51 protein-coding genes and 10 tRNA genes (2 of these 61 cut by a window edge) are annotated in these 57,671 nt (G+C 45.5%); 54 read left to right on the top strand and 7 right to left on the bottom strand.

All coding sequences use genetic code 11. The annotated features are described in order from the left end of the window. Positions 1-219, top strand: the 3' portion of a protein-coding gene (locus tag OC193_RS26030) for a protein YgfX (protein WP_307862880.1). It extends 201 nt beyond the left edge of the window; only the last 219 of its 420 coding nucleotides appear in the window; its start codon lies beyond the left edge, outside the window; the stop codon is at positions 217-219. A 118-nt stretch (positions 220-337) separates the two neighbouring features. On the opposite strand, the gene nadB is transcribed toward OC193_RS26030, so the two are convergent. Next, positions 338-1,954, bottom strand: coding sequence for an L-aspartate oxidase (nadB, locus tag OC193_RS13290; protein ID WP_019826282.1), 1,617 nt, complete (start codon positions 1,952-1,954; stop codon positions 338-340). 389 nt (positions 1,955-2,343) lie between these two features. Here nadB and rpoE point away from each other — a divergent pair, with 389 nt between their 5' ends. The 11 genes from rpoE (at position 2,344) to acpS (ending at position 11,763) form a co-directional block, all read left to right on the top strand. Next, positions 2,344-2,922 carry an RNA polymerase sigma factor RpoE gene (gene rpoE / locus OC193_RS13285; RefSeq protein ID WP_008223963.1) on the top strand — a complete coding sequence of 193 codons (579 nt, stop codon included), beginning with the start codon at positions 2,344-2,346 and terminating at the stop codon, positions 2,920-2,922. A gap of 26 nt (positions 2,923-2,948) precedes the next feature. After that, a complete protein-coding gene (locus tag OC193_RS13280) occupies positions 2,949-3,572 on the top strand; it encodes an RseA family anti-sigma factor (RefSeq protein WP_048659401.1) in 624 nt (207 codons plus the stop codon). Beyond that, complete coding sequence (gene rseB / locus OC193_RS13275) at positions 3,569-4,531, top strand: sigma-E factor regulatory protein RseB (RefSeq protein WP_048659400.1); 963 nt, start codon at positions 3,569-3,571, stop codon at positions 4,529-4,531. Before OC193_RS13280 ends, rseB begins: the two co-directional genes overlap by 4 nt. Further along, positions 4,528-4,998: a SoxR reducing system RseC family protein gene (locus OC193_RS13270; protein ID WP_048605807.1), complete on the top strand. Its 471-nt coding sequence runs from the start codon at positions 4,528-4,530 to the stop codon at positions 4,996-4,998. The genes rseB and OC193_RS13270 overlap by 4 nt, the downstream gene beginning before the upstream one ends. A 137-nt stretch (positions 4,999-5,135) precedes the next feature. Further along, positions 5,136-6,929 (top strand): translation elongation factor 4, encoded by a 1,794-nt coding sequence (lepA, locus tag OC193_RS13265; protein ID WP_048615653.1) that lies wholly within the window; start codon positions 5,136-5,138, stop codon positions 6,927-6,929. A 245-nt stretch (positions 6,930-7,174) separates the two neighbouring features. After that, entirely contained in the window at positions 7,175-8,071 is an 897-nt protein-coding gene (gene lepB, locus OC193_RS13260; RefSeq protein WP_048659399.1) for a signal peptidase I, read from the top strand. A gap of 26 nt (positions 8,072-8,097) precedes the next feature. After that, positions 8,098-8,775: a ribonuclease III gene (rnc, locus tag OC193_RS13255; protein ID WP_017059043.1), complete on the top strand. Its 678-nt coding sequence runs from the start codon at positions 8,098-8,100 to the stop codon at positions 8,773-8,775. Further along, positions 8,768-9,739, top strand: a complete 972-nt coding sequence (gene era, locus OC193_RS13250) for a GTPase Era (protein ID WP_017059042.1) — start codon at positions 8,768-8,770, stop codon at positions 9,737-9,739. Before rnc ends, era begins: the two co-directional genes overlap by 8 nt. A gap of 102 nt (positions 9,740-9,841) precedes the next feature. Then, entirely contained in the window at positions 9,842-10,570 is a 729-nt protein-coding gene (gene recO, locus OC193_RS13245; RefSeq protein WP_048659398.1) for a DNA repair protein RecO, read from the top strand. After that, positions 10,567-11,304 (top strand): pyridoxine 5'-phosphate synthase, encoded by a 738-nt coding sequence (gene pdxJ / locus OC193_RS13240; protein ID WP_048664490.1) that lies wholly within the window; start codon positions 10,567-10,569, stop codon positions 11,302-11,304. The genes recO and pdxJ overlap by 4 nt, the downstream gene beginning before the upstream one ends. 78 nt (positions 11,305-11,382) lie before the next feature. Beyond that, positions 11,383-11,763, top strand: coding sequence for a holo-ACP synthase (gene acpS, locus OC193_RS13235; protein ID WP_017059039.1), 381 nt, complete (start codon positions 11,383-11,385; stop codon positions 11,761-11,763). A gap of 105 nt (positions 11,764-11,868) precedes the next feature. On the opposite strand, the gene barA is transcribed toward acpS, so the two are convergent. Continuing rightward, positions 11,869-14,682, bottom strand: a complete 2,814-nt coding sequence (barA, locus tag OC193_RS13230) for a two-component sensor histidine kinase BarA (RefSeq protein ID WP_048664491.1) — start codon at positions 14,680-14,682, stop codon at positions 11,869-11,871. Between the two features lie 165 nt (positions 14,683-14,847). Here barA and rlmD point away from each other — a divergent pair, with 165 nt between their 5' ends. The 13 genes from rlmD to rpoS all read left to right on the top strand — a co-directional run bounded on the left by rlmD (position 14,848) and on the right by rpoS (position 29,126). Further along, positions 14,848-16,167 (top strand): 23S rRNA (uracil(1939)-C(5))-methyltransferase RlmD, encoded by a 1,320-nt coding sequence (gene rlmD / locus OC193_RS13225; RefSeq protein ID WP_048664492.1) that lies wholly within the window; start codon positions 14,848-14,850, stop codon positions 16,165-16,167. A gap of 135 nt (positions 16,168-16,302) precedes the next feature. Further along, positions 16,303-18,525 (top strand): GTP diphosphokinase, encoded by a 2,223-nt coding sequence (gene relA / locus OC193_RS13220; RefSeq protein WP_048664493.1) that lies wholly within the window; start codon positions 16,303-16,305, stop codon positions 18,523-18,525. Positions 18,526-18,736: 211 nt separating this feature from the next. Next, positions 18,737-19,534: a nucleoside triphosphate pyrophosphohydrolase gene (gene mazG / locus OC193_RS13215; protein WP_048664494.1), complete on the top strand. Its 798-nt coding sequence runs from the start codon at positions 18,737-18,739 to the stop codon at positions 19,532-19,534. Positions 19,535-19,684: 150 nt separating this feature from the next. Further along, a complete protein-coding gene (locus OC193_RS13210) occupies positions 19,685-21,325 on the top strand; it encodes a CTP synthase (RefSeq protein ID WP_017629586.1) in 1,641 nt (546 codons plus the stop codon). An 81-nt stretch (positions 21,326-21,406) separates the two neighbouring features. Then, complete coding sequence (eno, locus tag OC193_RS13205) at positions 21,407-22,705, top strand: phosphopyruvate hydratase (protein WP_017059033.1); 1,299 nt, start codon at positions 21,407-21,409, stop codon at positions 22,703-22,705. 410 nt (positions 22,706-23,115) lie between these two features. After that, on the top strand, positions 23,116-23,397 hold the full coding sequence (gene ftsB, locus OC193_RS13200; protein WP_010435786.1) for a cell division protein FtsB: 282 nt from the start codon (positions 23,116-23,118) through the stop codon (positions 23,395-23,397). Continuing rightward, a complete protein-coding gene (ispD, locus tag OC193_RS13195; protein ID WP_048664495.1) occupies positions 23,397-24,098 on the top strand; it encodes a 2-C-methyl-D-erythritol 4-phosphate cytidylyltransferase in 702 nt (233 codons plus the stop codon). Before ftsB ends, ispD begins: the two co-directional genes overlap by 1 nt. 2 nt (positions 24,099-24,100) lie before the next feature. Then, the gene (gene ispF / locus OC193_RS13190; protein ID WP_004739053.1) at positions 24,101-24,580 is read left to right on the top strand and encodes a 2-C-methyl-D-erythritol 2,4-cyclodiphosphate synthase; all 480 of its coding nucleotides are present in this window, start codon (positions 24,101-24,103) and stop codon (positions 24,578-24,580) included. A gap of 22 nt (positions 24,581-24,602) precedes the next feature. Then, positions 24,603-25,649: a tRNA pseudouridine(13) synthase TruD gene (truD, locus tag OC193_RS13185; protein WP_048659390.1), complete on the top strand. Its 1,047-nt coding sequence runs from the start codon at positions 24,603-24,605 to the stop codon at positions 25,647-25,649. 77 nt (positions 25,650-25,726) lie between these two features. After that, positions 25,727-26,470 (top strand): 5'/3'-nucleotidase SurE, encoded by a 744-nt coding sequence (gene surE / locus OC193_RS13180; RefSeq protein WP_048659389.1) that lies wholly within the window; start codon positions 25,727-25,729, stop codon positions 26,468-26,470. Continuing rightward, the gene (locus OC193_RS13175) at positions 26,471-27,097 is read left to right on the top strand and encodes a protein-L-isoaspartate(D-aspartate) O-methyltransferase (RefSeq protein WP_019826319.1); all 627 of its coding nucleotides are present in this window, start codon (positions 26,471-26,473) and stop codon (positions 27,095-27,097) included. Between the two features lie 35 nt (positions 27,098-27,132). Next, positions 27,133-28,047, top strand: a complete 915-nt coding sequence (gene nlpD / locus OC193_RS13170) for a murein hydrolase activator NlpD (RefSeq protein WP_048664496.1) — start codon at positions 27,133-27,135, stop codon at positions 28,045-28,047. 98 nt (positions 28,048-28,145) lie between these two features. Continuing rightward, a complete protein-coding gene (rpoS, locus tag OC193_RS13165; protein WP_017059027.1) occupies positions 28,146-29,126 on the top strand; it encodes an RNA polymerase sigma factor RpoS in 981 nt (326 codons plus the stop codon). A 133-nt stretch (positions 29,127-29,259) separates the two neighbouring features. Here rpoS and mutS read toward each other — a convergent pair whose 3' ends face one another. Beyond that, positions 29,260-31,821 carry a DNA mismatch repair protein MutS gene (mutS, locus tag OC193_RS13160; protein ID WP_048664497.1) on the bottom strand — a complete coding sequence of 854 codons (2,562 nt, stop codon included), beginning with the start codon at positions 31,819-31,821 and terminating at the stop codon, positions 29,260-29,262. Positions 31,822-31,945: 124 nt separating this feature from the next. Between mutS and pncC the strand changes: the two genes are divergently transcribed. The 24 genes from pncC (at position 31,946) to luxS (ending at position 50,999) form a co-directional block, all read left to right on the top strand. Continuing rightward, positions 31,946-32,440 carry a nicotinamide-nucleotide amidase gene (gene pncC, locus OC193_RS13155; protein WP_048659431.1) on the top strand — a complete coding sequence of 165 codons (495 nt, stop codon included), beginning with the start codon at positions 31,946-31,948 and terminating at the stop codon, positions 32,438-32,440. Positions 32,441-32,579: 139 nt separating this feature from the next. Next, complete coding sequence (gene recA, locus OC193_RS13150) at positions 32,580-33,620, top strand: recombinase RecA (protein WP_017056586.1); 1,041 nt, start codon at positions 32,580-32,582, stop codon at positions 33,618-33,620. Between the two features lie 331 nt (positions 33,621-33,951). Beyond that, entirely contained in the window at positions 33,952-36,534 is a 2,583-nt protein-coding gene (gene alaS / locus OC193_RS13145) for an alanine--tRNA ligase (protein ID WP_048664498.1), read from the top strand. Between the two features lie 220 nt (positions 36,535-36,754). Continuing rightward, positions 36,755-37,936, top strand: coding sequence for an aspartate kinase (locus OC193_RS13140; protein ID WP_080967413.1), 1,182 nt, complete (start codon positions 36,755-36,757; stop codon positions 37,934-37,936). 92 nt (positions 37,937-38,028) lie between these two features. Next, entirely contained in the window at positions 38,029-38,226 is a 198-nt protein-coding gene (csrA, locus tag OC193_RS13135; RefSeq protein WP_004415691.1) for a carbon storage regulator CsrA, read from the top strand. Between the two features lie 474 nt (positions 38,227-38,700). Next, positions 38,701-38,793 (top strand) — tRNA-Ser (locus OC193_RS13130). 43 nt (positions 38,794-38,836) lie between these two features. Then, positions 38,837-38,913: transfer RNA gene (locus OC193_RS13125), tRNA-Arg, on the top strand. Between the two features lie 44 nt (positions 38,914-38,957). Then, positions 38,958-39,050, top strand: a tRNA-Ser gene (locus OC193_RS13120). Positions 39,051-39,139: 89 nt separating this feature from the next. Next, a tRNA-Arg gene (locus tag OC193_RS13115) sits at positions 39,140-39,216 on the top strand. Between the two features lie 67 nt (positions 39,217-39,283). Next, a tRNA-Arg gene (locus tag OC193_RS13110) sits at positions 39,284-39,360 on the top strand. A 79-nt stretch (positions 39,361-39,439) separates the two neighbouring features. Next, a tRNA-Arg gene (locus OC193_RS13105) sits at positions 39,440-39,516 on the top strand. A gap of 57 nt (positions 39,517-39,573) precedes the next feature. Continuing rightward, positions 39,574-39,650, top strand: a tRNA-Arg gene (locus tag OC193_RS13100). Positions 39,651-39,708: 58 nt separating this feature from the next. Then, a tRNA-Arg gene (locus OC193_RS13095) sits at positions 39,709-39,785 on the top strand. A 57-nt stretch (positions 39,786-39,842) separates the two neighbouring features. After that, positions 39,843-39,919 (top strand) — tRNA-Arg (locus tag OC193_RS13090). Positions 39,920-40,000: 81 nt separating this feature from the next. Next, positions 40,001-40,077, top strand: a tRNA-Arg gene (locus OC193_RS13085). Between the two features lie 374 nt (positions 40,078-40,451). Continuing rightward, complete coding sequence (locus OC193_RS13080) at positions 40,452-40,709, top strand: oxaloacetate decarboxylase subunit gamma (RefSeq protein WP_004741884.1); 258 nt, start codon at positions 40,452-40,454, stop codon at positions 40,707-40,709. A gap of 31 nt (positions 40,710-40,740) precedes the next feature. After that, the gene (gene oadA / locus OC193_RS13075) at positions 40,741-42,525 is read left to right on the top strand and encodes a sodium-extruding oxaloacetate decarboxylase subunit alpha (protein WP_048664499.1); all 1,785 of its coding nucleotides are present in this window, start codon (positions 40,741-40,743) and stop codon (positions 42,523-42,525) included. 9 nt (positions 42,526-42,534) lie between these two features. Beyond that, on the top strand, positions 42,535-43,665 hold the full coding sequence (locus tag OC193_RS13070) for a sodium ion-translocating decarboxylase subunit beta (protein WP_019825842.1): 1,131 nt from the start codon (positions 42,535-42,537) through the stop codon (positions 43,663-43,665). A 172-nt stretch (positions 43,666-43,837) separates the two neighbouring features. Then, positions 43,838-44,791, top strand: coding sequence for an NADP-dependent oxidoreductase (locus OC193_RS13065; RefSeq protein WP_048664500.1), 954 nt, complete (start codon positions 43,838-43,840; stop codon positions 44,789-44,791). Positions 44,792-44,797: 6 nt separating this feature from the next. Further along, a complete protein-coding gene (locus tag OC193_RS13060; protein ID WP_048659376.1) occupies positions 44,798-45,259 on the top strand; it encodes a YqaA family protein in 462 nt (153 codons plus the stop codon). A gap of 9 nt (positions 45,260-45,268) precedes the next feature. Next, on the top strand, positions 45,269-48,127 hold the full coding sequence (locus OC193_RS13055; RefSeq protein WP_048664501.1) for a M16 family metallopeptidase: 2,859 nt from the start codon (positions 45,269-45,271) through the stop codon (positions 48,125-48,127). Between the two features lie 99 nt (positions 48,128-48,226). Next, on the top strand, positions 48,227-49,795 hold the full coding sequence (gshA, locus tag OC193_RS13050) for a glutamate--cysteine ligase (protein ID WP_048664502.1): 1,569 nt from the start codon (positions 48,227-48,229) through the stop codon (positions 49,793-49,795). Between the two features lie 10 nt (positions 49,796-49,805). Beyond that, positions 49,806-50,456 (top strand): transglycosylase SLT domain-containing protein, encoded by a 651-nt coding sequence (locus OC193_RS13045; RefSeq protein WP_017629422.1) that lies wholly within the window; start codon positions 49,806-49,808, stop codon positions 50,454-50,456. A gap of 24 nt (positions 50,457-50,480) precedes the next feature. After that, complete coding sequence (gene luxS, locus OC193_RS13040; RefSeq protein WP_019825850.1) at positions 50,481-50,999, top strand: S-ribosylhomocysteine lyase; 519 nt, start codon at positions 50,481-50,483, stop codon at positions 50,997-50,999. Between the two features lie 94 nt (positions 51,000-51,093). Here luxS and OC193_RS13035 read toward each other — a convergent pair whose 3' ends face one another. Both OC193_RS13035 and OC193_RS13030 read right to left on the bottom strand, forming a co-directional pair. Continuing rightward, the gene (locus OC193_RS13035; RefSeq protein ID WP_048666338.1) at positions 51,094-52,365 is read right to left on the bottom strand and encodes an HlyC/CorC family transporter; all 1,272 of its coding nucleotides are present in this window, start codon (positions 52,363-52,365) and stop codon (positions 51,094-51,096) included. A 127-nt stretch (positions 52,366-52,492) separates the two neighbouring features. Next, the gene (locus OC193_RS13030) at positions 52,493-53,287 is read right to left on the bottom strand and encodes a cytochrome C assembly family protein (protein WP_019825854.1); all 795 of its coding nucleotides are present in this window, start codon (positions 53,285-53,287) and stop codon (positions 52,493-52,495) included. Between the two features lie 200 nt (positions 53,288-53,487). Between OC193_RS13030 and ffh the strand changes: the two genes are divergently transcribed. From ffh to rplS, 5 genes are all read left to right on the top strand, one after another. Next, positions 53,488-54,882, top strand: coding sequence for a signal recognition particle protein (gene ffh / locus OC193_RS13025; RefSeq protein WP_010435884.1), 1,395 nt, complete (start codon positions 53,488-53,490; stop codon positions 54,880-54,882). A 212-nt stretch (positions 54,883-55,094) separates the two neighbouring features. After that, on the top strand, positions 55,095-55,343 hold the full coding sequence (rpsP, locus tag OC193_RS13020) for a 30S ribosomal protein S16 (RefSeq protein ID WP_004410028.1): 249 nt from the start codon (positions 55,095-55,097) through the stop codon (positions 55,341-55,343). Between the two features lie 24 nt (positions 55,344-55,367). Then, positions 55,368-55,922, top strand: a complete 555-nt coding sequence (gene rimM / locus OC193_RS13015; protein WP_048615624.1) for a ribosome maturation factor RimM — start codon at positions 55,368-55,370, stop codon at positions 55,920-55,922. A gap of 26 nt (positions 55,923-55,948) precedes the next feature. Then, complete coding sequence (gene trmD, locus OC193_RS13010; RefSeq protein WP_019826347.1) at positions 55,949-56,689, top strand: tRNA (guanosine(37)-N1)-methyltransferase TrmD; 741 nt, start codon at positions 55,949-55,951, stop codon at positions 56,687-56,689. A 59-nt stretch (positions 56,690-56,748) separates the two neighbouring features. Further along, complete coding sequence (gene rplS / locus OC193_RS13005; RefSeq protein ID WP_004735514.1) at positions 56,749-57,102, top strand: 50S ribosomal protein L19; 354 nt, start codon at positions 56,749-56,751, stop codon at positions 57,100-57,102. Positions 57,103-57,356: 254 nt separating this feature from the next. On the opposite strand, the gene yacG is transcribed toward rplS, so the two are convergent. Together yacG and zapD are read right to left on the bottom strand one after the other, a co-directional pair. Next, positions 57,357-57,554 carry a DNA gyrase inhibitor YacG gene (yacG, locus tag OC193_RS13000; protein WP_008222354.1) on the bottom strand — a complete coding sequence of 66 codons (198 nt, stop codon included), beginning with the start codon at positions 57,552-57,554 and terminating at the stop codon, positions 57,357-57,359. An 81-nt stretch (positions 57,555-57,635) separates the two neighbouring features. After that, positions 57,636-57,671: the end of a cell division protein ZapD gene (gene zapD, locus OC193_RS12995; RefSeq protein WP_017063237.1), read on the bottom strand. The gene runs 705 nt beyond the window's last position; the window shows 36 of its 741 coding nt (coding positions 706-741); its start codon lies off the right edge, out of view; its stop codon occupies positions 57,636-57,638.

The raw sequence follows: 57,671 nt of genomic DNA, 5'->3' as shown, positions 1-57,671 counted from the left end.
CTGATTTTGAATAGTGCTCATGGTCGTTTTGATTATAAAGAAGATGGTGAGATCCGATTGAATGACCGACGTTATATTCTAAAGTCCGTGGATAAGATCTGGGCGCAGTTCTTTGTTAAATTGCAGTTTGAGTGTGGGTACTCGGTATTGCTTTGGCGCGACAGCTGTTGCGAGAATGAATATCGTCACTTTCTGGCGAACTTACAACGAGCGTGCTAGGTCAGCCAAAGTATTAGATAAAAGAAAGCATTAGACAAAAGAAAAGGGAGCACTCGGCTCCCTTTCGTTTAATCACTTTTCGCTGACGACTAATTAGCTAAGCACGCTTAACCCATAATTATGATTGGCGCTTTTCTGGCGTCAGAATCGTTGGGCCGCTGTCTTCTGCAAGTTCTGGATAGTCCAACGTGTAGTGCAGGCCGCGGCTCTCTTTACGTTGCATTGCACAGCGAACCATTAGCTCAGCCACTTGTAGCAAGTTACGCAGTTCTAATAGGTTATTCGAAACCTTGAAGTAGCTGTAGTACTCATGAGTCTCTTGCTGCAACATCTGAATACGGCGCAGTGCACGTTCAAGGCGCTTATCCGTTCGAACAATGCCCATGTAATCCCACATGAATAGACGTAGCTCGTGCCAGTTGTGCTGAATGATAACTTCTTCATCACTGTTGGTTACTTGGCTTTCATCCCATGCAGGCAGTTCAGCACACAATTGAGATTGGTCGATGTTCTCAACGATATCTTTTGCTGCTGCCCATGCGTAAACCACACACTCAAGCAGTGAGTTAGAAGCCATACGGTTTGCACCGTGTAAGCCGGTATAGCTCACTTCGCCAATCGCATACAAGTTAGTCAGGTCGGTTTGACCTTGCTTATTAACCATTACACCACCACAAGTGTAGTGAGCAGCTGGTACGATAGGGATTGGCTCTTTGGTCATATCGATGCCCAAGTCCATCAAGCGAGTATGGATCATTGGGAAGTGCGTTGTGATGAATTCTTCAGGCTTGTGGCTGATATCAACATACATGCAGTCGGCACCCAAGCGCTTCATTTCGAAGTCAATTGCCCGAGCAACCACATCACGTGGAGCCAGCTCACCGCGCTCATCGAAGTCCTTCATAAAACGAGAACCATCTGGGCGGCGCAAGTAAGCACCTTCACCACGCAGTGCTTCCGTCAGTAGGAAGTTACGCGCTTCTGGGTGGAATAAACAAGTTGGGTGGAACTGATTGAACTCAAGATTTGCCACACGACAACCTGCACGCCAAGCGATAGCAATACCATCACCTGAGGAGACATCTGGGTTAGAGGTGTATTGGTAAACCTTTGAAGCGCCGCCTGTTGCTAATACAACAAATTTAGCGCGCACGGTTTCAACGTGTTCTTGGTTACGGTTCCAAATGTAGGCACCGATCACCTTGTCTTTTGAACCACCAATCTTATCTTCAGTGATCAAATCCAGCGCATTGTGGCGCTCGAAGATCTCGATATTTGGGTGGTTGTTGACGTTATCTTGTAGTGAGGTTTGCATCGCCATGCCCGTTGCATCGGCTGCGTGCAGAATTCTGCGGTGACTGTGGCCACCTTCACGAGTGAGGTGATATTTTGGTTGGCCTTCTGTGCTGTTTTCATCTTTATCAAATGGAACACCACCATCAATCAGCCATTGCACACACTCTTTCGCATTTTCAGCAATGAATTGAACTGTATCTTCTTCGCATAACCCAGCCCCAGCAATTTGAGTATCCTCTACATGAGACTCAATACTGTCCGACTCATCGAACACCGCGGCGATACCACCTTGTGCGTAATACGTCGATCCTTCGCTGCGTGGTCCTTTGCTTAATACAATTACTTTTGCATGTTCTGCTACGCGTAAGGCTAATGACAAGCCTGCCGCACCACTTCCTACCACTAATACATCACACTGATGTTCACGGTTTGCGTTCATAAAACTTATTAAATCCCGGGCTATAGTCGAGTTGTCCACTCTCAATTGACTTTGTCTTGTTTTAGGAGTTTGGGTAAGACTGTTATAATCTCTCCAGAGTCATCCTTAAACGCTATGCAAAATCAATATATAGACAGCTATCTAGAAATATTTAATTGCTCAATACCATTGCTTTTGCTCAAGTTTCCCCAAATTGATAGGGATAGCTATTTTTATTACATCACATTGTGAAACAATAATGGCAAATAATTTTAAGAAAGTTGGAACTTTCGGTATTTGGCTTAGTCACAATAGTGCTCTTGTAGACGGTGGTGTCAATACTACATTTCGCATAATTAGTACCCATATCTGCGAAGGTAAGGGTTATAACAATAGGAGTACCCGCTCGAATGAACGAGCAGCTAACCGATCAAGTGTTGATTGAGCGAGTTCAGAGTGGAGATAAGCAGGCATTTAACTTACTAGTGGTTAAGTATCAAAACAAAGTTTGTAATCTTATCTCTCGATACGTGAATAATTCCGGTGATGTACCTGATGTAGCACAAGAAGCTTTTATTAAAGCTTACCGCGCGATACCTAACTTTCGTGGCGAGAGTGCCTTCTATACATGGTTGTACCGAATTGCCGTGAACACCGCTAAAAATCATATCGTTGCCCAAAGCCGTAGGCCGCCAGCAACCGATGTAGATGCAGAAGATGCAGAATATTACGAAACAGGCAGCGCGTTAAAAGAAATATCGAACCCTGAGAACTTAACGCTGTCAAAAGAATTGAAACAAGTCGTTTTTGGAGCGATTGAAGCGTTACCAGAAGACTTAAAAACTGCAATGACGTTGCGTGAGCTCGAAGGTTTGAGCTACGAAGAGATTGCAGAAGTAATGGATTGCCCTGTAGGAACCGTACGTTCGCGTATTTTCCGAGCTCGTGAAGCAGTGGAAAAGAAAATCAAACCTCTTTTGCAACGCTAGAACTTGTAATAATTATGGTGAAAATAATGGCTGATAAAGAAAAGCTTTCGGCACTCATGGATGGTGAAACGATCGATAAAGCTCTCATTGTAGATCTTGAATCTGATCAAGAAAGCATGGATACCTGGCAGAGTTACCATTTAATTGGTGATGTTATGCGTGGGGATGCGCCAGAAACTCAAGATTGGAACATTGCTAACAATGTGGCAGCAGCGCTTGAAGCTGAGCCTGCACATAGTGCAATGCCGAACCTGCACCAAGTGAATGTTGAACCTACTGTTGCTCCAATTGAAGAGCAGCCTAAACCTCAGCAAGCGAAGCGTCAGCTTCCGGCTTGGTTACAACAGTTTGGACAAGTTGCCGTAGCAGCGTGTGTTTCATTGGCGGTTGTATTAGGTGTTCAACAATATGGTGGCAGCGACCCTGCAGCTCCAGAGCAGTTGCCTGTACTCCAGACGATTCCATTTGCGGGTTCTGCGGAACCAGTAAGTTTAACGCGTGACTCTGTTGAGAAGCCGGCATCGGAAGCTAACTTGCAAGAGCAGCGTAAACGCGTTCATGCAATGCTAGAAGATTATGAGCTTCAGCTAAGACTAAACAGTGATGCATCGCCAATGCAAGATGCACATCTAGAATCGGACATTGAATGAAGAAAATCCTGGTCAGTGCACTGACACTGTTCAGCTTGATGTCTCCAACAGCCTTTGCAGAGGAAACCACTGCAAAGGCCTTGTTGCATCAAATGAACGAGGCCAGTCAGCATCTAAATTACGAACTCTCCTACATATTGATAAAGAAGAGCAGTATTGAACCTCTTGTTTATCGCCATGCAGTTAACGACGACCAACAACTTGCACACCTTGTTTACCTAAGCGGCCCTGTTCGTGAAGTCATTCGACGTGGCAATGAAGTTAGCTACATCGAACCGGGTACAGAGCCATTTACGATTCAGTCTGGCAGTATGGTTGCACCTGTTATTCCGATGATTAATAGAGATATCGAATCACTGAATCAGTACTACGACTTCGTAAAAGTTGGGCGCTCTCGTGAAGCGGGCAGCACTACTCAAGTACTGCGGGTCGTGCCGAAAGATGGCCTTCGCTATTCTTACGTGGTTTGGGTAGACGAGAAAACAAGCCTTCCTTTGCGTGCCGACCTTTTGGACCGTGATGGCGAAGTGCTTGAACAGTACCGCACGATCTCTTACGTGGTGAACGACAAGATTGCTGAGGCGATGGGTGGCTTGAACCAAGCTCAATTACCAAAAGTCTTATCACTGCCGGAAGGCTTAGTGAGTGAAACTAACTGGCAAGCGTCTTGGATTCCTGAAGGGTTTAAGTCAAAAGAGCTTAGCCGCTATCAAATGGCTGCGACCGATAAAATGGTTGAAAGTCAGCTTTTCAGTGATGGATTGTTTAGCTTTTCGGTTTATATCGCCGATAAAGACGAACATTCATTGAAAGGGCAATTGGTACGTCAAGGACGCAGAACCTTACACAGCTTAGTGATTGGCGATAAAGAAATTTCTGTGGTTGGTGATATTCCGCCAGCAACCGCCAAACGTATTGCTCAATCAGTTACGTTTAATAAATTGGAACCAGCGCAATGATGACCGCGCTGGCGACCGTTAGCTCGGTTGAACAAAAAGGTAAGCAATATTTTGTTCAACTGAGCTGCGAGCAACAAACCAGTTGCAGCAGTTGTTCTTCTCAAAAAAGCTGCGGAACAGGTATTGTGACTAAGGCTGTTGGCAATAAATCTTTGTTTTGGCAGCTTAAAACCAAAAGCTTAGTCAAAGCAGGACAAATCGTAGAAATTGGCTTTCCAGAAAAAAGCCTACTTCAGTCGGCGGCGATCGTTTATCTGATCCCACTTTTCATGTTGATGATTGGTGCTGGTTTTGGACAACTCTTGTTGCAACCCTTACTTCAAGGGGGCGAGGGTATTGTTATCTTAAGTGCAGCACTGTTTACTGCTGGTGGGATTGCCTTAGCGAAGCGGCTAGCCAAACCCATGGAAGACAAATCCAAGCAAGAAGTCGTCTTGATTCGAATCCTTGGTGAGTCTCTCGTCTAATTTATGATGCTTCTTGCCCTTAAATTGGGTAGAATCTGCCAACTTGATTGAAATGCCGCCACCAATGCTGACTGTAGATTGGACGTGTCGCGGCTTTCTTATTATCCCTATTCAAAGAGTTTAGTCACACCAAGCCTATGAAGCACATTCGTAATTTTTCGATTATCGCCCACATCGACCACGGTAAGTCGACCCTTTCTGACCGCTTAATCCAAGTTTGTGGAGGATTAAGTGAACGTGAGATGGCAGCTCAAGTCCTCGATTCTATGGATATAGAACGCGAGCGTGGTATTACAATTAAAGCGCAGAGTGTGACTTTAGATTACAAAGCTAAAGATGGTGAAACTTACCAGCTTAACTTTATCGACACTCCTGGACACGTAGACTTCTCTTACGAAGTATCTCGTTCTCTAGCGGCTTGTGAAGGCGCACTACTTGTAGTGGATGCAGGCCAAGGTGTTGAAGCACAAACTCTAGCAAACTGTTACACAGCAATCGAAATGGAGCTGGAAGTAGTGCCAATCTTGAACAAGATTGACCTACCAGCTGCTGAACCAGAGCGTGTTGCTGAAGAGATCGAAGAGATCGTTGGCATCGATGCGATGGAAGCGACTCGCTGTTCTGCTAAAACAGGTTTAGGCGTAGATGATGTTCTAGAAAACATCGTAACGGCTATCCCACCACCGGAAGGTGATCCTGAAGCGCCTCTACAAGCGTTGATCATTGACTCTTGGTTCGATAACTACCTTGGCGTAGTTTCTTTGGTTCGTATTAAAAACGGTAAGCTGAAGAAGAACGACAAGATTCGAGTAATGTCGACAGACCAAGTTTGGGGTGTTGACCGTCTAGGTATCTTCACGCCTAAGCAAATCGACACCACTGAGCTAAATACTGGCGAAGTAGGTTGGGTTGTTTGTGGTATTAAAGACATCCTAGGTGCACCAGTTGGTGATACGTTGACGCTTGCAAAAGGCGGCAGCACTGAACGTCTGCCTGGTTTCCAAAAAGTTAAGCCTCAGGTATACGCAGGTCTATTCCCTGTATCATCTGATGACTACGAAAACTTCCGTGACGCGTTAGGCAAGCTAAGCCTGAACGATGCGTCATTGTTCTTTGAACCAGAAAGTTCAGCAGCACTTGGTTTTGGTTTCCGTTGTGGCTTCTTAGGCATGCTTCACATGGAGATCATCCAAGAGCGTCTAGAGCGTGAATACGACCTAGACCTAATCACGACTGCACCAACAGTAGTGTATGAAGTTGTAAAAACAGATAAAACGGTTCTTTACGTTGATAGCCCGGCTAAACTGCCAGCGGTTAATGACCTAGAAGAAATTCGTGAACCAATTGCACGCTGTAATATCCTGGTACCTTCGGATTACCTAGGTAACGTAATCACACTGTGTGTAGAGAAGCGTGGCGTACAAGTAGACATGGTTTACCACGGTAATCAAGTTGCTGTGACGTACGATCTTCCTATGGCTGAAGTAGTTCTCGACTTCTTCGACCGTCTGAAGTCAACGTCTCGCGGTTACGCATCATTGGATTACAACTTCCAACGTTACGAGCCATCAAACATGGTACGTGTAGACGTATTACTGAATGGCGAAACGGTTGATGCTCTAGCGATCATTACGCACAAAGATATTGCTCAGTCTCGTGGTCGTCTACTGGTAGAGAAGATGAAAGAATTCATCCCTCGTCAGATGTTCGATATCGCGATTCAAGCAGCGATTGGTAACCACATCATTGCTCGCTCTACAGTAAAACAACTGCGTAAGAACGTAATCGCAAAATGTTACGGTGGTGATATCAGTCGTAAGAAGAAACTTCTTAAGAAACAAAAAGAAGGTAAGAAGCGTATGAAGCAGATCGGTAACGTTGAACTGCCTCAAGAAGCTTTCCTTGCAATCCTTCACGTTGGAAAAGACTAGGTATCAATCGCACTAACTATCTGCTGAATATTAGTGGTTAAAATCGTTTATTTCTTTGTTGCAAAGATTGCAATTAGGCCCACTAGTCACTGCACTTTGCGCCTCGAACTAAACGATTTTTCCTGCGTAATCTTCCCAGCATTTAGTCAGCATGATTGATACAAATTAGAAATATTAAGCAGAGTGAAAGAGTTATGCTCTTTCACTTTCGTTATTTTTAAAGAAATGAAATTTAAGGGATATCAATGGCTAATACATTTTCGCTTATCTTAGTGATCGTAACTCTAGTGACCGGCATTGTATGGGCGTTGGAAAAGTTTGTGTGGGCGAAGAAGCGCCAGCAAAAGCTTGCTGACGTTGAAGCACAATCGAATGGCCTAGACGCTGAAACCAGCGCAAAAGTTACGGCTCAGCCTTGGTGGGTTGAGAACAGTGTGTCCATTTTCCCGGTAATTGCATTTGTTTTGATCTTGCGTTCATTCATCTATGAACCGTTTCAAATCCCATCAGGCTCGATGATGCCAACCCTTTTGGTTGGTGATTTTATCTTGGTAGAGAAGTACGCGTACGGTCTAAAAGACCCAGTATGGCGCACTCAATTGGTAGAAACAGGCAAGCCAGAACGCGGTGATTCAATCGTATTTAAGTACCCACCTCAGCCAAACATCGACTACATTAAGCGTGTTGTTGGTATGCCAGGTGACACTATTCGCTACAGCAGTCGTAAAGAGATCTGTATTCAGGCGAAGGGTACAAGTAGCTGTGAACCAGTGAAACTAAGTCACGTTGAAGAGAGCCAATTTATTCAAGATGGTGTGCCTCTGATTCAGCTGAATGAACAGCTTGGAGATGTTGAGCACCAAATTTTAGTTAACCCATTACGCCGTGATCGTGTGCAAGCATATCAGCCTCGCAATGGTGTTAACGAGTGGGTCGTTCCAGAAGGCCAGTACTTTGTGATGGGTGATAACCGTGATAACAGTGCTGATAGCCGTTACTGGGGCTTTGTCCCTGAAGCAAACCTTGTTGGTAAGGCCGTTGCTATTTGGATAAGCTTCGAATTCGAACGCGGTTCAGACAGTGTACTTCCAACATGGATTCCTACTGGTGTGCGTTTTAATCGCATCGGTGGGATTCATTAATCGATCAATTAACACATCGAGAGAGCATGAATTCTCCAATTGATAAACTAGAGAGAAAGATTGGCTATCAGTTTAATGATGCCGATCTTATCCACTTGGCGCTGACTCACCGCAGCGCCGCAGGTAAACATAATGAACGTCTTGAGTTTCTGGGCGATTCAATTTTAAGTTTTGTTATCGCTGATGATCTTTACCACCGTTTCCCTAAAGTAAACGAAGGTGATATGAGCCGCATGCGTGCAACATTAGTACGTGGTCATACATTGGCAGAACTAGGTCGTGAATTCGAACTAGGAGATTACTTAAAATTAGGTCCAGGTGAGTTGAAGAGTGGCGGTTTCCGTCGTGATTCTATTCTAGCGGATGCGGTTGAAGCGATCATCGGTGCTGTCTATTTAGATAGTGATACCGAGACGGTTCGCGGCATTATTTTAAGCTGGTACCAATCTCGCCTAGATGCTATTCAGCCTGGAGTATCTCAAAAAGATCCGAAAACTCGCCTACAAGAGTTTTTGCAAGGTCGAAGAAATCCTCTGCCTGTCTACACAGTGACTAATATTAAAGGTGAAGCACACAACCAAGAGTTTACGGTTGAGTGTGAAGTGGCAGGTGTGGATAAACCTGTTATCGGTAAAGGCACTAGCCGCCGCAAGGCAGAACAAGCGGCTGCTGAAACAGCATTAGAGCAACTAAGCAATGTCTGATAACAACCAAGATTTCGATATCGATGCATTCTTTTCATCTGATAGCAAAAAAACAGGTCTACCGGAAAACCAACACTGTGGCTTCATCGCTATTGTCGGTCGCCCAAACGTAGGTAAGTCGACGCTTCTGAACCATATTCTGGGTCAGAAGATTTCTATTACATCACGTAAACCACAGACGACACGTCACCGTATTATGGGCGTTGAAACTGAGGGTGATTACCAAGCGATCTTTGTTGATACTCCTGGACTTCATATTGAAGAAAAGCGTGCAATTAACCGCTTGATGAACCGTGCGGCGAACAGCTCACTGAGTGATGTGAATCTAGTATTCTTCCTTGTTGATGGTACTCACTGGACTGACGACGATGAGATGGTTCTGAACAAACTGAAGAAGACTGACTTCCCAGTTGTACTTTGCATCAACAAAGTAGATAACGTTCAAGACCGTACTAATGTGATGCAGCACATGATGGAAGTCTCTAAGAAGATGGACTTCATTGACGTTGTGCCAATCTCAGCGAAGCAAGGTAAAAACATTGATGTACTGCGTAAGCACGTACGTGAACATTTACCTAAAGCGACACACCACTTCCCGGAAGAATACGTGACAGATCGCTCGCAACGTTTTATGGCCTCTGAAATTATCCGTGAAAAGCTGATGCGCTTTACGGGTGATGAGCTACCGTACTCGGTAACGGTTGAAATTGAACGTTTCGATTACAACCCAGATAATGATGGCTTCCATATCAATGCACTGATTCTTGTTGAGCGTACTGGTCAGAAGAAGATGGTGATTGGTAAAGCGGGCGAGAAAATCAAAACGATTGGTCGTGAAGCGCGTATCGATATGGAAGAACTGTTCGGCCGTAAGGTTTACCTAGAGACTTGGGTCAAGGTTAAATCTGGCTGGGCTGATGATGAGCGTGCACTTCGCTCGTTAGGCTACATCGACGATCTATAATATATTGAACGTCACTTTCTGAGATTAAGAAAGTTGAACTGAAGATAAATCCAAGAGAGAGTGCGAACTCTCTCTTTTTGTATCTGTAATAAGGGTAAGTGATTGAGCGAAGGGTTACAGCGATGCTTTGTGTTGCACCGTCGACCATATAGTGAGTCGAGCCTGATCTTGGACGTCTTCAGTGAAGAGTTCGGTCGGGTGACGTTGATGTCCAAAGGTGCTCGCAGCAAGCGTTCCAATTTGAAAGGTGCACTACAACCATTTACGCCACTACTGCTTAAGTGGTCTGGTAATGGTTCGATGAAAACCTTACGCCAAGCTGAACCTATTAGCTTGGGGCTTCCTCTCGCCGGTATCAATCTGTATTCAGCCATGTATGTGAACGAGTTAATTGGTCGCGTATTGATGGCTGAAGTGCCGATGCCAGCACTTTTTCACGACTATCTTCATGCTTTAACAGAGCTGGCGCATAATGAAAACCCTGAGCCAGCACTGCGTCGCTTTGAGTTGGCTCTATTATCCGCTATGGGTTACGGCGTCGACTTTTTACACTGCGCGGGTACTGGCGAAGCGATTGATCCGAGCATGACTTATCGCTATCGAGAGCAGAAAGGTTTCATCGCTTCGGTGCGTCGAGACAACCTTACTTTTATGGGCGATGAACTAATCGCAATCAGTGAACGTAGGTTTATCACTAAAGAGCAGTTAAAAGCGGCAAAACGCTTTACACGCATAGCCTTAAAGCCGTATCTTGGCGGCAAACCATTAAAAAGTAGAGAGCTATTTATGCCAACAATAGCCCTCTCTAGAGCACGGAGTATTGGAAAATGAGCTCAATCCTTTTAGGCGTTAATATCGACCATATTGCAACACTACGTAATGCACGTGGTACTAAATACCCAGATCCAGTACACGCAGCTGAAATTGCTGAACGTGCGGGTGCTGACGGTATTACTATTCACCTGCGTGAAGACCGTCGTCATATCGTTGACCGCGATGTGCGTATTCTAGCTGAAACACTTCAAACTCGTATGAATTTGGAGATGGCAGTAACGGACGAGATGGTTCAAATTGCCCTCGATACTAATCCTGAGTTTGTTTGTCTGGTTCCAGAGAAGCGTGAAGAGCTGACCACTGAAGGTGGCTTGGACGTGGTTGGTCAACTTGAAAAGATCAAAGCGGCGACGGAAAAACTGTCTGCTGCTGGCATTAAAGTATCTCTGTTTATCGATGCTGACCGTGAGCAAATCGACGCAGCAAAAGCGTGTGGCGCACCGTTCATTGAACTGCACACTGGCCATTATGCCGATGCTAAAACAGAAGAAGACCAACAAGACGAGCTGAAAAAGATTGCTGCAGGCGCAAGCTACGCGGACGATCTTGGTATCACAGTCAATGCGGGTCATGGTCTGACTTACCACAACGTCGCACCGATTGCGGCTCTTCCAGAGATCTACGAGTTGAACATCGGCCACTCAATCATGGGACGTGCAGTGTTTGATGGTTTGAACAAAGCCGTTGCAGACATGAAAGCCGTGATGGAAACAGCACGCAACAACGCTTAGTTTTCTAAACAGTAAGCGTTAAGTCTTAAGCGACTAATTAGTAGAATTAATAGATAGAAGTTTGGTAATAGGGTAAACATGGCTGTTGTTGGATTAGGTACAGATATCGCAGAAATTGAACGTGTTGAAAAGGCATTGTCACGAAGTGGTGACGCTTTTGCTCAGCGTATTTTGACCGATTCTGAATTTGAAGTATTCCAGCAACTGAAGCAAAAAGGGCGTTACCTTGCAAAACGTTTTGCTGCCAAAGAAGCGGCATCTAAGGCGTTAGGAACGGGGATCGCGCTGGGTGTGACCTTCCACGACTTTGAGATTTCAAACGATGAGCATGGTAAGCCAGTTCTGAGCCTGCATAAAAAAGCGCGTGAAATCGCAGAGGCGAATGGCACAACATCGATTCATCTGACTATCTCGGATGAGCGTCACTACGCTGTGGCAACGGTGTTACTCGAATCGTAAACAGATTATCGCTACTTTATATCTAGTGCTCTTGGCTCTAGACAGAAAAAAGCAGAGCTTGTGAGCTCTGCTTTTTTATTGCCTTGAGTTTGAGGCTAAATCAATCTAGTCACTAGTTGGTTTCAAGTAGTGAATGGCCGTCGCTTGAACCTTATCTAGCTCATCTTGAAGCTCGAAAAGCTCCGGCTCAATGTCTTCAACAGAAGTACCAGAACGCAGCTCTTTCTCTATCGTCGCACATACCGACTTTAGCCTTGGTACGCCACTGTACGAACTGCTGCCATGCATCTTGTGGATAATGTGTATCAGCTCTTCAACTGGGTAGCCACTGTCTTCTATCGCTTTGTCTGCTGCCTCATAAACCTCCGGAATAAAGTCGACAAGCATTTGCAGCATATCGCGTGCGAGGTCTTCTTTATTGGCGGCTTGTCTCATCGCAGCTTGCCAATCAATGATGATGTTTTTGTGCACGCTGGCTTCAGTTTCTGACACTGGATCGTTATCGATTTCAGCAGAAACAGCAGGGTGGTCTGGATCTATTTTTTCGATGTGCTCAACCTCAGAGGTTGGGCTCCAATGAATCAGTACCTGCTGTAAAACATGCTCTTCAATGGGTTTGGTTAGATAGTCATCCATGCCCGCTTCGAGTAGTCGGTCACGTTCGCCAATCATTGCATGCGCGGTCACGGCAATCACAGGTGTGTTCGCATTATTAGCTAGCTTCTTAATGTTCTTACAAGCCGTCACACCGTCCATCTGTGGCATTTGAATATCCATGAAGATGATATCAAATTGAGTATCTGTCGCCTTGTCTATCGCCTGCTGACCACTGGTACAACTGATGACGGTTTCTACACGTTCTTTTAGCAACGCAGTGATCAGTTTAAGGTTGGCAGGGTTGTCGTCGACCGCCAATACAGTAAGCGGAAGCTTCTCTTCTGAGTGTGTTTCAATCGCTGGTGCAATCAAGGTTGGCGCCTGATTCGATACCAGAGTTTGCAGTAACTTCTTGCGAGAAAGAGGTTTAGTGATGCATTGAACATCGACCTCTTTCATTAGTTGCTCACCCAACGCTAGCTCGGTACTTGGTGTACCAATAATCACGTTTTGGGCTATCTTCTTCGCACCAATTGCCCAACCACTCACGGTATCAAATTGATATTCTTGGTTGGCGGCTAGGTTAAGCAAAACGTAGTCATACGAGGTGGTCTCGTCTGGCATTACTGAACGATACGTTACCACTAAGCCTTCTTGGGTTAGGATTTGCTGAGTAATCGATGCCGCTTGCATGTTTGGTTCGATCAGCAGCAGTTGTTTGTCTTGTAGACACTGAGTCTCAATCAGCTCTGTCATTGGCATATCAGTCGTTGATAGTCTCAACGTAAACCAGAAGGTTGACCCTTGATGTAGACGACTGGTTAGGCTGATCTCTCCGCCCATTTGGCTGACCAGTTTTTGGGTTATAACTAGACCTAAGCCTGTACCACCATAACGACGAGAGATACTTGCGTCGGCTTGGCTGAAGGCTTGGAACAGCTGAGCTTGTTGACGCTCCGAAATACCAATACCCGTATCGCGAACCATGAATTGCAGCTCAATGTTGTCTTCGCTTTGTGAGCGAAGCTCAACGCTGATATCAATGTTGCCGCGCTCGGTAAACTTGATTGAGTTGCCGACCAGGTTGGTCAGGATCTGTTGAATACGCAGTGGATCGCCCACTACGCCTGGCGGTACTTTAGGATCGATCTTCAGTGTCAGCTCAAGGCCTTTCTCATGAGCGTTGGTTGCTTGAAGGTTTACTACTTCTTCAAGGCTAGCTTGGAATTCAAATGGGATGTTTTCTAGAGCCAGTTTACCGGCTTCAAGTTTCGAAAAGTCCAAGATATCGTTGATGATGCTAAGCAGGTTATTTGCCGATCGTTCAATGGTTTGTAGGTAATCGGTTTGGCTGTTCGATAGGTGAGTCTTAAGCATTTGACGAGTGAAGCCAATCACACCATTCAGAGGTGTTCTTAGTTCGTGAGACATATTCGCCAGGAATTCAGACTTAACGCGAGCTGCTTCTTGGGCTCGTTTCTTCGCGATGTCTAACTCAACGTTTTGAATCTCTAATTGCTCAAGGGTTTCTCGCAAGTCTGATGTGGCTTGGTCGATACTGTGCTGCATCTCGACGTGATACTCTGACAACGATACCGCCATCGCATTGATGCCGTTTTTCAGTGAGTCTAGCTCACCATGCATTTTGCCTTCGATACGTACATCTAGGTGGCCTCGACGAATTCGGTCGACCATGTTTTTCATGTGTGTGATCGGTTGAGTCACATCGTGCATTAAGCGGAACGCAAACACGCCCGATAAACCAAGCCCGAGAATCAGAACTAAGAAGGCAGAGAACACTTCTTGATATTGCTGTAATCGAAGTGATGACAGATCTAACTCTATTGCAATATAGCCGATCGCTTGGTTGGCTTGAGACTGACCGTTGGCTGAGTTGATATATTGGCCTTCGGCGATGATCGGTGTCCGCAGAATCAGTGTGTTATCGAGTAAATCAGAAGAACTTAAATGCGGAATCGGTTTATCTTTTGGATAAGTCAGGCTTTCAAAGTCGGGGTGGAAGTTTGAGGTTACAAACAATTCATGACGTTCATCAAACACCGCGATACTACGCACCAGCTTAGAATTCTTTCGATGCGCATAGCTAATAAGCTGACGAACAGACTCTCGACTTTCGAGCTTCATGCCTGATTCACTCGCAATCGCAAGTGGTTCAATGATGCTAGTACCAGTGTTAACCACTTGCCCCTCAAGGTCTTGATAGCGGTTAAATGAGAAAAATGCACTCAATAGCAACCCAATAATCAGGGTTGGAGCTAGAGTTAAGGTAATTACACGGGCTCTTAAGCCATATCTGGTCATGTTCTTTAATTACATCGAGGTCTGGATATGGGAAAATAACGCACACAATGGCGGTTAAGTGAACGGTAAGCTTAATCAAAGCCGTGACGTTCGACAATGATTCCAAGACATAATAGTGAGTCCTGGATACCAATTACTTATTAAAAGATACATTAGGCACAAGCAATGGCACGTTTTTTCCAACCAAAAAAGAAAACTCAACTCGAGACCAAGCATCAATCGGTTTTGGTTGAACGAATGGATCACAATGGCGCTGGCATCGCTTATCAGAAGAATAAACCGGTTTTCATTGATGGCGCATTGCCAGGTGAGCAGGTGGTCATTCAACTTACTGAGAGCAAAAGTAAGTTTTCGCGAGCAAAGCTCATCAAATTGTTGAAGCCGAGCGAGCAGCGTTTAAAGCCATTTTGTAAACACTTTAATCAGTGTGGTGGTTGTCACCTTCAGCATCTCGGTTATTCTTCTCAGGTTGAGCATAAATCGCAATCTCTTACGCACCTGATGAGCCAATACCAAACGGCTAATACTGAAGTTGCACAACCTATTATTGGTGATGAAACCGGTTATCGACGTCGCGCACGTATCAGCCTATTTGTTGATAAGAAGACACAGCAGCTTCAATTCGGTTTCCGTAAGAAGCAGAGTAAGCAGATTGAAAATATCACCGACTGTGCCGTGCTTGATCCTCGCCTTAATGCATTGCTTCCAAAACTGAAAAATTTACTCAACACTTTCAACAGCCTTACGTCTTTAGGACACGTTGAATTGGTATTGGGCGATACTGGCCCTGTTATGGTGCTACGTCACCTTAAGCCTTTGGTTGAAAAAGATGAACAAGCGCTGATTGCATTAGCAAAAGAAGAAGGCGCGACGCTGTACTCAATGCCTGAAACCGATAAGTTGGTTCGTTTGGTTGGTGATGCACCAGCCTATAGCGAAACTGGCGTGACGTTACCGTTTGAGCCAAACCACTTTATCCAAGTAAACCAGAAGGTTAACCAGCAGATGGTGGCTCAAGCGATTGAATGGTTAGAACCTAAAGCGGATGAGCGAGTGCTAGATCTGTTTTGTGGCTTAGGTAACTTCAGTCTACCTATCGCTCAACAATCGGCGTTTGTGGTTGGTGTAGAAGGCGTTGATGAAATGGTTCAGCAAGCCACATCTAACGCAGCGTTAAACCAGTTAGGCAATACCGAGTTTTACCAAGCTAACCTTGAAGAAGACTTATCTTCACAGCCTTGGGCAAAAGATAAATTCGAGAAAGTATTGCTTGACCCAGCACGTGCGGGAGCGAGTGGGATCGTTGATCAAATTTCAGCGTTGGGAGCGAAGCGTGTGGTTTATGTTTCGTGTAATCCTGCTACTCTAGCTAGAGATTCAGAGAGCTTAGAAAAGCAAGGCTATCAATTAGCCAAAATTGGTATGTTGGATATGTTCCCACACACCAGCCATTTAGAATCGATGGCTCTCTTTATCAAGGCTTAAAGGCCCGTAAATAAGGCTTAAAAATGAATGACAAAGGCGCAGGGACACCTGCGCTGATCTCAATATGGTCGAACTAACTTGGAACCAGTTAGTCATATTGAATTGGGTATAAAACATAATAACTAGGAAGGCATGATGGTTGCGGTACGAAGCGCACATTTAAACCCAAGCGAACAGTTTGAGCTAGAAAGTTGGATTGCGTCACTGAATCAAGACGCAAAAACCTCGAATAAACTGATCAAGGTTTATCGTCACTGTGAAGAGCTATTAAAAGATCACGAGCAAGCATCGCTCTTGCTTTGGCGTGGCCGCGAGATGATCGAAATCTTGGTTACGCTGTCCATGGACCGTGCCACTTTAATTGCCGCGCAACTTTTCCCCGTCGTCTCAAGCGGCGTTTTTGAGCGCGAAGCGTTTGAAGAAAGCTACGGTAAAGAAACCGTAAAGTTGATTGATGGCGTTGAAGAAATGGCGGCTTTAGGCCAGTTAAACGTGACTCTTGAAGGCAGTGCTGCCTCGGGACAAGTTGATAATGTTCGCCGCATGCTACTGGCGATGGTGGATGATTTCCGCTGCGTAGTTATCAAACTCGCTGAGCGAATCTGTAACCTTATTGAAGTAAAAAAAGCGCCTGATGCTGTACGTCGCGCGGCAGCAAAAGAGTGTTCTAACATCTACGCTCCGCTCGCTAACCGTTTAGGTATTGGTCAGCTTAAGTGGGAAATCGAAGATTACGCATTCCGCTACCAGCAGCCAGACACCTACAAGCAGATAGCTAAACAGCTGTCTGAGCGTCGTATCGTACGTGAACAATACATCACCGATTTCGTTGACGACTTAACGGCTGAAATGAAGCGTTCAAGCATCAATGCGGAAGTGAGCGGTCGACCAAAACACATCTACAGTATCTGGCGTAAGATGCAGAAGAAAGGCTTGGACTTCGATGAGCTTTTTGACGTGCGAGCGGTACGTATCATCGCAGATCAGCTTCAAGACTGTTATGCCGGTCTAGGTGTGGTTCATACCAAATACAAACATCTACCAAGTGAATTTGATGACTATGTGGCGAACCCTAAGCCAAATGGTTACCAGTCGATTCACACCGTGGTTCTTGGCCCTGAAGGCAAGACCATTGAGATTCAGATCCGTACCAAGCAGATGCACGAAGACTCTGAGTTGGGTGTGGCTGCGCACTGGAAGTACAAAGAAGGTGCTTCAAGCGGCCGCAGTGGTTACGACGAGAAAATTACTTGGTTGCGTAAACTTATCGATTGGCAAGAAGAGATGTCGGATTCTGGCGAGATGCTGGATGAAGTTCGTAGCCAAGTATTCGATGACCGCGTATACGCGTTTACACCGCGTGGTGATGTGGTCGACTTACCAATGGGTGCAACTCCGTTGGACTTCGCTTATCACATCCACTCGATGGTTGGACACCGTTGTATCGGTGCCAAAGTGGCAGGCCGTATCGTCCCATTCACCCATAAGCTATCAATGGGCGACCAAGTCGAGATCATCACGCAGAAAGAGCCGAACCCATCTCGTGATTGGCTGAACCCAACCACAGGCTTCGTTCACTCTGGGCGTGCTCGTGCGAAAATCAACGCTTGGTTCCGCGCGCAAAGTCGTGAGAAGAACCTAGAAGCGGGTCGTGACATTCTTGAGGTTGAATTAGCGAAGGTTGGTGCAACTCTAAAAGATGCCGACCAATACGCGCTAAGACGCTTTAACGTCAACACGCCAGATGAGCTTTATGCTGGTATCGGCAGTGGCGACTTGCGCATTAACCAAGTGGTTAATCACATCAATGCGTTGGTCAACAAGCCTACGGCGGAAGAAGAAGACAAGAAAGCGCTAGAGAAACTGCTTGAGTCGGAAAACAAGCCAGCACAACAGAGTCGCCCAAAGAAAGACGCGGTAGTGGTTGAGGGCGTTGATAACTTAATGACGCACCTAGCTCGTTGCTGTCAGCCAATCCCTGGTGATGTGATTAAAGGTTACATCACTCAAGGTCGTGGTATCTCAGTTCACCGTGCTGACTGTGAACAGTTGAGTGAGCTAAGCCTACACGCACCAGAGCGTATTATTGATACAGTCTGGGGTAATGGCTTCGTCGGTTCTTACATCCTAACGCTGCGTGTTGAAGCACTGGAGCGTAATGGCTTGCTGAAAGACATCACCTCACTGTTCTCGAACGAGAAGATCAGCGTGACGACAATGAAGAGTCGCATCGACTATAAACGTCAGCTATCGGTAATGGATTTCGATTTGGAAGTGACCAATATTGAAATCTTGAGTCGCGTGACCAGCCGAGTCGAGCAAATCAAAGATGTTATGAGTGTTAAGAGACTTGGATGATACTTTTGTGTCATCCAAGTCATTCCCTACAGTGAGGGACGAACGTGATAGGGAATCTCGTAAGGCGGTTTGAGATCCCCAACTCGCTCATTCTTCACTCTTGGGGATGACGGAAAGAATAGAAAGGTGAGTGGTTTTAGCTGCTCGCCTTTTTTAGTTTTAACAGAAGTATTAAATTTAAAAATCAAAGACAGTGAATAGGAAGAAAACGATGAACCATCCGATTGAACAACTTGAACAGATTATGGCTAAGCTGCGCGATCCTGAAGGTGGTTGTCCTTGGGATTTGAAACAAAATTTTGAAACAATTGTGCCGCATACTATCGAAGAAACTTATGAGGTGGTGGACGCGATTCACAACAAAGATTGGCCGAACCTACAAGAAGAGCTAGGTGACCTGCTGTTTCAGGTGATTTTCTACAGTCAGCTCGCGAAAGAGCAGGGGCTGTTTGAGTTTTCTGATGTGGTTGATGGCATCAATGAGAAGCTAACGCGCCGTCATCCTCATGTATTTTCTGATACCGAGTTTGCCAATGATGAAGAAATTAATGCCAACTGGGAAGCTGAAAAAGCCAAAGAAAAAGCACAGGCAGGCAAAACTCAAGAAAGTATTCTAGACTCAATACCAAACTCTCTACCTGCGCTTTCTCGTGCTACAAAGATTCAAAAACAGGTAGCGAAATATGGCTTCGATTGGGACTCTATTGGCCCAGTGGCTAATAAGGTTTTAGAGGAAGTCGATGAGGTGCTAGAAGAAGCGCTTCAAGTGACGCCAAATGAAGATTTGGTTGAAGAAGAGTTGGGTGATTTGCTGTTTGCGACGGTCAATTTGGTGCGACATTTGGGTAAAAATCCAGAGTCGGCTTTAAATAAAGCCAATCTGAAGTTCTCACGTCGCTTTAAAGGGGTGGAACAAAAAGTTCGTCAGCAAGATAAAATTTTGACCGATTTTTCACTACAACAGCTTGATTCCATGTGGGATGAAGTCAAAGTGGCGGAGAAAAGATAACCAAAGCTTTTATCATGAATTGATTTGAAGCAAAAAATAAAAAATAGCAGTGTGATAGATTTCACGTTGTGGCGATAAGGGGCTTCTGGTATATTTTCATCCCGTCCAGAAGTAGTCCATTTCCCTCATTCAACCAATTTCAGGTTAAACATGACGACAAATTACATTTTTGTTACTGGCGGGGTTGTATCCTCTCTAGGTAAAGGTATTGCTGCAGCATCTCTTGCGGCTATTTTAGAAGCTCGTGGTCTTAAAGTGACTATGATGAAGCTTGACCCTTACATCAACGTTGATCCAGGCACTATGAGCCCGACTCAGCACGGTGAAGTGTTCGTTACGGAAGATGGCGCTGAAACTGACCTTGACCTTGGTCACTATGAGCGATTCATTCGCACCAAGATGACTAAGCGTAACAACTTCACTGCAGGTCGTGTTTACTCAGACGTACTCGCTAAAGAGCGTCGCGGTGATTACCTAGGTGCAACTATTCAGGTTATCCCACACATCACTAACTCTATCAAAGAGCGTGTAATTTCTGGCGCAGCTGGCCACGATATCGCGATCGTTGAAGTTGGTGGTACGGTTGGTGATATCGAATCTCTACCATTCATGGAAGCGATTCGTCAGCTAGCAGTAGAACTAGGCCGTGAACGCGCAATGTTCATGCACCTTACTCTAGTGCCATACCTAGCAGCTGCGGGCGAAGTGAAAACTAAGCCGACGCAACACTCTGTAAAAGAGTTGCTGTCTATTGGTATTCAGCCAGACATCCTAGTTTGTCGTTCAGACCGCAACATTCCTTCGAACGAGCGTAAGAAAATTGCTCTGTTCTGTAATGTGCAAGAAAATGCAGTTATTTCTATGCGCGATGTTGACTCTATCTACAAGATCCCTCAGCTTATTAAAGCTCAAGGCACTGATGAACTTGTATGTAAGCGTTTCGGCATCACAGCTCCAGAAGCAGATCTGTCTGAATGGGAACAAGTAATTTACGAAGAAGCTAACCCAACGGGTGAAGTGACGATTGGTATGGTTGGTAAGTACATTGAACTACCAGACGCATACAAATCAGTAAATGAAGCGCTAAAACACGCAGGCTTGAAAAACCGCCTAAGCGTTAATATTAAATACGTAGATTCACAAGACGTTGAGTCTCGTGGCGTAGAAGTTTTAGAAGGCCTAGATGCAATCCTAGTTCCTGGTGGCTTTGGTGACCGTGGTGTTGAAGGTAAGATTCTTGCTGCTCAATACGCTCGTGAAAACAAAGTACCGTACTTAGGTATCTGTCTAGGTATGCAAGTAGCTCTTATCGAGTACGCTCGTAACGTTGCGAAAATGGAAGGGGCACACTCTTCTGAATTCTGTACTGAAACTAAGTACCCAGTAGTTGGTCTTATCACTGAGTGGACTGATGGCGAAGGTAAAGTTGAAGAGCGTACAGAATCATCTGACCTAGGCGGCACAATGCGTCTTGGTTCACAGCTTTGTCACCTAGCGAAAGGGACTAAAGCTTACGAATTATACGGTAGCGCGACGATCCATGAACGTCACCGTCACCGTTACGAAGTGAACAACAATCTTCGTCCACAAATCGAAAAAGCGGGCCTAAAAGTATCGGGTCTATCTGCGGACAAGAAACTGGTTGAAGTTATTGAGAACCCGAACCACCCATGGTTCGTTGCTGCTCAATTCCACCCGGAGTTCACTTCAACACCTCGCGATGGTCACCCATTGTTTGCAGGTTTCGTTAAAGCGGCTGGCGAGTTCCAGCGCGGCGAGTTAGAGAAGTAAAAAGGAATACAGGTAGCTGCGTAAGTTGTGCTGCTACCTTTAAATTTGACATTTATATATTCAACGAGAAGGAAACATTCAATGTCTAAGATCGTTAAAGTTCTAGGTCGTGAAATCATCGATTCACGTGGTAACCCAACTGTAGAAGCTGAAGTACACCTAGAAGGCGGTTTCGTAGGTATGGCTGCTGCTCCATCTGGCGCATCTACTGGTTCTCGCGAAGCTCTTGAGCTACGTGACGGCGACAAATCACGTTTCCTAGGTAAAGGTGTTCTTAAAGCTATTGAAGCTGTAAACGGCCCAATCGCTGAAGCTCTAGTTGGTACTGACGCTAAAGCACAAGCTGACGTTGACCAAATCATGCTTGACCTAGACGGTACTGATAACAAGTCTAAGTTCGGCGCGAACGCTATCCTAGCTGTATCTCTAGCTAACGCAAAAGCTGCTGCTGCTGCGAAAGGCATGCCTCTATACGAGCACATCGCTGAGCTAAACGGTACTGCTGGTCAGTTCTCTATGCCTCTACCAATGATGAACATCATCAACGGTGGTGAGCACGCAGATAACAACGTTGACATCCAAGAGTTCATGATCCAACCAGTTGGCGCTAAAACTCTTAAAGAAGGTCTACGTATCGGCGCTGAAGTATTCCACAACCTAGCTAAAGTTCTTAAGTCTAAAGGCTACAGCACTGCAGTTGGTGATGAAGGTGGTTTCGCTCCTAACCTTAAGTCTAACGCTGAAGCTCTAGAAGTTATCGCAGAAGCTGTTGCAGCTGCTGGTTACGAACTAGGTAAAGACGTTACTCTTGCTATGGACTGTGCAGCATCTGAGTTCTTCGACAAAGAAGCTGGCATCTACAACATGAAGGGCGAAGGTAAAACTTTCACTTCTGAAGAGTTCAACCACTACCTAGCTGAGCTAGCGAACAACTTCCCAATCGTTTCTATCGAAGACGGTCTTGACGAGTCAGATTGGGATGGCTTCAAGCACCAAACTGAACTTCTAGGCGACAAGCTTCAAATCGTTGGTGACGATCTGTTCGTTACAAACACTAAGATTCTTGCTGAAGGTATCGAGAAAGGCGTAGCTAACTCTATCCTTATCAAGTTCAACCAAATCGGTTCTCTAACAGAGACTCTAGCTGCTATCAAGATGGCTAAAGACGCTGGCTACACTGCAGTAATCTCTCACCGTTCTGGCGAAACTGAAGATGCAACTATCGCTGATCTAGCGGTAGGTACAGCTGCAGGTCAAATCAAAACTGGTTCTATGAGCCGTTCTGACCGTGTTGCTAAGTACAACCAACTTATCCGTATCGAAGAAGCTCTAGGTTCTAAAGCTCCTTACAACGGTCTTAAAGAAGTTAAAGGTCAATAATTCGTCCTATTTGGCACTGTAGCTGCGTTAACTGCAGAAGATTCACTAAGTCACATAGGAAACTATGCTCCATAGCTGAATCTTCTTTGTTGCCTTGCTACAGCACCAACTAGTTAGAATTATGCACTAATGCCTTTAAATGCCTCGCTTATGCGGGGCATTTTTTTGTCTGCAAAAAGGTGAAGAAAAGAAGCTCTAGGTTATATAGCTTTCTTTTTGATACCGAAAGTTCGTCATTCCCTAGACTGACGAAGGAAGGAGTAGGGAATCTCATTGTTGTCCTTACCTATCCCGACAATAATTCCCCGACTTATTGATTCCCTGACACCACATATCTCGCACCAATAAGCTCATTATGGTATATATGTGCCTTATTCTAGTTCCTTCTTTTTCAACCGGCGAAAGGTGTTATGCGAATTTTTGCTTTAGTACTGCTCATAGTGTTTGGCTGGCTACAACACACACTGTGGCTCGGTAAAAATGGTATCTCTGATTATTACGGTGTGAACAACGAAATCCAAGTTCAACAGCAAGTAAATGAAAAGCTGCATATTCGAAATGCAGAAATGTTTGCTGAAATTGACGATCTACGCCAAGGCTTAGATGCGATAGAAGAACGCGCACGTCATGAACTTGGAATGGTTAAAGAAGGCGAAACGTTTTATCGCATCATTGGTGAGGAATCCCATTAATGTCGACTCAACTTCAAAGCGTGATTGCCGTTGTACCTGCGGCGGGCGTCGGCAGCCGAATGAAGGCAGACCGCCCTAAGCAATACCTCAAGATTAACGGCAAAACGATTCTAGAGCACACCGTTGAGAAATTACTGTCTCACCCACAAGTCGCTCAAATTGTCGTTGCGATCAGCGATGATGACCCATACTACCCAGAGCTAGCCCTTAATCAGAACCCACAAGTGATCAGAGTGTCTGGTGGAAGCGAGCGAGCGGATTCTGTACTCTCTGCGCTAAACTATATCGCTGAGCAGCAACTTGGTGACTGGGTAATGGTTCACGATGCGGCAAGACCTTGTGTCCAACTGAGCGATATCGACAAGCTAATTTCCGGCGCGATGAGCCATGATGTCGGGGCTATTTTAGCGGCTCCAGTTCGTGACACGATGAAGCGAGGTGCTCAAGGGCAGATCGAGCATACCGTTGAGCGAGCGGATTTATGGCATGCACTTACGCCGCAAATGTTCAGAGCAAAGCCTCTGTGGAAGGCATTAAGTGAGGCGTTGCAACATGGCGCTTCAATTACTGATGAAGCTTCAGCCTTTGAATGGAAAGGTTTATCGCCAGCTTTAGTGGCTGGGCGCTCAGATAATTTTAAGATTACTCAGCCTGAAGATTTAGCGCTTGCTGAGTTCTATTTAAGTCAGAATAAGGAATAATGATGATTCGTATTGGCCATGGCTTTGATGTACATAAGTTTGGTGGTGAAGGTCCGGTAATTATTGGTGGTGTGAGCATCCCTTACGAACAAGGTCTTATCGCACATTCAGATGGTGACGTTGCCCTTCATGCGTTGTGTGACGCTCTGTTAGGTGCGATTGCAGCGGGCGATATTGGTCGTCATTTCCCAGACACTGACGATGAATGGAAAGGCGCGGATAGTCGTGAACTACTGAAAGATGTTTACCGTCGAGTAAAAGAACAAGGTTACGTGATTGGTAATGCCGATATTACTATCATGGCGCAAGCTCCAAAGATGGCCCCTCATATAGACTCTATGTGCCAAGCTATTGCTCAAGACCTAGAAACCAGCATTAGCAATGTGAATGTAAAAGCGACGACTACTGAGCGTTTAGGTTTTACTGGTCGCAAAGAGGGCATCGCATGTGAAGCGGTGGTCCTAATTACTAAAAGTGCGTAAGCACCAACACGAAAAGAACAGCATGTCAGATATTTTATCTTCATTGGCTTATCTAAACGGTAAACCAACTGCGAAAGCAAAACTAAAAGCAAAAGCCGAACACTTTGTCGTTAATGAAGACTTGGGTTTTGAGTTTACTGGTGAAGGCGAGCACCTAATGGTTCGTATTCGTAAAACTGGTGAAAACACGAGTTTCGTAGCAAACGAGCTGGCTAAAGCTTGCGGTGTTAAGTCGAAAGACGTGAGCTGGGCGGGTTTGAAAGACCGTCACGCTGTGACAGAGCAGTGGTTGAGCGTCCACCTACCGAAAGGTGAGCCTGACTTTTCAGCGTTCTTAGCACAATACCCAAGTATTGAAATCCTAGCGACAGCACGTCATAACAAAAAGTTACGTCCGGGCGATTTAGTTGGCAACCAATTTGAGTTGACCTTGTCTGAAGTAACGGATTGTGAAGATGTGGTAAAGCGTTTGGAAAAAGTCGCTCAAGTGGGCGTGCCAAACTACTTTGGTGCTCAGCGTTTTGGTAATGAAGGTAACAACCTATCTGAAGCTCGTCGTTGGGGCCGCGATAACGTTCGTACTCGTAACCAGAATAAACGCAGCTTGTATCTTTCTGCGGCTCGCTCGTGGATTTACAACTTGATCCTTTCAGACCGTATTGAGCAAGATGTGTTTGCATCGGCATTGGTTGGCGATATCGTGGTGAAAGACGGTGCTCAACTAACGGTAACGGCTGAAAACCTTGAAGCTGTAAAGCAAGATATCGCGAATGGTACTGCATTGGTGACTGTGGCTTTGGCCGGAGATAACGCTTTGCCAACAACAGATGAGTCTCAAGCTTTAGAGCAGAAACACCTTGATGCTGAACCGGATTTGATGGCTCTAATTCGTGGTAATCGCATGCGTCATGACCGCCGTGAAGCGTCACTGAAACCTACTGATCTAACGTGGGAAGTGAGTGAAGATAATGTCACTCTGAAGTTCTCTCTTGATGCAGGCTGCTTTGCGACGGCTATCGTTCGTGAATTGGTTGAAGAAGTACACGTAGAGAGAAGCTACGAGCAGTAATGATTCTGCTTGGCACTAAGTGACTTAATATTGGAATTTAAGTCACTTAGCACTGGAATATGAAGAAAGGATACAGAATGAAGATTTTACTCAGCAACGATGATGGTGTGCATGCTCAAGGTATTCATGAGCTAGCAGATGAACTACGTGATCTTGCTGAAGTTATCATTGTGGCACCTGACCGTAATCGTTCAGGCGCTTCAAATTCATTAACTTTAGAACAGCCTTTACGCGTTCAAGAGATTGCTGAAAATACCTATTCGGTACAAGGAACACCGACCGACTGTGTGCATTTTGCGTTAAACGAACTGCTAAAGAATGACATGCCTAATCTGGTATTAACGGGCATTAATCACGGTGCTAACCTTGGTGATGACGTGCTTTATTCAGGTACGGTAGCAGCAGCAATGGAAGGGCACTTTCTAGGCGTTCAATCGGTGGCGTTTTCGTTGGTGGGTAAAAAACATTTTAAGACAGCGGCAGCGATTGCTCGTCGTATTGTCGAACAACATTTAGCAAACCCAATCCCGACCAATCGCTTATTGAACGTGAACGTTCCTGATTTAGCCTTAGAACAACTGTCTGGTACTCAGGTGACACGCTTAGGTGCTCGTCATCACTCTGAAGATATGATTAAGCAAAAAGACCCTCGTGGTCACGATATCTATTGGCTCGGCCCTCCGGGCAAAGAGCAAGATGCCGGCGAAGGTACCGATTTTTACGCAATCGAGCATGGCTTTATATCGGTAACACCGTTACAAGTTGATCTAACGGCACACGAGTCGTTAGGTGCGATGACAACATGGTTAGGGGAGAAGTAAGTGAGCAATCCACAAGCCGAGCGCTTAATTACTTTTCTGATTGAAAATGGCATCCGAGATCAAAAGGTTCTTGATGCTATTTACCAACTGCCGAGAGAGAGTTTTTTATCACAGGCGATGTACCATCAAGCTTATGATAATAATGCTCTGCCGATCGGACAGGGTCAGACAATCTCCCAACCATACATTGTTGCCAAAATGACAGAGCTGCTTGAGTTACAACAAGATAGCCGCGTTTTGGAGATCGGAACGGGTTCAGGCTACCAAACCGCGGTATTGGCTCAGCTTGTTGATCATGTCTATTCGGTTGAAAGAATAAAGTCGCTACAATGGGATGCTAAACGCAGGTTGAAGCAACTCGATTTCTACAATATTTCAACTAAGCACGGTGATGGTTGGCAAGGGTGGTCTTCAAAGGCGCCTTTTGATGCGATTATTGTTACCGCTGCTGCAGAGTCGATTCCTCAAGCGCTTCTGCAACAGCTGAAAGATGGCGGTCGTTTACTGATTCCTGTTGGGGATGATGAACAACAACTGTTGAAGATCGTTCGTCACGGCGATGAATTTTTGTCGAGTGTTATCGAAATGGTGAGATTTGTACCTCTTGTTCCTGGTGAACTAGCTTAATAACAAGACTAATGGTGTAGGTGGATAGAGAGTCGATGCGTTCGAAGTTGTTTAAAGGAAGTACTTTACTGCTTAGCTGTGCCCTTGTTGGGTGTGCAGCGAATTCGCCTGCGCCGGTTTCAAGCCTTAACAAGAATTACTCATCGATTGATCGTGGTAGTTATCGCGGTAGTTACTATGAAGTGAAAAAAGGCGATACGCTTTATTTCATCGCTTATGTCACCAATAAAGACGTCAATGACCTCGTTAGCTACAACAAATTGTCTGCGCCTTACACTATCCACCCAGGGCAGAAGCTTAAGTTGTGGCGTCCTAGTTACAACGCGCCAGCGTATGGTAAGTCAACGGTAGCGGTAGCAGCTGTTGCTGCGCCTGTCGCGGCATCGACAACGTCATCTGCGGAAAATAAACCTAAATCCACATCGCAATCGAGCAAAAACTCTAAACCAGCTCCAGCTCAAACTACCACCAAAGTGGCGAAAAAAGATCCACCAAAGAAGGTTGAACAATCCAAATCAAAGGAGTATGTTGGTTCTAAAGGTAAACAGAATGTTACACCGTCCACCAAACCAACAAGTGATAAAGTATCCAAATGGTTATGGCCAACTAAAGGGAGAGTAATCAAGAATTTCTCTGTAGGCGAACAAGGAAATAAAGGCATAGACATAGCAGGACAGCGAGGTCAGCCAATAGTATCTACTGCAGGGGGAACGGTTGTTTATTCGGGTAATGCACTACGAGGCTACGGCAATCTAGTGATTGTGAAGCACAATGATAATTACTTAAGTGCATACGCGCATAACGACCGACTATTAGTATCTGAAGGGCAAAGTGTGAAACCAGGGCAGAAGATTGCAACAATGGGAAGCTCTGGAGCCAGCAGTGTTAGGCTGCACTTTGAGATTCGTTACCAAGGTAAATCCGTTAATCCAAAACGATATTTGCCTTAAATACAATATGAACGATTAACGTATTGTATTGAGTGACATAGTCATTTAGCGACATATGAAGTTGTAATGTCATGCTAATTTCGCCAGGGGGAGGCGTTATGAGTATAAGCAATGCAGTAACCAAAGAAGAGTTCGATCTTGACCAAGCAACCACGGAACCGGAAGCTCTTGGAAAAGCAAAACGAACAGTCACTAAGAAAACCGAAGCGAAAGAAGAAGTTGAAGTTACGTCTAAAAGCTTAGATGCCACTCAACTGTATCTAGGCGAAATCGGTTTCTCACCACTACTAACCGCAGAAGAAGAAGTGCTTTACGCACGTCGAGCTCTACGCGGTGATGAAGCAGCACGTAAACGCATGATCGAAAGTAACCTGCGTTTGGTGGTAAAAATTTCTCGTCGTTATAGCAACCGTGGTTTGGCACTTCTCGATCTAATCGAAGAAGGCAACCTAGGTTTGATTCGCGCCGTAGAGAAATTTGACCCAGAGCGAGGCTTCCGCTTTTCAACTTACGCAACATGGTGGATTCGTCAAACCATTGAACGTGCGTTGATGAATCAGACTCGCACTATCCGTTTGCCAATCCATGTTGTGAAAGAGCTGAACATCTACCTACGTACTGCAAGAGAACTATCACAAAAGCTTGACCACGAACCAACAGCTGAAGAGATCGCTTCTAAGCTAGATAAGCCGGTTGGTGATGTGAGCAAGATGCTTCGTCTAAACGAAAGAGTGAGTTCTGTAGATACGCCAATTGGTGGTGACGGTGAGAAAGCACTGTTGGATATTATTCCAGACATCAACAATTCAGATCCTGAGGTTTCAACTCAAGATAGCGATATCAAGAACTCACTGATCTTCTGGCTTGATGAACTGAATCCTAAGCAGAAAGAGGTACTTGCACGTCGATTTGGACTACTGGGTTATGAACCGTCAACGCTAGAAGAAGTTGGCCGTGAAATCAGCCTGACTCGTGAGCGAGTTCGTCAAATCCAAGTTGAAGGTCTTCGTCGTCTACGTGAGATTTTGATCAAGCAAGGTCTGAACATGGAAAACCTGTTCAACGTTGAAAACGACTAAACGATATTCCACGATATCGAAATAAAAAAACGCTGACCTAATGTCAGCGTTTTTTAGTTTTAGCTTCTGGTTTAATTTTGACTTCAGCTAGAAACCACAGTGCTTGGCTATTTTAACTAGAGTGCTTCTTAAGCTAGAGTAGTTTCTTCAAGCGGTAGAGCTCTTCTAATGCTTGGCGAGGTGTTAGATCATCAGGATCAACATTCGCTAGTGCTTGCTCCACCTCACTCGGTTCAGGGATCAGGCTAAGTTGGTTCGCGATATCAACACCACTTGGCTTTGATGTCGGAGACTCCATACTTAACGCTTCTAACTGAGTCAGCTTCGCACGAGCGTTCTTGATCACGGCTTTTGGTACACCAGCCAACCCTGCAACAGCTAGGCCGTAAGATTTACTTGCCGCACCTTCTTGAACCGCGTGCATAAAGGCAATGCTGTCGCCGTGTTCTACTGCGTCTAAGTGGACGTTGGCCAGTGTTGGAAGTTGGTTCGGCAGTTCAGTTAGCTCAAAGTAGTGCGTTGCAAACAGTGTCATCGCATTGATTTGATTAGCTAACCATTCTGCACTTGCCCAAGCTAATGACAAACCATCGTAAGTACTGGTACCACGACCGATTTCATCCATTAGCACAAGGCTGTTTGGTGTTGCGTTATGCAGGATATTGGCAGTTTCTGTCATCTCAACCATGAAGGTTGAACGGCCAGAAGCCAGATCATCCGATGCGCCAATACGCGTAAAGATACGGTCGATAGAGCCGATGGTCGCGCTTTCAGCAGGAACATAACAACCTATATGAGCCATCAATGCGATGAGTGCAGTTTGGCGCATGTAAGTCGACTTACCACCCATGTTTGGACCTGTGATGATCAGCATTTTACGTTGATCGTTTAGCTCGATAGGGTTGGCGATGAAAGGTTCGTCCATCACTTGTTCTACTACTGGGTGACGACCTGCTTGGATCTGTACACCCGCTGCTTCTGTCATGGTTGGACGACAGTAATCCAGAGTATCTGCACGTTCAGCTAAGTTCTGTAGTACATCAAGTTGAGATACTGAAGAAGCGATGTTTTGTAGGCGCTCTAGATATGGCAGTAGCAAATCAAACAACTCTTCCCAAAGCTGTTTCTCGATAGCGAGTGCTTTCGACTTAGAGTTAAGTACTTTGTCTTCGTGTTCTTTCAGCTCAGGAATGATATAGCGCTCAGCGTTTTTCAGCGTTTGGCGACGAACATAATGTGGCGGCACAAGGTGGCTTTGCCCACGGCTCACTTGGATGAAGAAACCGTGTACGTTGTTGTAGCCAACTTTTAGCGTGTCGATACCGTGACGTTCACGTTCTTCTTGCTCAAGCTTATCCAGAAACTCGGTTGCGCCCGCAGCAAGGTCACGCCATTCATCTAGCTCGGCGTTGTAGCCTTCTGCAATCACACCGCCGTCGCGGATAACAACGGGTGGGTTTTCTTTGATTGCACGTTCAAGCAGTTCTGAAACTTCATCCACAGGAGATGCGTATTGAGCAAGTTGAGTCAAATACGGGTGCTTAAGTTGTGTCAGCGTTTCAGCAAGCTCTGGCAAGTATTCCATCGCTTGGCGAAGGCGCGCCATATCACGCGGACGAGCAGAACGAAGTGCAAGACGAGCAAGAATACGCTCGATATCACCAATCTGCTTTAAGGTCGGCTGTAGCTCTGTAAAGAGAGCCAAATCTTTCATTTCACCAATTGCATCTAGGCGTTGATCAAGTGCAGAGATATTGCGCATTGGTTGATGTAGCCAGCGCTTAAGCATGCGACTGCCCATCGCAGTCGCGGTGTGATCTAGCACTTCGGCAAGGGTGTTATCTGTGCCACCGCCAAGATTTTGCGTGATCTCTAGATTGCGGCGAGTCGCTGCATCGAGGATCACCGAGTGATCTTGTTTATCCATCGTCAGTGAACGGATATGTGGAAGGGCAGTACGTTGGGTATCTTTTACGTATTGGATCAAACAACCAGCCGCACATAGACCCAGCTTCGCGTTTTCTACGCCAAAGCCAACCAGATCGCGAGTACCAAATTGCTTATTTAATTGTTGCTTAGCGGTATCTAATTCAAATTCCCATACAGGGCGGCGGCGGTTGCCATTACGGCTTGCCATTAGATTTACAGGTTCGAAATCTTCAGGGAACAGTAGCTCACGTGGTGAGGTTCTCTGCAGTTCTGCGGCCATTGCTTCTTCGGTTTCTGGCTCGCAAAGTTGGAATCGACCGGAGGTAATATCCAGTGTCGCGTAACCAAACTTACCGTTGTGATGGTAGATGGCTGCAATCAGGTTATCAATACGCTCAGAAAGCAATGCCTCATCGGTCACGGTGCCGGGTGTGACGATACGTACAACAGCACGTTCAACAGGGCCTTTTGAAGTTGCTGGATTACCAATCTGTTCACAAATTGCTACGGATTCACCAAGTTGCACTAACTTTGCAAGGTATCCTTCAACGGCATGGTATGGAACACCCGCCATCGGAATCGGTTCACCATTTGATGAACCGCGTTTAGTCAGTGAAATATCGAGGAGTTGAGAAGCTTTTTTAGCATCATCGTAGAAAAGCTCGTAGAAATCGCCCATGCGGTAGAACAGCAGAATTTCTGGGTTTTCTGCTTTCAGTTTTAGGTACTGCTGCATCATGGGAGTATGTTTTTGATCGGCTTTCACAGTTAACTTCTTTCGTTTATTTCTATTGCGGCTTAGGATACGTGAAAGCGTTTCGTGCGAAAAGCGGCTGATGCGAAAAGATGCGAATCCAAATGATATGACAGTAAATAAAGGGAAGCTGATGATGCAGATGACTCAAGACCTTAGTGAACAGCTTGGACACTTACTCGCTAAACACAAACAAGTGTTAGTGACGGCTGAATCTTGCACTGGCGGAGGTGTCGCGACTGCAGTCACTGACATTGCGGGCAGTTCTGGGTGGTTTGATCGCGCTTTTGTTACTTATAGCAATGAAGCCAAGCAAGAGATGATAGGTGTGCAGCTTAAAACCTTGATAGAGTTCGGCGCTGTGAGTGAGCCTGTCGTCATAGAAATGGCGAGCGGGGCATTGCAACACTCAAACGGGACTATCTCTGTATCGATCAGTGGCATTGCCGGGCCAGGTGGCGCGACCGAAGATAAGCCTGTTGGTACAGTATGCTTCGCGTGGAAAGCGCTAAATGGCTGGGATAAAGTAGAAACGCATGTATTTACAGGCGACAGATCACAAGTACGCCAACAAGCCACGCACCATGCCCTGCAAGTTATTTATGATTACCTATCAATGGAAGGTAAGTAACATTTGTACAAATTATTTTCATACAGGTATAGACACTGTATGAATCAACAGTATAATGAGAGCCAATTAGTCACCCCTATGTGGGTTAGAAATAGATTCTAGATCGCTTGTTGAGACAACCGATTATGTGGAGATAGAGATGGACGAGAATAAACAAAAAGCGTTAGCCGCAGCCCTTGGTCAGATTGAAAAGCAATTTGGTAAAGGTTCTATCATGCGTCTTGGTGATAACCGCACAATGGACGTAGAAACTATTTCTACTGGTTCTCTATCTCTAGATATCGCACTAGGTGCTGGTGGCCTACCGATGGGGCGTATCGTAGAAGTTTACGGTCCTGAATCATCAGGTAAAACAACGCTAACGCTTGAGCTTATTGCTGCAGCACAGAAAGTAGGCAAGACGTGTGCTTTCGTTGATGCGGAACACGCACTAGACCCTATCTACGCTCAAAAGCTTGGTGTTGATATCGATGCGCTTCTTGTTTCTCAACCTGATACGGGTGAGCAAGCGCTAGAAATCTGTGATGCACTGGCTCGTTCAGGTGCAATCGATGTACTTGTTATTGACTCCGTAGCAGCACTAACACCAAAAGCAGAAATCGAAGGCGAAATGGGCGACAGCCACATGGGTCTTCAGGCTCGTATGCTTTCTCAAGCGATGCGTAAGCTGACGGGTAACCTTAAGCAGTCTAACTGTATGGCTATCTTCATTAACCAAATTCGTATGAAGATTGGTGTGATGTTCGGTAACCCAGAAACAACAACAGGTGGTAACGCACTTAAGTTCTACGCATCTGTTCGTCTTGATATTCGCCGTACTGGTGCGATTAAAGATGGTGATGAAGTTGTTGGTAACGAAACTCGTATCAAGGTTGTTAAGAACAAGATTGCTGCACCATTTAAACAAGCTGAAACTCAAATCCTTTACGGTAAAGGCTTCAACCGCGAAGGTGAGCTTATCGACTTAGGTGTTAAGAATAAGCTAGTAGAAAAAGCGGGCGCTTGGTACAGCTACAAGGGCGATAAGATCGGCCAAGGTAAAGCTAACGCTGGTAAATACCTACGTGAAAACCCAGAAGTTGCTCTAGAGATCGATACTAAACTTCGTGAGTTACTACTGACTCCTGCTGTTCTTGAAGAGAAAGACGTAGAGAAAGAAGAAGAAAACGAAGAGCTATAAGCTAACGTTTTATAGAGTAGATGTTTGAAAGAAGCATCCGCTTGAAAGAACTTAAAGCCTCGCATATTTTATGCGGGGCTTTTTTATTGGAGCAGTTCCGTCGAGCATGTATTTGGTCAACTCTCTTTTGTTGACTGAGTTTCTTCGGTACTAGGTCGTCGATTTACTTCTGCTTTTCCACGGCTAGATATAGTGGAATATTCTTCATTTTATCGAATTCCCACTAAAATCCTGCCCAAGGGTGTCTTTTCTACAAGAAAACTAGTCGAAGCCTTAACCATGATCTACAATACGGCAAAATTCTAACTCGACTATTTTCAGGAAGAGCTGCATGTACATGAGCACTGATGAGGTTCGCAATGCGTTCCTTAAGTTCTTTGAGAGCAAAGAACACCAAATCGTAGACAGTTCATCGTTAGTTCCACATAACGATCCAACCCTGCTATTTACTAACGCAGGTATGAACCAATTCAAAGATTGCTTCTTAGGCGCCGAAAAGCGTGCCTACACTCGAGCAACTACGGCTCAGCGTTGTGTACGTGCGGGTGGTAAACACAATGACCTTGAAAACGTAGGTTTCACTGCTCGTCACCACACGTTCTTCGAAATGCTAGGCAACTTCAGCTTTGGCGACTACTTCAAAGAAGAAGCGATTGGCTTTGCTTGGGAATTCCTGACTGAGACTCTTCAACTGCCAAAAGACCGTCTGCTGGTAACGGTATACGAGACAGATGATGAAGCATTCGATATCTGGAACAAAAAAGTAGGTGTTCCTGCTGACCGTATCGTTCGCATTGGCGACAAAGAAGGCGGTAAACAGTTCGAGTCTGATAACTTCTGGACGATGGGTGACACAGGTCCTTGTGGTCCATGTACTGAAATCTTCTACGATCACGGTGAGCACATCTGGGGCGGCCGTCCTGGCACACCTGAAGAAGATGGTGACCGTTTCATCGAGATCTGGAACAACGTATTCATGCAGTTCAACCGTCACGCTGACGGTACAATGGAACCGCTACCTAAGCCTGCTGTAGATACAGGCATGGGTATTGAGCGTATTTCTGCAATCATGCAGGGCGTTCACTCTAACTACGAAATTGATGTATTTCAAAAGCTAATCAAAGCGACAGCGGAAGTTGTGGGTCATGACGATCTATCTAACCAATCGCTACGCGTTATTGCTGACCACATCCGTTCTTGTTCATTCCTAATCGCTGACGGCGTTATGCCTTCAAACGAAGGTCGTGGCTACGTTCTACGTCGTATTATTCGTCGTGCAGTTCGTCACGGTAACAAGCTTGGCGCACAAGGCGTGTTCTTCCACAAACTTGTGGGTGTACTGGCTGACGTGATGGGCTCTGCGGCAGATGAACTTAAGAAACAGCAAGAGCTTGTTGAAAAAGTACTTCGCATTGAAGAAGAGAACTTCGGGCGTACTCTAGAGCGCGGCATGGTTATTCTTAATGACGCACTAGACGCACTTGAAGGCAAAGAGCTTGACGGCGAAACAGTTTTCAAACTTTACGATACATACGGCTTCCCAGCTGACCTGACTAACGATGTAGCTCGTGAGCGCGACTTTACTATCGATGAAGAAGGCTTTGAGAAGGCGATGGAAGCACAGCGTAAGCGTGCTCGTGAAGCTGGCCAATTCGGCACTGATTACAACGCGACGATCAAAGTAGATACGAACACAGAGTTCTGTGGTTACACAGCAACTGAAGGTGCTGGTGAAATCTCTGCGCTATTTGTGGACGGCGAAGAGGTATCTTCACTATCGGCTGGCGACAAAGCAATCATCATCCTTGAAGAGACACCATTCTACGCTGAGTCAGGCGGTCAATGTGGTGATGCTGGTACACTAAAAACAGCGTCGGGTCTTTTCAAAGTACAAGATACTCAGAAGCTAGGTAACGCATTTGCACACCACGGTGAGCTAGTTGAAGGTGTATTTGCTAAGGGCGATAAAGTAGAAGCAACGGTTGATGCTGAGCGTCGTGCTGCTATCTCACTAAATCACTCTGCAACTCACTTACTTCACTCTGCATTGCGCGAAGTTCTAGGTGAGCACGTTGCTCAGAAAGGTTCTTTAGTTAAGCCAGATAACCTACGTTTTGACTTTTCTAACCTTGAAGCGGTAACACCGGCACAGATTAAAGAAGTAGAGCGTTTGGTTAACGCACAAGTTCGTAAGAACCACGTGATTGAAACCAACATCATGGATATCGAGTCAGCGAAAGAAAAAGGTGCAATGGCACTGTTTGGCGAGAAGTACGATGATGAAGTGCGCGTTCTATCTATGGGCGATTTCTCTACTGAGCTTTGTGGTGGTATCCACGCAAGTAACACGGGTGATATCGGCCTATTCAAGATCACCTCTGAAGGTGGTATTGCTGCGGGTATTCGTCGTATTGAAGCGGTAACGGGTGAAGCTGCTCTAGATGCAGTAGAGGCTCAGGCTAACGCTTACGAAGAGAAGCTTGCTGAATCAGCTAAGAAAGCGAAATCTCTAGAGAAAGAAATCCAACTGCTTAAAGAAAAGATGGCTGCTGCAGAAAGCGCAAACATCATGGGCAAAGTAGAAGACATCTCTGGTACTAAAGTTTTGGTTGCTGCAATTGAAGGCGCAGACAACAAGAACCTACGTACTATGGTTGATAACGCTAAAAACCAAGTAGGTAGCGGCATCATCCTGATCGCAAACGTAGCAGACGGTAAAGTTGGCTTGATTGCTGGTGTAACCAAAGACCTAATCGGCAAAGTAAAAGCGGGTGACCTTGTTAAGATGGTTGCTGAGCAAGTTGGCGGTAAAGGTGGCGGTCGTCCAGATATGGCTCAAGCGGGCGGTACTGACGTTGAAGCACTGCCAGAAGCACTTAAATCTGTGCGTACTTGGCTAGAAGAGCGTCTTTAAGCTTAAGTAATTGATACAAAGATGCCCAATCAGTTGATTGGGCATCTTTTATTTTGCCTATTGGAAGCGTGTTTAAACAAGGTTTGATTGAGATTAACCAAGAAGTCTAATGGTGGCGTTAGACTCCTTGGTTAATTTTTTATTGCTTCGCCCTGACGCGGAGTATGTGTTTTTTTGTCATATATAGACATTGGTCTTGGGAAGGTGAGGACGGGTGAAAATGCCTCTTATCGTGCAGAAATTTGGTGGAACGTCGGTGGGTTCAATTGAACGAATCCATCATGTAGCAGAAAAAATCATTGAAGCGAAAAATGAAGGGAACCAGATTGTGGTTGTCGTTTCTGCTATGTCAGGTGAAACAAATCGGTTGGTTAACTTAGCCACACAAGTTGATAGCGTACCAAACGCTAGAGAACTGGATGTGCTGTTAACGGCTGGCGAGCAAGTTTCCATGGCCTTGTTAGCAATGACGTTACACAAGTTAGGTTATGAAGCGACATCGATGACTGGCTATCAAGCCAAGATACACACGGATTCTAATCATAATAATGCAGCGATTGAGCGTATTGATACTGCCCCGATTCAAGCACTGTTAGATGACAACCAGATTGTCATTGTTGCAGGCTTTCAAGGATTCAATGCGAAAGGCGATATCACAACATTAGGTCGCGGTGGTTCAGATACTACAGCGGTAGCGCTTGCGGGTGCCTTACAGGCGAAAGAATGCCAGATCTATACTGATGTAGATGGTGTTTACTCTTGTGATCCTAGAGTCGTGAAGCAATCTCAAAAATTAGATACTTTAGACTTCCCTTCTATGGAAGAGATGGCCCGCCGAGGTGCTAAGGTTTTGCATCTTCCGTGTGTTCAGTATGCATGGCAGCACAACGTGCCATTGCGCGTGCTTTCAAGTTTTGAACAAGGCGAGGGCACATTGATCACGGGTAATCAGTGTTTGAATGATATTGCTGGTATCGCTATTCAAAGAGATATGGTGCGTATCGAGTGTTTGAATGAAGACTTACCGTCTTTCATTTCACATTGCCAACTGTTGGGGATCGAAGTCTGTAGTGTGATCGAGGAAACAGAACGGGCAGCACTCATTATTAAACAAGACATAAGTGCCAAATTAAAACTAGTTTTTGACGAGAAAATCCGTAATAGTGAACAGGTTAGTTTGTTAACTGTGGTAGGAAGCCGAACACAAGAAATTGTGGTCAGTTCACATGGATTGTTGTCTGAAGGCGAAATTGATGTACAGCATCACTTATTGCAGCAGCAGTCTTTAACTTTGGTGATATCACCAACGCAAGTCGATATGGCTGCTAACATATTACACAATGCATACATCGTAGCGCGTGAAACACAGGGTTATCCTAAAAAAGAAGTGCATTTTGGTTAAATAAACTCAATCGATAGTTTACGAAAATATAACTTTTGTTGGATAATGCTCTCGTAGCTAGATAAATTTAGAGATTACTCAAGGAGCAAAGAATGCTAATTTTGACTCGCCGCGTTGGCGAAACACTGATGATTGGTGATGAAGTAACAGTTACTGTACTAGGCGTTAAAGGCAACCAAGTACGTATCGGTGTTAACGCACCTAAAGAAGTATCTGTTCACCGTGAAGAGATCTACATGCGCATTCAAGCTGAAAAAGGTAATGGTAACGTTGCATCTGGCAACTACTAATACTTTTGCGTAGAGAAGAGGCTAGCATTGTTGCTAGCCTTTTTTGATCTTGGGGAATCGAAACACTCATTTTGACATAGATGAGTTAGATAACGGTTCGGTCTCAAAGTGGTGAAGTGAATGCTTTGTGATGTTGTGAGATACAGACAAGGCTGAACAGAACTGTTGCTCTCTAATTTGTTTGGCAAAACTCAAGATTTATTAGCTTCCCCTATGGCGCAAATACGCATCCCGTAGTATTGTGCCAACAGCGGTAGCACTTGCTGCTGGAGAAATTAGATAATTGTTTTCGGCTGTTTATTATTGCCAATCTTTCACCTTAATTTTTAAGGAAAAAAGCGCGATTTGAATGTTATAAGTTCAATTTGCAAGCGCTTTGATTAAATAGCAAACGGTTGAGTGTTTTTGTCCAATTTTTTTCAATAAAGTGTTTGACATATTTTCGGTAAAACGTAATATGTGCCTCCGCAAGACGGTGAGGTGGCCGAGAGGCCGAAGGCGCTCCCCTGCTAAGGGAGTATGTGGTTTGTAGCTGCATCGAGGGTTCGAATCCCTCCCTCACCGCCATTTCTTGCGAGTCTAAAATTAGCAATTTAGACAATGTAAATGTGCGTCCTTAGCTCAGCTGGATAGAGTACCTGGCTACGAACCAGGCGGTCGGAGGTTCGAATCCTCCAGGACGCGCCATTCTCTCTTCTCTTACTTGTAAGTGATTTGAGAATAATGAATTAGGTGAGGTGGCCGAGTGGCCGAAGGCGCTCCCCTGCTAAGGGAGTATGTGGTTTGTAGCTGCATCGAGGGTTCGAATCCCTCCCTCACCGCCATTCATTACAGGCCGATGGCCTTTTTTTTTCTTCGTAGCAAGAAGAATGTGATATATTTCACAACTTCATTCTTAATGAATGAACACCGTGCGTCCTTAGCTCAGCTGGATAGAGTACCTGGCTACGAACCAGGCGGTCGGAGGTTCGAATCCTCCAGGACGCGCCACTATTTAAGGGTTTATTTCTTATATGAATAAAACTCCTTGTATTGACTAAGTTGATACTAAAACCGTGCGCTCTTAGCTCAGCTGGATAGAGTACCTGGCTACGAACCAGGCGGTCGGAGGTTCGAATCCTCCAGAGCGCGCCACTATTTAGGGTTTAGTTCTTATAAGAATGTGAATCCTGATATTGATAAATCGTTCGTCGAGAATTAATATCAAAACCGTGCGTCCTTAGCTCAGCTGGATAGAGTACCTGGCTACGAACCAGGCGGTCGGAGGTTCGAATCCTCCAGGACGCGCCACTCTTTAGGGTTTCCTTGTGAACTCCTGATATTGGGAATACTGATATCGAAAACCGTGCGCTCTTAGCTCAGCTGGATAGAGTACCTGGCTACGAACCAGGCGGTCGGAGGTTCGAATCCTCCAGAGCGCGCCACTATTTAGGGTTTCTTTTATGAACCCCTGATATCGGGAATACCGATATCGAAAACTGCGCGTCCTTAGCTCAGCTGGATAGAGTACCTGGCTACGAACCAGGCGGTCGGAGGTTCGAATCCTCCAGGACGCGCCACTTTTTAGGGTTTCCTTGTGAACTCCTGATATTGGAAATACCGATATCGAAAACTGTGCGTCCTTAGCTCAGCTGGATAGAGTACCTGGCTACGAACCAGGCGGTCGGAGGTTCGAATCCTCCAGGACGCGCCACTATTTAGGGCTACCTTCTTATAAGAATGAAACCCTTATATTGATCTGTTGTTAGTAACAATGAATTGATATTAAAACCTTGCGCTCTTAGCTCAGCTGGATAGAGTACCTGGCTACGAACCAGGCGGTCGGAGGTTCGAATCCTCCAGAGCGCGCCACATTATTAAAAAAGCCTCGTTTATACGAGGCTTTTTTTATGTCTGCTGTAAATTTGTTGCGATAATGTTAAATTTGTTCGTTGTTTAACTTGTTGTATTTAAAGTGGTTCTTGATTACTTCTTTGTTATTCCACCTTTCTCATATCAATTCCCAGAAAAGTCCCGTTTAAGTCACAGTTTAAATATCTAAAAATGACGTATTTGACAGATTTATGTGATCTGATAGGCGAATAATTAACCTTATGTGTGCGTTATCCGTAACAGAACCTTAAACAAAATTGACAAACTTTTACCAATCGAGATAATCCATGGGTCGGGATCACTATTCGCTGAAATCCTGTACGTATGTCAGGATGACGAAGAAAGGAAGCAACATGACTAATATTGGAAGCCTGCTAGGAGATGCGGCGACTCTAATGATAACGGGGATGTCCGTTGTCTTTATTTTCCTAACTATTCTAGTTTACCTCGTTCGGTTGATGTCAAAACTGGTACCAGAAGAAGTACCTGAGCCGATCGCAGCACCTAAAAAAATTCAAAAATCACAATCAAACCCTTCAGCTGTTAGTCCACAGGTCGTGGCAGCAATTTCGGCCGCGGTTCATCAATACCGTGCGTCTACTGCTAAGTAGCATTTAAAGGATTAAAAAGGAGTTTATGAGCATGTCTAAACCACTAGCTATCACTGATGTGGTACTTCGTGACGCGCACCAGTCACTATTTGCTACTCGTATGCGTATCGAAGATATGCTGCCAATTGCGGCAGAACTGGATAAAGTCGGTTACTGGTCACTTGAGACTTGGGGCGGCGCGACGTTTGATTCGTGTATCCGTTTTCTTGGCGAGGATCCATGGGAGCGTTTGCGTGAGCTGAAAAAAGCGATGCCAAACACACCAATGCAGATGCTACTGCGTGGTCAAAACCTATTGGGCTACCGTCATTACGCGGATGATGTAGTAGAAAAATTTGTTGAACGTGCCCATAAAAACGGCATGGATGTATTCCGTATCTTTGATGCGATGAATGACGTACGCAACTTTGAAAAAGCAGTGAAAGCAACGATCGACGTTGGTGGCCATGCTCAAGGTACGTTGTCTTACACAACCAGTCCGGTTCACAACTCAGATACTTGGGTTGATCTGGCTAAGCGTCTAGAAGACCTAGGTTGTCATTCACTATGTATCAAAGATATGTCAGGTTTATTAAAGCCTTATGAAGCGGAAGAGTTAATTACACGCATTAAAGCATCGTGTGATGTTCCTCTAGCGCTACATAGCCACGCGACAACCGGTCTATCGACAGCAACAGCGGTTAAGGCCGTTGAGGCGGGTATCGATATTCTAGACACGGCTATCTCTTCAATGAGCTGTACTTACGGCCACACGCCAACTGAAACGGTTGTGGCGATGTTAGAAGGTACAGAGCGCGATACGAACCTTAAGCTTGACCAAATTGAACCAATCGCATCTTACTTCCGTGATGTACGTAAAAAGTACGCGAAATGGGAAGGGCAGCTAAAAGGCGTCGATTCTCGCATCTTGATCGCTCAGGTTCCTGGCGGCATGTTGACTAACATGGAAGGCCAGCTGAAAGAACAAGGCGCAGCCGATCGTATGGACGAGGTTCTTGAAGAGATTCCTCGCGTACGTAAAGAGCTTGGTTATATTCCTTTGGTAACACCAACTTCTCAAATTGTCGGTACTCAAGCGGTTATTAATGTTCTAACGGGTGAACGCTACAAGAGCATCACTAAAGAGACTGCCGGTCTTCTGAAAGGTGAATACGGTCAAGCTCCTGCGGAAGTGGATGCTGAACTGCAAGCGAAAGTTCTGGATGGTGCAGAGCCGATTACTTGTCGTCCTGCTGATTTACTTAAGTCTGAAATGGATACGTTAACGACGGATCTGTTAGAGAAAGCGAAATCAGAAGGTATCTCTCTAGCTGAAGATACGGTTGATGATGTACTGACTTACGCACTCTTCCCACAAGTGGGTCTTAAGTTCCTTAAGAACCGCCGTAACCCTGAAGCATTTGAACCTGCACCAACGCTAGAAGCTGCGGCTCCAGTTGCAGCAGCTCCTGTACAAGCTTCTGGTGGTATTGAAAGCTACAGCGTGAAGGTTGATGGTCAAGTTTACGACGTTGAAGTTGGCCCAAAAGGTGAACTTACATCAGTAGCGCCATCTGCAAAACCTACTCAAGCGGCTCAAACTGCACCAGTAGCAGCTTCTGACGCTGAAGCGGTTCCAGCCCCATTGGCGGGTAACATCTTCAAAGTAAATGTTCAGGCGGGTGCTGAGGTTGCTGAAGGCGACGTTCTGCTTATCCTAGAAGCGATGAAGATGGAAACGGAAGTTCGTGCTGCTCGTGGTGGTATCGTTCAAGAACTGAATGTTAAAGAAGGCGATGCAGTTACTGTAGGCGCTCCACTACTAAGCTTAGCGTAAGGGAGTACCATGGAAGGATTGATGACCTTATGGTCTGAAACAGGGATTGCTAACTTCGAGTTCGGCCAGATCTGTATGATGCTGGTCGGTTGCTTGCTGTTGTTTTTAGCAATTCGTAAAGGATTTGAACCGTTACTTCTACTACCGATTGGTTTTGGTGCTGTATTAGCAAACATCCCAAATGCTGGGTTTACTGATCCCGGTGGTTTACTGTACTACGTTTACTACATTGGTATTGAAACGGGTATTTTCCCACTGCTGATCTTTATGGGTGTTGGTGCGATGACGGACTTCGGTGCGTTGATTGCGAACCCTAAAACATTGTGGCTAGGGGCTGCGGCTCAGTTCGGTATCTTTGCAACGCTATTTGGCGCGATCTTGTTGAACTATGTTCCAGGAATGGAGTTCTCGATGGCCGATGCTTCGTCAATTGCGATCATTGGTGGTGCCGATGGCCCAACTGCGATCTTCTTGGCGAGCAAGTTATCTCCGGATCTTTTAGGTGCCATTGCAGTAGCAGCTTATAGCTACATGGCATTGGTTCCTATTATTCAGCCACCAATCATGAAAGCGTTAACGTCTCCTGAAGAGCGTAAGATTAAGATGGCTCAACTTCGTCACGTTAGCAAAGCAGAGAAGATCCTCTTCCCGCTTGCTGTACTGCTGATGACGATTTTGTTCCTACCTTCAGCAACACCTCTAGTGGGTATGTTTTGTCTGGGTAACTTGATGCGTGAAGCGGGTGTGGTTGATCGCCTATCGAAAACAGCGCAAAACGAACTGATTAACGTTGTGACTATTTTCCTTGGTCTCGGTGTTGGTTCTAAGCTTCAAGCGGATACTTTCTTGAACTTAGAGACTCTGGGTATTCTTGGCTTAGGTGCGGTCGCGTTCAGTATTGGTACTGCGGGTGGTGTATTGATGGCGAAGGTTCTAAACCGCTTCTCGAAAGAGGACATCAACCCATTGATTGGTGCAGCTGGCGTATCAGCGGTTCCAATGGCGGCACGTGTTGTGAACAAGGTAGGTCTTGAAGCAAACCCTCAGAACTTCTTGTTGATGCATGCAATGGGTCCGAACGTAGCAGGTGTACTTGGTAGTGCGGTTGCGGCGGGTATTCTATTAGCGCTAGTCGGTTAATGGATTACTTAGGTCATGTATCGTTACGTTAATTGGTCGTCAATTTACGAATGAGCGGTTAACTTAGCCTTATTAAATGGTTTATAGTCAAAGGGATGCTTTCGCATCCCTTTCTTTTTATTAATTAGGGTGCTTGCTCACTAGGGCTTTTATCAATCAAGGAAATGTGGAAATGGAAAATAAACAGATTGCGATTACTCAATTCGGCGGCGTCGAAAACCTTAGTATTCAAACCAGTGCTATTCCTGAGCCTAAGGCTGGAGAAGTGGTGGTTAAAGTTTCCTTTTCGGGCATTAATCCGATTGATGTGAAAACCCGTGCTGGCCTTGGTTGGGCAGCAGCACAAAACAAAGACAACCTTCCTTGGGTACCGGGATACGATATTTCGGGTCAAATTGTCACGCTAGGCGATCAGGCTGAACGTTTTACGGTTGGTGATAACGTGGCGGGCTTTATTGGCTTTCCACTGCAAGGTGGCGGCTACAGCCAATATGTTTGTGTTCCAGAAGCGGCGTTAAGCATGGTTCCTGATTCTGTCACCTTAGAAGCGGCAGCGGCATTACCACTTGCTAGTCAAACCGCAGCACAAGCGCTAAACAAAGCCGAAGTGAAAGAAGGCGATCGCGTGCTTATCTTAGCGGGTGCTGGCGGCGTTGGTCACCTTGCGGTTCAAATTGCAGTAGCCGCAAAAGCCGAGGTTTACACGACCTGCAGTGAAGCCAACCTTGATTACCTTGCGACGTTAGGTGCTCACGCAATTAACTATAAGTTTGCGCCAGCGTCGGAAAGAGTTTCTGATGTTGATGTGCTGATTGATTTGGTCGGTGGCGATACCGCGCTTGATGCGTTGAAGTGCCTGAAAGACGGTGCAAGAGTGGTGACCGTTCCGACCCTATCTGCTGAGTTGATCTGCGAAAAAGCGACACTATTAGGTTTTACTGCATCAGGCATGTTGGTTGAGCCAACCCCTGAGCAAATGGACGCTATGCTCTACATGGTTAGTGTCGGATTACTCAAAACAGAAATTCAAGGTATCTACCAGCTAGACGAGGCGCAGTCGGCGCATCTACAGGTTGAAACCGGACACACCAGGGGCAAGGTGCTACTTAAAATGCAAGAAAGTTGATATGCAGTGCTAGAATTCTTTAACTCCCTTTTTGAAAATATCGCGCTGTGGTTCTCGGACTCAGCGCTGTGGGTACTCTTCATCAGTGGCTTCTTGAGTGCCACATTACTCCCCGGTGGTTCAGAAGCTAGCCTTGTGGCAGCATTGAGCCTAGATCATTTTTCCACCTCATCGATTATTCTGGTGGCAACATTAGGCAACACCTTAGGCGGCCTGACTAACTATTGGATTGGTTTGTGGTTGCCTAATCGAACTCAATCTGAAAAGCATGGTCATAAGGCTATGGCTTGGCTAAGCCGTTATGGCTACTGGACACTGTTATTTAGTTGGTTACCGATCATTGGTGATCCTTTGTGTCTGGCAGCTGGTTGGCTAAGAATGAAATTTATCCCTAGCGTGATTTTGATAGCGATTGGCAAGGCCGCTCGCTATAGCTTACTTGCTGCTATCTACTTCGGTTTTTTCTAAGGAGAACCTATGAAAAAGGTTTTACTTGGTACATTTTCTCTTATCGCCATTGCTGGCTGTTCTTACAATGTACCTAGCTCAACGCCCTTCTTTTTCTCGTTACCTGAAGGTGTCACTCTGTTAGAAGAGGTTAGGCCTTCTAAAGATAAAGTGGTGATTCCTTACACCAAGTATCAGCTTGAAAACGGCCTGACAGTGATTCTTTCCCCTGATGATTCTGATCCATTGGTGCATGTTGATGTGACTTACCACGTAGGCTCTGCTCGTGAAGAGATAGGTAAGTCGGGCTTTGCTCACTTCTTTGAGCACATGATGTTCCAAGGTTCAGAGAATGTTGGTGACCAACAGCACTTTAAGATCATTACCGAGGCTGGTGGTTCGTTAAACGGTACCACTAACCGTGACCGTACCAACTACTTTGAAACTGTTCCCTCTAACCAACTTGAAAAAATGTTGTGGTTAGAATCCGACCGAATGGGCTTCTTGTTAGATGCAGTTTCTCAGAAGAAATTTGAGGTACAAAGAGGCACGGTTAAAAACGAACGAGCGCAGAGCTACGAAAATCGTCCTTACGGCTTGATGTGGGAACGCATGGGCGAAGCACTTTACCCAGAAGGTCACCCTTACTCTTGGCAACCAATTGGTTATGTGGAAGATCTAGACCGTGTTGATGTGAATGACCTTAAGGCGTTCTTCCTACGCTGGTACGGCCCAAATAATGCGGTACTGACTATCGGTGGTGATATCGACGTTGATGACACGCTAGAGTGGGTTAACAAGTACTTTGGCCCAATCCCTCAAGGTCCTGAAGTGAAGGCGGCAGAGAAGCAACCTGCTGTTCTAACTGAAGATAAGTACATCACCTTAGAAGACAATATTCGTCAGCCGATGGTGCTTGTGGGTTGGCCAACAACGTATCGTGGTGAAGAGACCCAAGCTTCACTGAATGCACTGTCTAACGTGTTAGGTTCAGGTACCAACAGTTACCTATATCAAAATCTCGTAAAAACGCAGAAGGCAGTCAGTGCAGGATCTTTCCATGATTGTGCTGAGCTCGCTTGTACCATGTATGTGTATGCGATGGGCAACTCAGGTGAAAAAGGCGATTTGACGGTTCTTAATAAAGAGCTGATGGATACCTTAGATCAATTTTCGAAAGAAGGTGTTGAGCAAGAGCGTTTAGACCAGATCACTGGCATGGCAGAAGCGAATGCCGTTTTCGCACTGCAAAGTGTAAAAGGCAAGGTTTCACAACTGGCATCTAACCAAACCTTCTATGGTCAACCAGATCGCATTGAATCACAGTTGGATCAAATCCGAGCGGTGACTCCAGAAAGCGTAAGTAAAGCCTATCAAGATTTCATCGAAGGTAAGCACAAGGTGACCTTGAGTGTGGTGCCTAAGAAGCAACTTGATTTAGCGGTTCGTGAAGCGACCTTTACTATGCCTCCACGTACTTTGCCTGAATACAGCAAGGTGACAGAAGACCAGCTGGATTTCAGAAAAGCACCGAACACTTTTGATCGCAGCGTGATGCCAGAAGTGAACTTTGGTGTTGAAGCAACGATGCCTGATTTGTACCGCATGCACTTTGCCAACGGCACGGATTTGATTGGTACTGTGACTAGTGAAACACCGACCGTACAGCTACAGATTCAACTTCCAGCGGGCGAGCGTTATGTTCGTAAAGGTCAAGAAGGCCTAGCGAACCTAACCGCTTCTATGATGGAAGAAGGCTCGACAAAACGAACGGTTGAAGAGCTACAAGCGACACTAGATAAGCTTGGTAGCAGTGTGAGTATCAGTGCGGGCAGTTACACCACGGATATTTCAGTTTCTACGCTAGAGAAAAACCTGCCTCAAACCTTAGCGATCGTGCAAGAGGTTCTATTCGAGCCTAAGTTCGATGAGCAAGATTTCGAGCGAGTTAAGAAACAGATGCTAGAAGGCGTTGTGTATCAGCACCAGCAGCCAAGCTGGATGGCGTCTCAAGCAACCCGTGAAGTACTGTTTGGTGACAGTATTTTTGCTCGCGCGAGTGACGGCACCAAGGCGTCTTTGTCGAAACTTACCCTAGACGATGTGAAAAAATTCTATGCACAACATTATACACCAGAAGGTGCCAATATTGTTGTTGTGGGAGACATCTCGAAGAAAGAGGCAGGGAAACAGCTACAATTCTTTGAACAGTGGCAAGGCGATGCGGCACCACTAACGCGTCCGCAGATCGTCAAAGAGCTTTCAGGTCAGAACCTGTATTTGGTCGACAAACCGGGTGCGCCGCAAAGCATTGTTCGCTTAGTGCGTAAAGGCCTGCCATTTGATGCGACGGGGGAATTGTATTTGAGCCAGTTAGCTAACTTTAACTTAGCGGGTAACTTCAATAGCCGTATCAACCAGAACTTGCGTGAAGACAAAGCTTACACTTACGGTGCAAGCGGCTACTTCGCAAGTACTCGAGAAACTGGTGCAGTGGTATTCAGTGCGCAGGTAAGGGCGAATGCGACGGTTCCATCGATTCAAGAGTTTATTAATGAGTTGAACGAGTTTAGTCAGGGTGGATTAACTGACGAAGAGGTGAAATTTATGCGCCTCGCCGTCGGTCAACAAGATGCGCTTAAATACGAAACGCCAAGTCAAAAGGCTGGGTTGTTGAGTAATATTGTCGCATTGAGCCTTGATGAAGATTACCTACAACAGCGTAATCAGATAGTTGAAACGGTTTCAAAAGAGACCTTAAACGAGCTATCGAAGAAATGGTTCGACCCGAATGATTATCAAATAATCGTTGTTGGTGACGCGACTTCGCTTCGCCCGCAATTAGAAAAGTTAGATATTCCAATAGAAGAGCTTGAAATCATTCGTTAGAGTACACATTAAAGGGGGAGGGAAGAGACTCTACTTTTCTCCTCCAACCTAATTTATGATAGTTCTAATCAGAACAATATAAGATAAGTGAACTGAATTTTGACTGATTTTGCTGCGCGACTAAAGCAAGTTGCAACCAACCCTAAGACCTTCTCTCAATTCGGTCGTGGTGTTGAAAGGGAAACATTACGCTACACGGAAGATGGGCACCTTGCTACTGGGCCGCACCCTGAGGCTTTGGGATCTGCGTTGATGAACGAATGGGTAACGACCGATTTCTCTGAGTCGCTACTGGAATTTATCACGCCTGTTTCTAACGATGTTCCGACGCTTTTGAATCAGTTGTCTGATATCCATCACTTCACGCAAACCAAGTTAGACGGCGAAAAGCTATGGCCGCTTTCTATGCCTTGTTACGTTGGCAGTGAAGATTACATTCAACTAGCGCAATACGGCACCTCTAACAACGGTAAGATGAAGACGCTATATCGTGAAGGCTTAAAGCGCCGTTACGGTAGCTTGATGCAGATTATCTCTGGTGTTCACTTCAACTTCTCTTTCCCAGAAAGCTTTTGGGATAGCCTGTTTGGAGAGCAAACAGAAGAAGCGCGTTGTGAAGCTAAGTCAGATGCTTACTTCGGTTTGATTCGTAACTACTACCGCTTTGGTTGGTTAATCCCATACTTCTTCGGTGCTTCACCTGCGCTATGTTCTTCTTTCATCAAAGGAAGGGAGACAAGTCTGCCTTTTGAAAAGATTGGCGAGACACTGTATCTACCAAAAGCAACGGCACTGCGCCTGAGCGATCTTGGTTACACTAATAGTGCGCAAAGTGTATTGAAGATTGGTTTCAACAGCCTAGACCAATACCTTGAAGGTTTGAATCAAGCGATTCGCACACCATCAGAAGAGTTCGCTGAGATTGGCACTAAGGTTGATGGTGAATACCGTCAACTCAATAGCAATGTACTGCAAATTGAGAATGAGCTGTATGCTCCAATCCGTCCTAAGCGTGTGGCGAAGAGTGGTGAGAAACCATCTGAAGCACTCGCTCGTGCTGGTGTTGAGTACATAGAGGTTCGTTCTTTAGACGTAAACCCATTCAGCTCAATTGGTATCAATGAGCAGCAAGTTCGCTTCTTGGACCTATTCCTTACGTGGAGTGTACTAACAGACTCTGCCGAGATGGATAACTGTGAACTTGAGTGCTGGCGCGATAACTGGAACAAGGTGATCTTAGAAGGTCGTCAGGTTGGTTTAGAGCTGCAAATCGGTTGTCATGGTGAGCGATTGTCTCTGCAAGATTGGGCGAAGCGTGTCTTTAAAGACCTACGCTCTATTGCCGAGATGATGGACGCTGAACAAGGTGGTCGTGCATACCAAGAAACCTGCGATACGCTTGAAGCTTGGATTGATAACCCAGAGCTGACCATTTCTGGCCAGTTGCTAGAAGAGACTAAGAAGTTAGGTGGCTTAGGTAAAGTGGGCTGTGCGTTAGGTAAAACGTATGCAGAGCAGCACAAAGCACACCAATACAAAGTTTACTCAGCTGAGTTGATGGAAGCAGAAGTTCAACGCTCTGTGACTGCTCAGCAACAAAGTGAAGAAGCAAGCACTCAAGATTTTGATAGCTTCTTAGCGGATTATTTTTCGTATTTAAAAGCATAGCGAGACTTTGGTGGAAAGGAAGCAAGCCTTATTAGGTCAGCCTACTCGTGTGAGTAGTAAATGGTTACCTGTGGTGACTGTTGGTGTTGTCTCTAGCCTATTGGTTGGATGTGCAACGCCACCGCCAAAGCAGCAAGATAATTTGTGTAGCATCTTTCGAGAGCACCCTTCATGGTATGAAGATGCTTTGGATATGCAAGAAGAGTGGGGCACGCCGATTAACGTTGCGATGGCTTTTGTGAAACAAGAGAGTAGCTATCGTCATGATGCGCGCCCACCTAAAGATTACATTCTTGGCTTTATACCGTGGGGGCGTGTAAGCAGTGCCTACGGTTATGCACAAGCTCAAGATCCTGCTTGGGAAGACTTCCAAAAGGCGACCAATAACGGTGGCTCAAGAACCAACTTTGATGATGCATTGATGTTCATCGGTTGGTATACCAGCGAGACGCGTCGTCAATTGGGCATCTCACTGTGGGACCCGTATAACCAATACCTAGCTTATCATGAAGGCCGTGGTGGTTATAAGCGCAAGTCATACAACAGCAAGCCATCGTTGATTAAGGTGGCGCGCAAAGTCGAACAGCAAGCAAAAGATTATGGATGGCAGCTGAAACAGTGCCGCAAAGAACTAGAAGACAATCGAAGCTGGTTTTTCTAAAGCCAGACGTCATGGAGAAGAGCAATGCCTTTATTAGATAGTTTCACTGTTGATCATACACGCATGAACGCACCGGCAGTTCGTGTTGCTAAAACAATGCAAACCCCAAAAGGGGATACCATCACTGTGTTTGACCTGCGTTTTACTGCGCCAAACAAAGACATCCTATCTGAGAAAGGTATCCATACTCTAGAGCACCTATACGCTGGTTTCATGCGTAATCAATTGAACGGTTCAGATGTAGAGATCATCGATATTTCACCGATGGGCTGCCGTACTGGTTTCTACATGAGCTTGATTGGTACGCCTACAGAGCAACAAGTAGCTGACGGTTGGTTGGCAGCGATGCAAGACGTACTGAAAGTTGAGAGCCAGAATAAGATCCCTGAGCTGAACGAATACCAATGTGGTACCGCAGCAATGCACTCTTTGGATGAAGCGAAAGAGATCGCGAATGCGATCATCGCTGCAGGCATCTCTGTAAACAAGAATGATGAACTGGCACTGCCAGAGTCTATGCTGCAAGAGCTTAAAATCGACTAATCACTTTTCACCTTGAGTGTGGTGAGTTAGATGTTAAAAGGCCCGATTCAATGAATCGGGCCTTTTGTTTATGTGATATTCAGTGATAACTCAGTTAGCCGTTCACGATCTGTGGGAACACACGCACCTGCTTGATACGGTTCTCTTCGAGTTCAACGATTTCCATTGGGTGGCTGGCAACCTGAACACTCAGGTGACTCTCTGGAATATCTTCAAGGTGTTCCAGTATCAAACCATTCAGCGTTCTAGGGCCATCGGTAGGCAGTGCCCACTGCAAGCCTTTGTTGATGTCTCTGATATTGGCGCTGCCTTCAATTAAGAAGCTACCATCACTTTGTGGTGTGATCTCTTCAGATAAACTTGGCGCAATTGAGGTGGTAAACTCACCAACGATCTCTTCCAGAATATCTTCCAAGGTAACCAAGCCGTTGATATCGCCATATTCATCAACAATCAAACCGATACGCTGTTTATTGCGTTGAAACTTAAGTAGCTGAATGTTGAGTGGTGTCGCTTCAGGAATAAAGTAGATCTCATCCGCTGCACGCAATAGGGTCTCTTTATTGAATTCGTTCTTTTCAAGCATCAGACGGTAAGCTTCACGCAGCCTAAGCATGCCAACCACTTCATCTATTTGGTCACGGTACAGCACCACGCGGCCATGAGGCGAGTGAGTCAGTTGGCGAACGATAGATTTCCAGTCGTCATTGATGTCAATACCAGTAATTTCATTACGTGGCACCATGATGTCGTTCACGGTGACGTGCTCTAAATCTAGAATAGACACCAACATATCTTGGTGACGCTGAGGGATTAGGCTACCTGCTTCATTTACCACGGTTCTAAGCTCTTCTGAGCTTAAGTGGTCGGTCGCATCGTGGCTGGCTTTGACACCTAAGATACGAATGAAGCCGTTGGTAATGAAGTTGACCAAGATCACTAATGGTGACAGCACCTTCATCAGTATCATCAAAAGGATACTACTCGCGTAAGAGACACGTTCAGGAAATAGAGAAGCGATGGTCTTTGGTGTTACCTCGGCGAACACGAGGATCACGAGAGTCAGGGTACCAGTAGCGATAGCCACACCGATATCCCCGTAGATGCGCATACCAAGAATAGTAGCGATCGCAGATGCAAGAATGTTGACGAGATTGTTGCCGATAAGAATGAGACCAATCAATCTGTCTGGGCGGTTCAGAAGTTTTTCTACACGTTTGGCACCTTTATGACCCGTATTGGCCAAGTGCTTTAAACGGTAGCGGTTCAGGGACATCATGCCCGTTTCGGAACCAGAGAAATAACCAGAAATTACAATGAGACACGCGAGTAGCGCAAATAAGATACCCGTTGATATGTCGTCCAAAACTATTCTTTTCCTATTTGTGTATCTTGATTAATTTATGACCGAACATGGTCGAGATGTCAATTGAATGTATTGCACTCAATATTTTAAAGGCAAGGTATGTGAGACCTTGCCTTTATTTTACAGACTAGTTCAGGATGATTTCCTGAACGAAGCGACTACCGAAGTAGGCTAATGTGAGCATGCTGGCACCCGCGAGTGCAAACCACGTGACTTTTTGTCCACGCCAACCTTTCTGATAGTGACCCCATAGAAGGATGGAGTAGATAACCCAAGCGATAAAAGACAGCACAGCCTTGTGCGCTTTCCCTTGAGCAAACATATCTTGTACGAAGATGAGGCCGGTTAACAAAGTACCCGTTAATAAGCCATTACCAATCAGAATGATCTTGAAAAGCTGTCTCTCCACCATCATTAAAGGAGGTAGGTTAGGGTTGATCACCAACGCTTTTTTCTTTTTAAGTTTGTGATCTAGCCACGCGAGTTGCAGGGCGTATAGCGCGCCGATAGTCAGTGTCGCGTATGAGAATAGAGCCAAAGAGATGTGCACGAGCAGTTTTGGGTCATTCTCTAGATGTTTGATGAAGGTGCTTGGAAGAAAAGTGGCAGCCATCAAGTTCAGTGCCGCGAAGCTATAAACGACGGGTAAGATAAACCACAAACGAGTTTTGAGCATAGCGCCGCTCATAACCACAGATATGATTAAACTGATTAATGAAGCAACGTTCAAGATACTGAGGTTTTGGCCACTGGCATTAAAAATCAAATCGCCAAGCAACCAAGCATGGAAAGCTAGAGCAAGTAATGCGCTGATAAACACCGTTTTTACACGGATTCCTGTTTGGTGCACGAGACCTGGAATGATCGTGGAAATCGCCATTGTATAAAGAAAGGCTGCTGCGATCGCAATAAGACTGTCCATGGTATCCATTTAAATGATTACTAATTGGCGAATTATACCTCGCATCGCTCTTTGGGGCTATGGCGAACCTCATTCAATTCCAAGTGAATAATGTCTCACATCACAAGCACGGATGATTAACGCTCTACAACGGGTATGACTCTAATCCGCGCTAATGTATACTCACAGTAATAGTCGCAGTTTTGAGCGAAGAGAAAACTATGTTTGATAATTTAACGGATCGTCTATCCAAAACGCTGAAGAACATCAGCGGTAAAGGTCGTCTGACCGAAGACAATATTAAAGAGACGCTGCGTGAAGTGCGTATGGCGCTACTTGAAGCCGACGTTGCACTGCCCGTTGTCCGCGATTTTGTTAAGCGCGTAAAAGAAGGCGCTGTGGGTGTTGAGGTTTCTAAATCTCTAACGCCTGGTCAAGAATTTATTAAGATCGTTCAAGCTGAACTTGAAGCGGTGATGGGTGAGTCTAACGAGGCTCTTAACCTAGCAGCGCAGCCGCCAGCCGTTATCTTAATGGCGGGTCTACAAGGTGCGGGTAAAACCACATCGGTAGGTAAGCTATCTAAGCTTCTAACTGAGCGTGACAAGAAGAAAGTCTTGGTTGTATCTGCCGACGTTTACCGTCCAGCGGCGATCAAACAGCTTGAAACGTTAGCAAGCGATGTTGGCGTAGACTTCTTCCCATCTTCAGCTGATCAAAAGCCTCTTGATATTGCAAACGCTGCAATCGACCACGCGAAGAAGAAATTCTACGACGTGCTACTTGTCGATACTGCTGGTCGTTTGGCTATCGATGAAGAGATGATGGGCGAGATCAAAGAGCTTCATACTGCAATTAAACCAGTAGAGACACTGTTCGTTGTTGATGCAATGACAGGTCAAGATGCTGCGAATACTGCAAAAGCCTTTGGCGATGCGCTACCACTAACCGGTGTTATCTTGACGAAAGTTGATGGTGATGCGCGTGGTGGTGCAGCTCTGTCTGTTCGTCATATCACAGGCAAACCGATTAAGTTCTTAGGTGTTGGTGAAAAGACTGACGCACTAGAACCGTTCCACCCAGATCGTGTTGCTTCTCGTATCCTAGGTATGGGCGACGTTCTGTCTCTTATTGAAGACCTACAGAAAAACGTTGATACCGAGAAAGCAGAGAAACTGGCTAAGAAGTTCAAAGAGAAGAAAGGCTTTGACCTTGAAGACTTCCGTGAACAGCTTGGTCAGATGCAAAACATGGGCGGCATGATGGGCATGATGGATAAGCTTCCAGGCATGTCTCAGCTACCAGATAACGTTAAAGATAAAGTTGATGACAAGATGTTCAAGCAAATGGAAGCGATCATCAACTCTATGACCATGAAAGAGCGTCAACGCCCTGACCTAATCAAAGGCTCACGCAAAAAGCGTATTGCCGCTGGTTCAGGTACACAGGTACAAGATGTAAACCGTATGCTTAAGCAGTTCACCCAAATGCAGAAGATGATGAAGAAAATGCAGAAAGGTGGCATGAAAGGCATGATGCGCAACATGCAAGGCATGATGGGCGGCGGTGGAGGTATGGGCGGAATGGGTGGTGGCTTTAACCCGTTTGGTCGATAATCTACAAATGTAAGCTTTAGCTACGTTACTTTTCATAGTGTTAGCCGTGTCACAGAAAGTGTGCGGCAGCTATGTTGGTGAAAAAATAGCTAAAGCCCTTGCATTGCCCCGGAATAAGAGTAAAATTCCGGGGCTTTAATTTGGCACGAGACCCCAAGCTATTTACTTATACTTGGGGTTAATTATTTTATTAAGAAAGCAAAGAGGACGACATGGTAACCATTCGTTTGGCACGTCACGGTGCAAAGAAGCGCCCATTTTATCAAATCGTAGTTGCGGATAGCCGTAACGCTGCAACTGGCCGTTTCATCGAGAAAGTAGGTTTCTTTAACCCTACTGCTCAAGGTCAAGAAGAAGGTCTACGTCTAGACCTAGATCGTGTTAACCACTGGGTTGGTCAAGGCGCATCTCTATCTGATCGTGTAGCTAAGCTAGTTAAAGACGCTCAAAAAGCGGCTTAATTCTTTTTTAAAGAGAAATAGCTTATGTCGATGAAGGGTAAAGAAACTATGAGCGAGCAAAACAATAGAATTGTCATGGGTAAACTTGGGTCTACCTATGGTATTCGTGGCTGGCTTAAAGTGTTCTCCTACACAGACAATGCTGAAAGCATATTTGATTACAGCCCTTGGTATTTAAACCAAAAGGGTAAGTGGGTTGAGTACAAAGTTGAGAGCTGGAAACGTCATGGCCAAGGTTATGTATGTAAGCTAGCGGGATTAGATGTTCGTGAAGACGCGCAACTGATGACTAACTTTGAAATTGCTATTGACCCTGCTTCGTTACCTGAATTGTCAGAAGATGAATTCTACTGGCGCGAATTGTTCGGTATGCAAGTCTTTACTACTAAAGGTTACGACCTTGGTAAGGTCACTGACCTATTAGAGACTGGCTCGAACGATGTTCTAGTAATCAAAGCAAATCTTAAAGATGCTTTTGGCCAAAAGGAACGGTTAGTACCGTACCTTGAAGAGCAAGTGATCAAGAAAGTTGATCGCGAAGCTCGCCGGATCGAAGTTGACTGGGATCCTGGATTCTAACTCCAAATTACAGAGCGAGAGAACACATGTGGGTTGGCATTATTAGCCTTTTTCCTGAAATGTTCCGTTCTGTTACTGATTTTGGAGTAACAGGTCAAGCGGTTAAAAAAGGTCTTTTATCTATTGAGACATGGAATCCTCGTGATTTCACTCATGATAAACATCGCACTGTTGATGACAGACCTTACGGTGGTGGTCCTGGCATGTTAATGATGGTTCAGCCTTTGCGCGACGCTATCAAAACGGCCAAGCAAGCAGCACCGGGAAAGACGAAAGTTATCTATCTTTCACCTCAAGGTCGTAAACTCGACCAGAAAGGTGTTGAAGAGCTGGCAACAAACGAGAATTTACTTCTTATTTGTGGTCGCTACGAAGGGGTAGATGAGCGCATCATTCAATCTGAAGTTGACGAAGAATGGTCGATTGGAGATTTTGTGATGACGGGTGGCGAACTGCCAGCCATGACGCTGATTGATTCAGTATCTCGGTTTGTTCCGGGTGTACTTGGAGATTTCGCTTCAGCAGAAGAAGATTCTTTTGCAAATGGTTTGCTAGATTGTCCTCATTATACGCGCCCTGAGGTGCTAGACGATAAAGATGTGCCATCGGTACTCAAGTCTGGAAACCATAAGGACATTCGTCGCTGGCGATTAAAACAATCGTTGGGCCGAACTTGGCTAAGAAGACCAGAACTCCTGGAAAACCTAGCTCTGACTGACGAACAGGAACAATTACTGGCTGAATTCATTAAAGAGCAACGCTCTTAACGAAAAGCAAGCAGTAACCTATTAAATTTAGTATCAGTTTATTCTAGGAATTTATACAAATGAGCAACATCATCAAGGCTCTTGAAGAAGAGCAACTAAAATCAGACCTTCCTAAATTCGCACCAGGTGACACTGTTGTAGTTCAGGTTAAGGTTAAAGAAGGTGACCGTGAGCGTCTACAGGCTTTCGAAGGCGTTGTAATCGCTATTCGTAACCGTGGTCTACACTCTGCATTCACAGTTCGTAAGATCTCGAACGGTGAAGGCGTAGAGCGTGCGTTCCAAACTCACTCTCCAATGGTTGATAGCATCGAAGTTAAACGCCGTGGTGCAGTACGTCGTGCCAAGTTGTACTACCTACGTGAGCGTTCTGGTAAGTCAGCTCGTATTAAAGAGAAGCTTACTAAGAAGTAATTCTTTTTGCATTCTATCGATAAAAGCGGAGCCATTTGGCTCCGCTTTTTTGTGCCTGCTATTTAGAGTTTGAAAGTAAGATATCTCCAACTCGCTCGTCCCTCGCTCTTGAAGATGACGGACTAAAACGAAACTCACATTTAACCGTTATTCCCTAGACTGACGAAGGAAGGAGTAGGGAATCTCTACTAGCGCCATGCTATAGGTAATAAAAAAGGATTGACGTTAAACGCCAACCCTTCAAAATTTACTCGCTAGTACTGGTCTTCCGACCAACCATCGCTATCCGACATATCAGGTGCGCCAGCGATGCTGTTCTCTTCATCAGCCCATTCACCGAAATCAATCATCTGACATTGCTTGCTGCAAAACGGGCGGTGCGGGCTTTGTTCACCCCATTCAACGTCAGTATTACATTGAGGGCATTTAACGATGGTGATTTTGTTCGACATAGTGATTCTTAATTAGAGGGTATTGTAAGAAAGAGTTTAGGCTCGAGTGAGGACTCAAGCCAAACTATAAAAGGAATTTAATTAGGTGCAGATCGCCAATTCAAATTCGATGTCTTG

Origin of the sequence: Vibrio crassostreae, assembly GCF_024347415.1 — a bacterium.
Taxonomy (GTDB): Bacteria; Pseudomonadota; Gammaproteobacteria; order Enterobacterales; family Vibrionaceae; genus Vibrio; species Vibrio crassostreae.
The sequence above is the reverse complement of the archived record's forward strand: the minus strand, read 5'-3'. Positions and strand labels throughout refer to the sequence as shown.

Coding starts and splice junctions, on each gene's coding strand:
- rpoS (WP_017059027.1), top strand. CDS start 28,146: ATGAGTATAAGCAATGCAGTAACCAAAGAAGAGTTCGATCTTGACCAA.
- ispD (WP_048664495.1), top strand. CDS start 23,397: ATGTCGACTCAACTTCAAAGCGTGATTGCCGTTGTACCTGCGGCGGGC.
- OC193_RS13080 (WP_004741884.1), top strand. CDS start 40,452: ATGACTAATATTGGAAGCCTGCTAGGAGATGCGGCGACTCTAATGATA.
- alaS (WP_048664498.1), top strand. CDS start 33,952: ATGTACATGAGCACTGATGAGGTTCGCAATGCGTTCCTTAAGTTCTTT.
- lepA (WP_048615653.1), top strand. CDS start 5,136: ATGAAGCACATTCGTAATTTTTCGATTATCGCCCACATCGACCACGGT.
- rimM (WP_048615624.1), top strand. CDS start 55,368: ATGTCGATGAAGGGTAAAGAAACTATGAGCGAGCAAAACAATAGAATT.
- rplS (WP_004735514.1), top strand. CDS start 56,749: ATGAGCAACATCATCAAGGCTCTTGAAGAAGAGCAACTAAAATCAGAC.
- OC193_RS13140 (WP_080967413.1), top strand. CDS start 36,755: ATGCCTCTTATCGTGCAGAAATTTGGTGGAACGTCGGTGGGTTCAATT.
- rseB (WP_048659400.1), top strand. CDS start 3,569: ATGAAGAAAATCCTGGTCAGTGCACTGACACTGTTCAGCTTGATGTCT.
- rpoE (WP_008223963.1), top strand. CDS start 2,344: ATGAACGAGCAGCTAACCGATCAAGTGTTGATTGAGCGAGTTCAGAGT.
- rlmD (WP_048664492.1), top strand. CDS start 14,848: ATGGCACGTTTTTTCCAACCAAAAAAGAAAACTCAACTCGAGACCAAG.
- ffh (WP_010435884.1), top strand. CDS start 53,488: ATGTTTGATAATTTAACGGATCGTCTATCCAAAACGCTGAAGAACATC.
- OC193_RS13055 (WP_048664501.1), top strand. CDS start 45,269: ATGAAAAAGGTTTTACTTGGTACATTTTCTCTTATCGCCATTGCTGGC.
- recA (WP_017056586.1), top strand. CDS start 32,580: ATGGACGAGAATAAACAAAAAGCGTTAGCCGCAGCCCTTGGTCAGATT.
- surE (WP_048659389.1), top strand. CDS start 25,727: ATGAAGATTTTACTCAGCAACGATGATGGTGTGCATGCTCAAGGTATT.
- OC193_RS13270 (WP_048605807.1), top strand. CDS start 4,528: ATGATGACCGCGCTGGCGACCGTTAGCTCGGTTGAACAAAAAGGTAAG.
- ftsB (WP_010435786.1), top strand. CDS start 23,116: ATGCGAATTTTTGCTTTAGTACTGCTCATAGTGTTTGGCTGGCTACAA.
- OC193_RS13210 (WP_017629586.1), top strand. CDS start 19,685: ATGACGACAAATTACATTTTTGTTACTGGCGGGGTTGTATCCTCTCTA.
- acpS (WP_017059039.1), top strand. CDS start 11,383: ATGGCTGTTGTTGGATTAGGTACAGATATCGCAGAAATTGAACGTGTT.
- oadA (WP_048664499.1), top strand. CDS start 40,741: ATGTCTAAACCACTAGCTATCACTGATGTGGTACTTCGTGACGCGCAC.
- nlpD (WP_048664496.1), top strand. CDS start 27,133: ATGCGTTCGAAGTTGTTTAAAGGAAGTACTTTACTGCTTAGCTGTGCC.
- relA (WP_048664493.1), top strand. CDS start 16,303: ATGGTTGCGGTACGAAGCGCACATTTAAACCCAAGCGAACAGTTTGAG.
- rpsP (WP_004410028.1), top strand. CDS start 55,095: ATGGTAACCATTCGTTTGGCACGTCACGGTGCAAAGAAGCGCCCATTT.
- era (WP_017059042.1), top strand. CDS start 8,768: ATGTCTGATAACAACCAAGATTTCGATATCGATGCATTCTTTTCATCT.
- csrA (WP_004415691.1), top strand. CDS start 38,029: ATGCTAATTTTGACTCGCCGCGTTGGCGAAACACTGATGATTGGTGAT.
- truD (WP_048659390.1), top strand. CDS start 24,603: ATGTCAGATATTTTATCTTCATTGGCTTATCTAAACGGTAAACCAACT.
- ispF (WP_004739053.1), top strand. CDS start 24,101: ATGATTCGTATTGGCCATGGCTTTGATGTACATAAGTTTGGTGGTGAA.
- eno (WP_017059033.1), top strand. CDS start 21,407: ATGTCTAAGATCGTTAAAGTTCTAGGTCGTGAAATCATCGATTCACGT.
- OC193_RS13030 (WP_019825854.1), bottom strand. CDS start 53,287: ATGGACAGTCTTATTGCGATCGCAGCAGCCTTTCTTTATACAATGGCG.
- trmD (WP_019826347.1), top strand. CDS start 55,949: ATGTGGGTTGGCATTATTAGCCTTTTTCCTGAAATGTTCCGTTCTGTT.
- barA (WP_048664491.1), bottom strand. CDS start 14,682: ATGACCAGATATGGCTTAAGAGCCCGTGTAATTACCTTAACTCTAGCT.
- OC193_RS13280 (WP_048659401.1), top strand. CDS start 2,949: ATGGCTGATAAAGAAAAGCTTTCGGCACTCATGGATGGTGAAACGATC.
- luxS (WP_019825850.1), top strand. CDS start 50,481: ATGCCTTTATTAGATAGTTTCACTGTTGATCATACACGCATGAACGCA.
- pncC (WP_048659431.1), top strand. CDS start 31,946: ATGCAGATGACTCAAGACCTTAGTGAACAGCTTGGACACTTACTCGCT.
- rnc (WP_017059043.1), top strand. CDS start 8,098: ATGAATTCTCCAATTGATAAACTAGAGAGAAAGATTGGCTATCAGTTT.
- lepB (WP_048659399.1), top strand. CDS start 7,175: ATGGCTAATACATTTTCGCTTATCTTAGTGATCGTAACTCTAGTGACC.
- yacG (WP_008222354.1), bottom strand. CDS start 57,554: ATGTCGAACAAAATCACCATCGTTAAATGCCCTCAATGTAATACTGAC.
- OC193_RS13070 (WP_019825842.1), top strand. CDS start 42,535: ATGGAAGGATTGATGACCTTATGGTCTGAAACAGGGATTGCTAACTTC.
- mazG (WP_048664494.1), top strand. CDS start 18,737: ATGAACCATCCGATTGAACAACTTGAACAGATTATGGCTAAGCTGCGC.
- OC193_RS13065 (WP_048664500.1), top strand. CDS start 43,838: ATGGAAAATAAACAGATTGCGATTACTCAATTCGGCGGCGTCGAAAAC.
- nadB (WP_019826282.1), bottom strand. CDS start 1,954: ATGAACGCAAACCGTGAACATCAGTGTGATGTATTAGTGGTAGGAAGT.
- pdxJ (WP_048664490.1), top strand. CDS start 10,567: ATGAGCTCAATCCTTTTAGGCGTTAATATCGACCATATTGCAACACTA.